Genomic DNA, 41,338 nt, shown 5'->3' with positions numbered 1-41,338 from the left:
GGCCCGCGTAGCGGGTCGGGTGGGGGATCGGTGCAGGGCGTTTGAGCGGCGGTGAAGCCCCACCCACCAGCTTCGCTGGTCCCCCCTCCCCATAAAAGGGAGGGAAGAACGGTAGTCCGCTTCCACCCACCCTGAACCTTTTAGGTCGCCTCCGGCCGCACCAGGTTCGGCGCCAGGTTGATCCCCGTCTTGTTGAAGATCACCCAGCCGATCACCGTGAACGCGGCGTTGAGCAGCTGCTGGGCCAGGACCAGGGTCATCAGCTTGGTGAACTGCAGGGTCTGGTTGAAGGCCAGTTCCTGGTTGTGCAGGATCATGTCGGCCGCCTCGGGCGGGATCAGGCCGTTGGCCAGGGCCAGGCGCGTCTGGATCGACGCCTCGGCCAGGCTGCGCAGGTAGCCCGGCAGCACCACCTTGTTGGCCTTCCACCAGGCGGCGGACACCCCCTTCAGCTCGTCCTCCAGCACGGAGACCAACTGGTCGACGGTGTCGATGTTCAGGTTCGCGAAATCGACCATGGTCCTACCCGCCGTTCTTCATGGCGCCGACGGCCTTGGCCGCCTGGTCGCAACTGACCATCATCGCGGTGGTCGCGCCCGTTCCCGGGACGACGCCAAAGGCCTTGTGCAGGGTCGCCAGGCCGGAGACCTGGCCGCCGCAGCCCTTGATCAGCCCGACCGTGATGTCGCGCGCCTCGCCGGCCCGCTTGCCGCCGACCGGGGCCGTGCTGGCCCGGATGGCCGCCACGGCCAGGGCGGCCTGGATGTCGGCATAGGTCCCGATCTTGCCGGCATAGGTCGCCTTGTCCTGGTAGAGCCCCATCTCCGCCTCGGCCGCCAGCCGGGCCACGCCCTCGTAGGCGGTGGTGGTCTTCTGATCGAGCGTCGCGTCATAGGGCGGGGCGAACAGCGCGCACCCCGCCAGGGCCGTCGCCAGGGCGAAGGCCGTCGCGGCGCGGAGAGCGTGGACTGTCGACATGCGGGTTCTCCAGAAGCTGGAGCATGGGCTGGTTGGCGAAATCACTCAAGCCCAGGGTGAACCACCCCGCGACTACGCCTGGGGTCGATAGCTCATCGCCACGTCGCATCGCGCGTAGCGGCCGCCGAAGGTGGCCATGATCTCGGCGTCGTGCTGGAAGCCCAGCTTCTCGTAGAGGTGGATCGCCGCCGCGCACTTGGTGTTGGTCAGCAGGTACAGGCGCTCGACGCCCATCGCCGCAGCCCGCTCCAGGGCCTGGGCGAGCAGGAACTCGCCGACCTTGCGCCCGCGCGCCGCCTTCGAGACCCCCATCTTGGTCAGCTCGAACCAGCCGTCCTTCATCTTCATCAGGGCGCAGGTGCCGACGACGCCGAGGTCGGGCGTGTCGGCGAACAGGATGACGCCGCCCTTGTCGACGATCAGTTCGCGGGGGTTGGACAGCAGCCGGATGTCGTTGTCCTCGAGCGCGAACATCTCCTCGATCCATTCGGCGTTGATCCGGTAGAACGGCTCGGCCAGGTCGTCGGCGAAGTCGCGGATCGCCAGGCCGGCGTCGGCCGACGCCGCCAGGGCCTCGACGCGCTTGGTCAGGGAGCGCTTGTCCAGTTCGGCTTCCAGCATGGCGATCTGCTCCAGGAAGGATCCGCGCAAGCCGCGGCACATCTCGACGGCCGCCGCCTCGACGCGCGGCCACAGGTCGCGCTCGGCGCGGGCGATCAGCGCCTCGCCCTCCGGGCTGAGGGTGAGGGTCTTGTGGCGCTGGTCGCGGCCTTCGCGGCTGGCGGTGATCAGGCCCTGGTCAACCAGGGCCTGAATGGTGCGGGTGATGGTGGGCTGGCTGATGCGCAGGTGCTGGGCGATCGCCCCGACCGTCAGCGGACCCTGACGCCGCAGGGTGGCCAGCAGCAGTTGCTGGGCCGGCTGGATCGGCAGGTTCGTCGCCTGCAGGGTGGCGGCGGCGTCGGCCTGGAAACGGTCGGCCAGGCGCTTGAGGCGGCTGCCCAGGAACAGGGGGCCCAGCTCGGCGAGCACGTCGGTCGTCATGGTCAGGCTCCGAAACCTCAATCTATATGTCGTACTATATACATAGCTATGGGGTGGTTCTGGCAACCCCGAAAATAGCCGGCCGGGGGCTCCAGGCCCGGAACGAGCGCGCCATACGCCGTTCGACGAACCGTGGCCCGAGCGCAACAATAGCTAGGCCGCAGCGCCGGTTCGCGGTTGGCGGCCTTGTTCCAGGCGAAGGATCGTGGGATCAGCACCCGCCCATCAACGCTCCCCGGAGATCACCGCTCGTATGACTTTCGACGCTGCACAGCCACACAAGCCCCCGATCCGGGTGCGATGGCGCGCGTCGAGCGAGCCGTGTCCGCCCCTTCGAGTCCAACACCGCTAGGCGGCCGTTCCCGGCCGTCGCCGGGAGCCCAAGATGCCCACCCTGTCCCTGGCCCGGGCGACCGAGGTCGCCTCGCCCCTGCTGCGCCTGATCGCGCCCGCCTATGCGGACGTCCTGGCCGCGCTGTGGCCCGCGCCCCACACCGCCTTCGTCACCGCCCCGACGGCGCGGCGACACCTGATCTGCCTGATGCTGGCCCTGGAGCTGGACCATCGGGAGCCCGTCGACGTCGTCCAGCTGCTGGCGACGCCGCTGCGCAAGGCCGTGCGCCTGGTCGTTGATCCGGCCCCGGACGGCCTGTGCCGCGCCCTGGAACGGCTGGGCGAGATCGCCTGGGAGCCGCGGGACTATCGCGGCCTGGTGGCGCTGCTGGCCGACCCGGCGCCGGCCAAGACCCTGCGCCACGCGGTCCAGATCACCTCGGCCCAGGTCCAGACCCTGGACGCCCTGCCGCGACCGCTACGCGACATCGGCGGCGTCATGGTGCGGGTGACCCCCGGCCAGGCCGGATTGCTGGCCGAGGCGCACGCCCTGCTGGCCCGCAGGCTGCCGCGGGACGTCCTGGCCCAGAAGATCGTCGCCTGGGGGCGGGCGGCCAGCGCCAAGGCGCTGTTCAACCTGGTGGCCGATGATTTCCGCCACCAGCTGCCCAAGCCGCCCCATCCGGGTACGGAGCGCCTGCGGCCGCTGGAGACGGCGGCGGCGATCCGCGACGCCGCGCGCCGCTATCGCAACTGCCTGGCCGACTATGTGGACCACGCCCTCGACCATCGGGCCGCGATCTACGAGTGGCTGCCCGCCCCGGGCGCGGTGATCGAGGTGACGCCCGACAGCTATTTCGGCTGGCGGCTCGACCAGGCGCGGCTGGAGAACAACAAGGCGGTGGACGAGGCGACCCGGGCCGCGATCATCGCCGAGCTGCGGGGCATGGGCATCCATGTCGGCCGCAGCGCCTGGCAGATCCGCCGGGCGCTCGAACGGGCGGGGTCGCCGACCTTTGCGCTCGAGCCGCTGGATGCGGCGATCGCCGACTACTTCACGGATGACTGAGTCCCAAGTTTCGCCCATCCCGGCATTCGCCAGGATGAGCGGATTTAGGAAGAGGCGTTAAACGTCCACCTCGGCGTCCAGGGCGTTCTCCTGGATGAACTCGCGGCGCGGCTCGACCAGGTCGCCCATCAGGCGGCTGAACATGTCGTCGGCGTCGTCGGCGTGGTTGACGCGCACCTGCAGCAGGGTGCGGGCTTCCACGTCCAGGGTGGTTTCCCACAGCTGGTCGGGGTTCATCTCGCCCAGGCCCTTGTAGCGCTGGATCGACAGGCCCTTGCGGCCGGCGTCGAGCACCGCGCCCAGCAGGTCGAGCGGGCCGCGCACGGTCGTCGACTTGTCCTTGCGGCGGAAGATCGCCGCGCCGGCGAACACCTCGGCCAGGGCTCCGGCCCGTTCGGCCAGGCGGCGGGCGTCGGCGGCGTGCAGCAGGCCGTCGTCCAGCACCACGCTTTCGGTGACGCCGCGACGGACGCGCTTGAACACATAGGCGGTGTCGCCGCGCTCGCCGGTCCACGAACCGTCGCCTTCTTCCGCATACAGATCAAGGCGCTTGGCGGCGGCGGCGATGTCGGGCTTGTCGCCGAACAGCCCGGCCAGGGCCGCTTGCTCGATGGCGAAGGCCGGGGCGCGCTGCGACAGGCGGTCGATATTGCCCTTGGCCTGGCGGCACAGCTGGACCAGGGCCAGCAGGTCCTGGCTGGTGCGGCGCTCGCCCGACGACAGGTCGAGTTCGGCCCCCTCGACGCCTTCGTCGACCAGGAAGGCGTCCATCTCGAAGTCGTCCTTCAGGTAGCGCGACGACTTGCCCTTGGCGGCTTTGTAGAGCGGCGGCTGGGCGATGTAGATGTAGCCGCGCTCGATCAGCTCCGGCATCTGCCGGTAGAAGAAGGTCAGCAGCAGGGTGCGGATGTGGGCGCCGTCGACGTCGGCGTCGGTCATCAGCACGATCTTGTGGTAGCGCACCTTGTCCGGGTTGAAGTCGTCGCGGCCGATGCCGGCCCCCAGGGCGGTGATCAGGGTGCCGATCTGGTCGGACGACAGCATCTTGTCGAACCGGGCCCGCTCGACGTTGAGGATCTTGCCGCGCAGCGGCAGGACGGCCTGGTTGTCGCGGTTACGGGCCTGCTTGGCGGAGCCGCCGGCCGAGTCGCCCTCGACGATGAAGATCTCGGACTTGGCCGGGTCGCGCTCGGAGCAGTCGGCCAGCTTGCCCGGCAACGAAGTGATGTCGAGCGCGCTCTTGCGGCGGGTCAGTTCGCGGGCCTTGCGGGCGGCCTCACGGGCGGCGGCGGCCTCGGCGATCTTGCCGACGATCGCCTTGGCCTCGTTGGGGTGTTCCTCGAACCAGGTGGCCAGGCCTTCCTGCACCAGGCCCTCGACGGCTGGGCGCACTTCCGACGAGACCAGCTTGTCCTTGGTCTGCGAGCTGAACTTGGGGTCCGGCACCTTGACCGACAGCACGCAGGTCAGGCCTTCGCGGGCGTCCTCGCCGCCGACGCTGACCTTCTCCTTCTTGGTGATGCCCGAGCTCTCGGCGTAGTTGGTGATGATCCGAGTCAGGGCGCCGCGGAAGGCCGACAGGTGCGTGCCGCCATCCCGCTGCGGGATGTTGTTGGTGAAGCACAGCATGTGCTCGTGGTAGCTGTCGTTCCACCACAGGGCCAGGTCGACCTCGACCTTGTCCTTGCGGCCGCGGATGACGATCGGCATCTTCAGCAGCGGGGTCTTGGCCTTGTCGAGGTGGCGCACGAAGGCCTCGATGCCGCCCTCGTAGTGCAGCTTCTCTTCCCACGGCTCGGCGTCGCGCAGGTCGCGGAAATAGATCGTCACGCCCGAGTTCAGGAACGCCAGCTCGCGCAGGCGGTGCTCCAGCGTCTTGCGGTCGAATTCGATGAAGGCGAAGGTTTCCAGGCTCGGGAAGAAGGTCACCTCGGTGCCGGTCAGGGTCTCGCCGGCCTTGGGGCCGTCGGCGCGGACGGGCGAATCGCCGGTCTGGGCCAGCGAGGTCACCGCGTCGCCGCGCTCGAAGCGCATCTGATAGCTGTGACCGTTGCGGTGGATTTTCAGTTCCAGCCAGTCGCTCAGCGCGTTGACCACCGAGACGCCGACGCCGTGCAGGCCGCCGGACACCTTGTAGCTGTTCTGGTCGAACTTACCGCCGGCGTGCAGCTGGGTCATGATGACCTCGGCCGCCGAGACGCCCTCGCCCTCGTGGATGTCGACCGGGATGCCGCGGCCGTCGTCGGTGACCGTCACCGAGCCGTCGGCGTTGAGGATCACCTCGACCTTGGTGGCGTGGCCGGCCAGAGCCTCGTCGATGGCGTTGTCGACCACCTCATAGACCATGTGGTGCAGGCCCGAGCCGTCGTCGGTGTCGCCGATGTACATGCCGGGGCGCTTGCGCACCGCGTCCAGGCCCTTGAGCACCTTGATGGAATCGGCGCTGTACTCGCCGCTCATCACTTCGGGGGCCGCCATTTCCGAGCCGTCCGCGGTGGTCAGGCGGTCGCCGGTGTCGTCAGCCTGGGGGCCTTTGGTCTCTTCGGTCATACGTCTTCCAATGCGGTCAGGCCGAGTTCGCTGACGCGAACGCCGAGAGCCCGACCCTTCAGGTGGTCGAACAGCGACTCGTCCGTGCCTGTGAGAAAGGCCTGGAGCCCGAGCGCCGTGAGTTCGTCGGCCAGGGCGGCTCGCCTTTTCAGGTCGAGGTGCGCGGCGACTTCGTCGAGCAACAATATAGGATTCGGCGCGTCTTTCGCACGTGAAAGTCGCGCCGCCTGGGCCAAAACCAGGTTCAGAATCAGCGCTTTCTGCTCGCCGGTCGAACATTCCGCGGCCGGACGGTCCTTGTCGGCGTGGATGATGGCCAGATCGCCGCGATGCGGGCCGGTCAGGGCCCGTCCAGCAGCCCCGTCGCGGGGTCGCGCGGCGGCCAGGGCGGCGGCCAGGCGCGGCTCGATTTCGGCGGTTTCCACCCCCTCCAGCGCCATCTTTTCCCATTCGCCGGTCAGCGACAGGCAGGCCCGGGGGAAGGGCCGGTCGCCCCGGCCGTCGATCTCGGTCTGCAGGGCCAGCAGGGTGCGGGCCCGGGCCTGGGCCATCAGGGCCCCGGCCTGGGCCAGGCGGGCCTCCAGGGCGGTCAGCCAGACGGTGTCGGCCGGCGCGCCGCTCTCGGCGGCGTCGGTCAGCAGCCGCATCCGCTCGCGCTGGGCCTTGTCATAGGCGTTGGCGTGGCTGGCGTGGCTGGGCTCGCCGGCGAACACCAGGCGGTCGAAGAACCGGCGGCGCTCCGAGGCGGCCTCGAGGAACAGCCGGTCCTGGGCCGGGGTCAGCCAGACGGGGCGGATGTGGTCGGTCAGCCGGCCGGGCGGCACGGTCTCGCCTTCGATCCGCACCAGGCGGCGGGTGGCCCCGGCCTGTTCGACGCCGGCCCCCAGGCGGACGGGCTGGTCGTCGCCCATCCCGGTCTCGGGGGCCTCGACCTCGGCGGCCACCGCCCAGGCGCGGCCGACCGCCTCGCCGGGCAGGCGGCGGCCGACCTCGGTCAGGCTGGCGCCACGCAGGCCCTTGCCCGGCGACAGCAGGCTGATGGCCTCCAGCAGGTTGGTCTTGCCCGCCCCGTTGGGCCCGAACAGATAGACGCTGCGCCCGTCGGGACGCAGGGTCGCGCGCGCGTACGAGCGGAAGTCGGTCAGGGTCAGGGACAGAAGGGCGGCGTGGCTCACAGCGCCTTCTAGCCTATTCGCGGCCGGCGTCTAAATCCGCCGGCCGATGAAGGGGATCAGCCCTGGTCGCGACGCCGGCTGGCCCCGGCATGGGCCACCAGGCGCGGCGGACCGCGCAGGGCGTGGAGCATGTGCGGCGCCCCCAGCAGGATCAGCAACCAGGCGGCTCCACTGAACAGGACGGCGACGATTCGTTCCCAGGCCACGCGCATGGCGGACTCCCTTGGAGGAGCCTTGGGGTCTGCGCCCGAATCGTGGCGTGCGCGAGTGGGAACGGAGGCCGAATCTGGGCCTTGGGCCTTGAGGTTCGCCCCTACACCCGCAGCGGCATCAGCACGTACTTCACGCCCGGGTCGGTCGGGTCGACCACCAGGGTCGGCGAGGCCGGGTCGGCGAAGCGGAACTCGGCGATCGGGCCGCCGATCTGGCCGCAGACGTCCAGCAGGTAGCGGGCGTTGAAGCCGATCTCGAAGGGCTCGCCGTCGTAGTCGACCTCGACCTCTTCCACCGCCTGGCCGGCTTCCATGTTGCGCACCGTCAGGGTGATTCGGCCCGGCTCGACCGCCAGCTTCACCGAGCGGCTCTTCTCGGCCGAGATCGTGGCCACCCGGTCGACGGCCTTGGCGAACAGGTCGTTGTCCAGCGTCAGGATCTTGGCGTTGTCGCGCGGGATGACCCGCAGATAGTCGGGGAAGGCCCCGTCGATGACCTTGGAGGTCAGGGCGGCGCGGCCGAATTCGAAGCGCACCTTCTGGGCGGAGACCTGCAGGTCGACCTGCTCGCCGGCCGATTCCATCAGGCGGCGGGCCTCCTGGATGGTCTTGCGGGGCACGATGATGCCGGGCAGGCCGGCGGCGCCCTCGGGGGCGGTCATCTCGGCCAGGGCCAGGCGGTGGCCGTCGGTGGCCACGGCCCGCAGCTTGACCTCGCCGCCGTCGTTGACGGTGTGGAGGTAGAGGCCGTTCAGATAGTAGCGGGTCTCTTCGGTCGAGATCGCGAAGCGGGTCTTGTCGATCAGCCGGATCAGCTCGTTGGTGTCGACCGAGATGCGGCCCGACAGGCCGTCGCTGCTCATCACCGGGAAGTCGCCGGCCGGCAGCACCGGCAGGTTGAAGCGCGAGCGGCCGGCCTGGATCACCAGGCGGGGGTCGTCGCCGCTGAACGACAGCGAGACGTCCGAGCCGTCGGGCAGCTTGCGGACGATTTCATAGAGGGTGTGGGCCGGGGCGGTGATCTGGCCGGGCTGGTCGATCTGGGCCAGGCCCTCGTCGATGATCTCCATGTCCAGGTCGGTGGCCGAGAACGACAGGGTGTCGCGTTCGGCCGACAGCAGGATGTTCGACAGGATCGGGATGGTGTTGCGGCGTTCGACGACGCTCTGCACGTGACCCAGCGCTTTCAGCAGCGCCGCCCGCTCGATGGTAAGCTTCATGTCTCGGTCCAGGTCCCGGGGTCGCGGCCGATAGAGAATCCCCCGAGCGGCCCCGCAATGAATGGACTTGCGACATTAGCGTAATCGCGCCGGGGGGGAAGAGGGGGCGCGCGACGGGGTGCGGCGAAATGCGCGGGCCGGTCGTGGGGACCGTGCGACTCAGCCGGCCGCGGCGCGGTCGGCCCGGGTCGGCAGCTTCCAGTCGGGCCGGATGAAGTGGCAGGTGTAGCCGTTGGGGATGCGCTCCAGATAGTCCTGGTGCTCCGGTTCGGCTTCCCAGAAGTCGCCGGCCGGCTCGACTTCGGTGACCACCTTGCCGGGCCACAGGTTCGAGGCGTCGACGTCGGCGATGGTTTCCAGGGCCACGGCCTTCTGGTCTTCGCTGGTGTAATAGATCGCCGAGCGATAGCTCAGGCCCAGGTCGTTGCCCTGACGGTTCAGCGTGGTCGGGTCGTGGATCTGGAAGAAGAATTCCAGCAGGCGGCGGTAGCTGATGGTCGCCGGGTCGAAGACGATCTCGATCGCCTCGGCGTGGGTCCCGTGGTTGCGATAGGTGGCGTTGGGCACGTCGCCGCCCGAATAGCCGACCCGCGTCGAGATCACGCCGGGATAGCGCCGCAGCAGGTCCTGGACGCCCCAGAAGCAGCCTCCGGCCAGGATCGCGGTTTCGGTGGTGGCGGCCATGGCAAGGGTCCTGTTCAAGAGCGTCGGTCGAGGCCACATGTTGGACGTCTCGGCGTCGCGCGCAAGCGCGGCCGCCCCGGATCAAGAGGTTCCCCGTGTCGCGACCCGCCGTCTTGTTCGTCTGCCTGGGCAACATCTGTCGCTCGCCCCTGGCCGAGGCCGCCTTTCGCCAGGAGGCCGGGCGCCGGGGCCTGGACGTCGAGATCGATTCGGCGGGCACCGGCGACTGGCACGTCGGCGGCCCGCCGGACCGGCGCGCCCAGGCGGTGGCGCGGCGCAACGGCGTCGATATCGGCCACTATCGCGCCCGCCAGGTCCGCCCCGAGGATTTCCGGCGCTTCAGCCACATCGTCGCCCTGGACCGCGACAACCTCGCGGCGCTGAAGGCGTTGCGGCCGGCCGACGGGACGGCCGAGCTCCTGCTGCTGCTCGACGTCGTCGAGGGGCGGCGCGGCGAGGCGGTGACCGATCCCTATTTCGGCGACGAGGCCGGTTTCGACGCGACCTGGGCCGATGCGGTGGCGGGGGCGAGGGGCCTAGCGGACCGGATCGAGGGTCAGCTCTAAAACCGCAAGGCCAGCTTGGCCCCGACGAACTTGCCGTCCGGGTCGTAGCCGCGCGCCATCGCCGCGCCGCTGGTGTCGGCGCTGGGCTGGATGCCGCACAGCAGGCCGGCCGCGCCGGTGACGCCGTCCGCCTGATGCTCCACCGCGGTGCGGGCGATCCCGCGCGGTAGCGGGGCCGGTGCGCGCTGGGCGTAGCGGAGAGCGCCGGACGCGGAGAGGTCGAGCACGAAGGTGTCCGGCATGGCCTGCGAAAACGCCGGGGTCTTGGGCACGGCCGACATCAGGGTCTGGGCGTGGCCGGCTCCGGCGAGCGCCAGGGCGGTGACGAAGGCGATCGGCGCGGCTTGTGCAAGGCGTGGGCGAGGCATCGGCTTCCCTTCGCTGGACAGACCATCAGTTAGGGTCGCGCGCCACCCGACTCAAGCGCCGCGCCGTCGCGGGCTCCGAGGCGGCGACCGCCTCGGAGCCCGGCCGATCAGGCCTTGGTGTCGAAGGCTCCGCCGGCGCCGTTGCCGGTCGAGGCGTAGGGGTTGGCGGCGGCGGTCGGTTCGGCCGGGGCCTCGGGACCCTTGGAGCCCTTGGCGGCCACCGCCACCATGGCCGGACGGACCAGGCGGCCCATCAGCTCGTAGCCGGCCTGCAGCACCTGGATGACGCCGCCGGCCGCGACCTCGTCCGAGGCCTGTTCCATCACCGCCTGGTGCAGGTGGGGATCGAACTTCTCGCCCTTGGTCGGGTCGATCTTCTTGAGGCCATTGCGTTCGAAGGCGTCTTGCAGCGCCTTCTCGGTCATCTCGACGCCGATGATGTAGTTGGTCACCGCCGCGTCCTGCGAGTCGCGCGGGCTCATGGCCGTGGCGCGCGACAGGTTGTCGGCCGCGGCCAGCAGGTCGCGGGCGAACTTCTGGATCGCGTAGGCGCGGGCGTCGTTCGACTCGCGCTCGGCGCGGCGCTTGGTGTTCTCGGCCTCGGCTGCGTAGCGCAGCGCCTGATCCTTCAGGGCGACCACTTCCAGCTTCAGCGCCTCGATTTCCTGCGCCGCGTCATCGGCTTCCAGAGCCACGTCTTCGGCCGGCGTTTCGTCGTCGGTCATTTCGTCAGTCCTCATCCGTCCATCATCCGGCCGAGCACGCGGGCGGTATAGTCCACCAGCGGGATCACCCGGGCGTAGTTTAAGCGGGTGGGCCCGATCACGCCGATCGCGCCCAACACCTTCTGTCGGCCCGTCATATAGGGCGCCGCGATCAGGGAGGAACCCGAAAGCGAAAAGAGTCGCGTTTCGGCCCCGATGAAAATGCGCACGCCCTCGGCGGTTCGCACGTCGTCCAGAAGGCCGATCAGCTGGCCCTTCTGCTCCAGGTCGTCGAACAGCCGCCGCACGCGCTCCAGATCCTCCCGGGCGCTGGCGTCGGCCAGCAGGTTTGCCCGGCCCCGGACGATCAGGGCGCGGTCGGGGTCGTCGCCGCCGCTCCAGGCGGCCAGGCCGTCCTCGACCAAACGCGCCGCGGTGGCGTCCAGTTCACGGCGGGCGGTGGCCAGTTCGGCGGCCATCTCGGCCTTGGCCTCGTTCAGGGTGCGGCCGCGCAGGCGGGCGTTGAGGAAGTTGGAGGCCTCCTGCAGCGAGGCCGGGGTGACGCCGGCCGACTTCTTCATCAGCCGGTTCTCGACCGTGCCGTCGTCGAACACCATGATCGCCAGGGCCTGGTCGGCGCCCAGGGCCACGAACTCCACGTGCTTGACCCCGCCCTCGCGAGCGGGGGTGACGACGATGCCCGCGCCGCCGGCCAGGCCCGACAGGATGGCGCTGGCCTCGCCCATGGCGTCCTCGAACGAGCGGCCGTGGGCGAACAGGCGCGACTCGATGGTCCGCCGCTCCTCCTCGCCGATGTCGCCGACCTCCAGCAGGCCGTCGACGAACATCCGCAGGCCGGCATGGGTGGGGATGCGGCCGGCGCTGCTGTGCGGGGCGTCGAGCAGGCCCAGCTGCGCCAGGTCCTGCATGGTGTTGCGGATCGAGGCCGGCGACAGCTGCACGCCGCCGCGCGAGATGGTCCGCGACCCCACGGGTTCGCCGGTTTCCAGATAGGACTCGACCACGCGCCGGAAGATGTCGCGCGCCCGGGCGTCCAGGTCGGTGAGACTGGGCGTTTGAGCCGAAAACCCCGAAAAAAGCTGTGTCATGAAGCCTTCGAACGCACCCGGCCGGGCCCTCCAGGGTTCGACGGGGTTGGACGAGCCCGTCTTAACTAGGATAAGCGGCCCCATCCTATCACGCAAAGCCCCGGAGTTTCCCATGCGTCCGTCCGAACGCGCCCCCGACGTCCTTCGCGCCGTCACCCTGGAAACGGGCGTCAACCGCTATGCCGAAGGCTCGTGCCTGATCAGCTTCGGCCACACCAAGGTGCTGGTCACCGCCACGGTCGAGGAGAACGTCCCCGGCTGGATGCGCAACAAGGGCGCCGGCTGGGTCACCGCCGAGTACGGCATGCTTCCCCGGGCTACGCATACGCGCGGTCGCCGTGAAGCCGCCCTGGGCAAGCAGAGCGGCCGCACCCAGGAAATCCAGCGGCTGATCGGCCGCAGCTTGCGCGCCGTCGTCGACCTCAAGGCCCTGGGCGAGCGCCAGATCAGCCTCGACTGCGACGTCATCCAGGCCGACGGCGGCACCCGCACGGCCGCCATCACCGGGGCCTGGGTCGCCCTGCGCCTGGCGGTCAACTACCTGATCGCGGAGGGCGTGCTGAAGACCGACCCGATCGTCGGCCAGGTGGCCGCCGTGTCGTGCGGCGTGTTCAAGGACACCCCGGTGCTCGACCTCGATTACGAGGAAGACAGCCAGGCCGAGGCCGACAGCAATTTCGTGCTGACCGGGGCTGGGGACATCGTCGAGATCCAGGCCACCGGCGAGAAGCGCGGTTTCTCACGCGGGGAGTTCGAGCAGCTGTTCGCCCTGGCGGAGAAGGGCATCGGCGAGCTGTTCGTGAAGCAGCGGGAAGCGGTGTCGGCGGCGAAGCCGAAATAGCTCACTCTGTCCCTCTCCCCTTGTGGGAGAGGGTGGCCCCGCGAAGCGGGGTCGGGTGAGGGGTCGATAAACGTGAAAGCCGCGACAAGCCGAAAGGCCGGTCGCGGCTTTTGTCGTTTGAGAGACCCCTCATCCGGCGGCTACGCCGCCACCTTCTCCCGCAAAGGGGGAAGGAAGGTTAATCCTCGTCGTGCCCGCCATCCCCCGGCCCCGGCTCATACGTCATCAGATCCCCCGGCTGGCATTCCAGCTCGCGGCACAGGGCGTCCAGCGTCGAGAACCGCACCGCGCGGGCCTTGCCGGTCTTGAGGATCGACAGGTTGGCGATGGTCACCCCCACCCGGTCGGACAGCTCGGTGAGCGACATGCGTCGCTCCAGCAGGACGCGGTCCAGTTGCACGCGGATGGCCATGGGTGTCTCGTCTCCGCGTCAGATTGTCAGTTCGGCTTCCCGACGAAGGCGGGCGCCCTCGCGGAAGACCTCGGCCAGAACGAAGACCACCAGCACCGGGAACCAGGCGCTGAGGCTGAAGCCTCCGCCGATGTCCTTGGCCTCGTCCGGCGCCAGCCAGTGGGCCAGGGCCGAGAAGATGTAGTGGCCGATCTCCAGGGCGGCGAGCATCAGGCCCACCACGCGCAGGCGCAGCACATTGTCGGGATGGAAGGGGTCGCCGGCCGTCAGGGTGGCGAAGATCTTGCGCAGGCGCTCGACGATCACCATCCAGCCGCCCGACAGCAGCGCCCAGGCCGCCAGGGCCCCGGCGAACAGCGGACCCTTGGAGATCAGCTCGTCGGCCGAGCCGCCGATATGCAGCTTGTCGGTGATCAGGTCGGGATTGAAGCTGAGCAGCAGCACGGCGATGGTGAACACCGCCAGCAGGCTGACCCAGACCCACAGGCCGACATAGATCACGTCGAGAATGATCTTCAGGAAGCTCGACACCGAGCCAGGCCCCAACGCACGCATCCGCTCTTCCCCCTACGCAGAACGCCGACCATGCCCCAGCGGATCGGGGCGGGTCAAAGTGGGCTAGAACGTCTTGATGGCGAAGGTCACGGCCGCGAGCGGCAGACCGGCGATCAGCGTCAGGGTCGCGAAACGGGTGGCGACGGCGTCGGCGATGCGGAACAGTCTGGCGGCGGACATGACGGGCCTTCGATCGGGGTGCGGGGCCGCGCCGCTATGGCTTGGCTCCCATGCAGCCGAACATAGGGAGCGATTCCGCCAGCGCCAATGTCGCTTATCGATAAACGATATTAAACCTCTGTAATGATCGCGCTCACCGAACAGGTTCACACTTGGTGTGGCGCCGTCGCCACCATCGAGGTCCGCCGGCTGGCGGTTTCGTACCAGGCGGCCAGGTTCGGGCGGCCTTCGCGCCAGTCCAGCACCTTGCGACCGTCGAGATAGGCCAGCTGGGCGGCCACCGCGATCTCGCCGATCTGGAAGCGGTCGGCGGACAGGCCCTCGGCTTCCAGCTTGTCGAGGGCGGCGTTCAGGGCGGCGGCCTGGCGGTCGAACAGGTCCTGGCGCTGATCGCCGTCGCGCAGCCGTTCGCGGACGATGGCCAGGGCCGCGTCGCCCATGCCGTCGGCCAGGGCCTGCTGGGTCAGCGCCGCCCAGCGCTCGGGTCCCGAAGCGGGGGTCAGGCTGACGCCGGCCAGATGTTCCAGATATTCGCAGATCACCGGCGAGTCGAAGATCGGCTCACCCGCGTCGGGGACCAGGATCGGGATCTTCGACAGCGGGTTGATCGCCCGCAGGCTCTCGTCGGTGTAGGGGGTGGCGGGAACCAGCTCCAGCCGTTCGGCCAGCCCCAGCTCGAAAGCGACCACGCGAGCCTTGCGGGCGAAGGGCGACATGGCGGAATAGAGGAGCTGCATTTGGATTGTCCGAGAGGAGACGCGCGATGACGCTGAAGCTGGAAGCAGGACTTAAGCTCGTCGCGGCGACGCACAACCCCGGCAAGGCCAAGGAATTGCACGCTCTGCTCGACGGACGCTTCGAGGTGCTGACCGCCGGGGCCCTGAACATCCCCGAACCGGACGAGACCGAGATGACCTTCGCCGGCAACGCCCTGCTCAAGGCCCGTCACGCCGCCGACCTGTCGGGCCACGTCGCCCTGGCCGACGATTCGGGTCTGTCGGTCGCCGCCCTGGACGGCGCGCCGGGCATCTATTCGGCGCGCTGGGCCGGGCCGACCAAGGACTTCGCCATGGCCATGGACAAGGTGGCCGAGCGCCTCGAGGAGACCGGGTCGGAGGACCGCGCCGCCTGGTTCACCTGCGCCCTGGCCGTGGCCTGGCCGAACGGTCCGGCGGTGGTGGTGCAGGGCGAGGTCCATGGCGCGTTGACCTTCCCGCCGCGTGGCGACCGGGGCTTCGGCTACGACCCGATCTTCGTCCCGGAAGGCTTCGACCAGACCTTCGGCGAGATGGAGCCGGCCGCCAAGGACGGCATGAGCCACCGGGCCATCGCCTTCGCGAAGCTGAAGGCGGCGCTGTTTGAGTAGGTTTTCTCTATTGTTGTCATCCCGGCCCAAGCGCAGCGAAGAGCCGGGACCCAGGGGCGGTGCGCACCGCCTCTGGGTCCCGGACAGCGCTGCGCGCTTCCGGGATGACAACCTTTGCGAGGCGGGAAGATGAGCGCCCAGCCGCCCCCCCTCGGCGTCTACGTCCACTGGCCCTACTGCGCCAGGATCTGCCCCTATTGCGACTTCAACGTCGTCCGCGACCGGGGGCGGACCGGCGAGCAGGCGGCCCTAGCCGACGCCATCGTCGCCGATCTCGCGGCCCAGCGCGCCCTGACCGGCTCGCGAACCCTGCTGTCGATCTTCTTCGGCGGCGGCACGCCGTCGCTGATGGACCCCGCCCAGGTGGCCCGGGTGATCGAGACGGCCAAGGCGCTGTGGACCCCGGCCGCCGACCTGGAGATCAGCCTCGAGGCCAACCCGACCGACGCCGAGACCGACCGCTTCGAGGCCCTGGCGGCGGCGGGGGTGGCGCGGTTGTCGCTGGGCGTCCAGGCGCTGGACGACGCCGCCCTGGCCCTGCTGGGCCGCAATCACGACGCCGGCTCGGCCCGCCGGGCGATCGCCGTGGCGGCCAGGGCCTTCCCGCGCCTGTCGGCCGACCTGATCTACGCCCGGCCCGGCCAGACGGTCTCGGCCTGGACGGCGGAGCTGGGCGAACTGCTGGCCCATGGGCCGGAGCACATCTCGCCCTACCAGCTGACCATCGAGGCCGGCACCGCCTTTGACCGCGCCGTCGGTCGGGGCAAGCTGGTCGTGCCCGACGAGGATCTGGCCGCCGCCCTGTTCGAGACCACCCAGGCCGTGCTGGAGGCCGCCGGCTTCGACGCCTACGAGGTGTCCAACCACGCCCGTGGCGCGGCGGCCCGCTCGCGCCACAACCTCGTCTACTGGCGCGGCCACGACTATGTCGGCGTCGGCCCGGGGGCCCATGGCCGCCTGACCTCCGGCGGCGGCAAGCTGGCGACCACGGCCCATCGCGGCATCGCCGACTACATCCGCGCGGTCGCCGAGACCGGCGTCGGCTTCGAGCGCGAGGACCTCACCCCGCTGGAGGCGGCTGAGGAGCGCCTGCTGCTGGGCCTGCGCATCGACGACGGCGTGACCTTCGCCGAGATCGCCCCCCTGGGCCTGTCGCCGGACACGCCCAAGGTGAAATCCCTGGTCGCCGACGGCCTGCTGGCCGACGATCCCCAACGCTTGCGCGCCACCCGATCGGGCCGTCTTGTGCTGGACCGGCTGACAGGAACGCTCGCGACCTGATATCCCTGCGAAACGCGCCGCGTCGTTGGCGCGTCGTTCGCGTCGGAAAGACAGCCCTTGAGCCGTTTGCTTGCCCCGCCCGCCCTGTCCGACGCACCGCTGGCGCCCGGCCTCTATCTGGTGGCGACGCCGATCGGCAACCTGCGCGACATTACCCTGCGGGCGCTGGACGTGCTGAACGCCTGCGACGTGCTGCTGGCCGAGGACACCCGCGTTTCCGGAAAGCTGCTGGCCGCCTATTCGATTTCCAAGCGCCTCCAGCGCTACGACGAGCACGTCGCCGACCGCGAGACCCCCCGGATTCTCGAGCGGCTGGAGGCCGGCGAGCGGGTCGCCCTGGTCTCCGACGCCGGCACGCCGATGGTCTCCGATCCCGGCTACCGCCTGGCCCAGGCGGCGATCGCGGCCGGCCATCCGGTGTTTCCGATCCCCGGCGCTTCGGCGGCCCTGGCGGCCCTGACCCTGGCCGGCCTGCCCACCGACCGCTTCCTGTTCGCCGGCTTCCCGCCGCCCAAGAGCGCGGCGCGCAAGACCTTCTTCGCCGAACTGGCCAATGTCCGCGCCACCCTGATCTTCTACGAGGGCGCCTCGCGGGTGGCCGACAGCCTGGCCGACATGGCCGCCGTGTTCGGGCCGCGCCAGGGCGCGGTGGCCCGCGAGCTGACCAAGCTCTACGAGACCTGCATTCGCGGCCCGCTCGACGAACTGGCCGCCGACCCGCGCTTCGAGGCCCCCAAGGGCGAGATCGTCATCCTGGTCGGTCCCGGCGAGGAGGCCCCGGTGCGCGAGGGCGACGCCGAGGCCGCCCTGCGCGAGGCCATGGCCCGCCTGCCGCTGGGCGAGGCGGCTTCGGAAGTGGCCAGGGCCCTGGGCCTGCCGCGCCGCGACCTCTATCGCCAGGCGCTGGCCTTGAAGGACGCGGGATGACGCCCGTTCGCCCGCCGCGTCCTGAAAAGAAGGCCAGAGGCGCCGCCGCGCGGCTGTCGGGCCGGCGCGCCGAGGTGGTGGCGGCGCTGTGGCTGATGGCCAAGGGCTACCGCATCCTGGGCTTCCGCCTCGCCACCCCGCTCGGCGAGATCGACCTGCTGGCGCAACGTGGAGGCGTGTTGGCCGTTGTGGAAGTCAAGCGCAGGACCAGCCTGGAGACGGCTCTGGAAGCGGTGACCCACGAACAGCGCGCCCGGCTGCGCCGGGCCGGCGCCCACATCGCCGCCAGCCGCGCGGGCCTACGCGACGCCGTGGTGCGCCTGGACCTGATCGCCCTGGCCCCGGGACGTCGGCCGCGTCACCTCCCCGACGCCTGGCCCAACACCTGGAACCCCGCTTCATGACGCGAGACGAGGCCGAAGCCCTGTTGACCGACGCCGGCGAGCGTTCGGACAAGGCCTTTCCGCTGTTCGAGGCGGCCCTGGCCTGCGCGGTGCACGACGACCCCGACCGCGACCTGGGCGGAACCCTCGACCTGGCGCGGCTGTCGGTCGACCGCCTGACCGATCGCCTGAAGCTGGAATCGCCGGAGGAGGCCCTGGCCGAGACCATGGCCGGCGACCTGCGGCTGTCGGGCGACCTGATCACCTACGACCACCCCGACAACGCCGACATCGTCGCCGTCGCCGAGCGCCGCAAGGGCCTGCCGGTGGCGCTGGGGGTGTTCTACCTGCACGCCGCCCGCGCCTGCGGCCTGGACCTGCACGGCGTCGATTTCCCGGGCCACTTCCTGCTGCGCATCGAGACCGAGGAGGGGCCGCTGGCCCTCGACCCGTTCAGCGAGGGCCGGGTGGTGCTGCCCTCGGAGCTGTCGCGGCGGGCCCTGCGCACTGGCCTGATGCCCGACGTCGCCGCCAAGCTCGACGTGCTGATGCGGCCGATCGCCGACCGGGCCGTGCTGATCCGCTTGCAGAACAACATCTTCGCCCGCGCCCAGCAGGCCCGCGACTGGGCCAGGGCCGAGCGCTCGGCCCTGCGCCGCGCCCTGCTCGACCCCACAGACCACCACCCCTGGCTCGACGTCGCCGCGGCCCGCGAAGGCCAGGGCGCCCTGGCCGGGGCCCTGCAGGCGCTGTCGCGCGCCCAGATCCTCGACGGCGGCGCGACCATCGCCGCCCGAGCCGCACGCGAACGCATGCGGCTCAGACTTAACTAGGGAATGGGCCGCACGCGAACGCATGCGGCTCAGACTTAACTAGGGAATGGGCCGCACGCGAACGCATGCGGCTGCGGCTGAACTAGCGAGTGGCTAACTGAGGGAAGGCGTCAGGGCGCGGTAGGTGAAGTCTCGGAGCAGGACATCGCCCGGCCCAGCGCCGTAGACGCCGACCTTGAGGCTGAGGAAGCCGCCGAAGACGTTGTGATGGAAGCCCGACACCTCCATGCGGGTACCGTGCCGTTGCCAGGTGCGACCCTCGTCATAGGAATAGTGATAGGTCACGACATTGTCGTCGTTACCGATCCGCAGCCGCATCACGCGGGCGTCGTGAGGCTTCCTGGCCCAGGCTAGTTCTTCGGAATATTCGAAGGTCTTGAGGGAAGAAGGCGTGAATCCCAAGCCCACGAAGGCCTTGTGATTGTAGAACAGCAGCAGCCCGCCCTCGGCCTCGCCCCTCAGCTCGATCGTGATCTCGACCTCGTAGGCGCGATCACCGACGGTGCAGGTCAGGGGCGCGGAATCGGCAGGCGAAGCGCCCCGGCCCTTGATCCGCAATCCCTTGGGCTCATAGCCGGCCCGGCTGGCCTCGTCCGCCGCAGGGTCATGGAAGGCCCACTGCACGCCCATGCGGTCGACCGTGAAATCGTCCGACAGCGCCAGGCCGGACGGCCCCGCGCGACCGCCCTTCGGCTTGGGCAGGGGTTTGGACAGATCCCCGCCAAGCACCCGGAACCAGCCGTCCGCGGTCCATTCCACCGGGGCCAGCAAGGTCTGGCGGCCCAGGGTGCGAAAGCCGTTCTCGTAGCCGTGATAGACCATCCACCAGTCGCCGGCCGGCCCCTCGACCAGGCTGCCATGGCCGCGCGACCACCAGGGCTCGGCGGCGCCGACGGTGCGGACCAGGGGGTTGTGCGGGCAATGCTCCCAGGGCCCTTGCACCGACCGCGACCGCGCCGCGATCACCATGTGCCCGGTCACCGGGCCCGCCGTGCCGCCCACGGCGGTGACCAGGTAGAACCAGCCGTTGCGCCGCAAGAGCTTGGGCCCCTCCGGCGCGAAGTTCTCGACCACCCAATCGTCGGGATAGCGCCAGGGCTCGTAGGCCTTCTCCAGCACGCCGTCGGTCGCCAGGCCATCGTCGGTCAGCCGGATCTTGCGGACGCCGTTGGTGAACAGATAGCGCTTGCCGTCCTCGCCCACGACGTGGCCGGGATCGATGCTGCCCTCGATCTTCAGATCGATCGGATCGCTCCACGGCCCCCCGATGTCGTCGGCCCAGATGACGAAGATCGACCATCCCTTGCCGGTGGGATCGGCCGGTATGTAGATGAAGTAGCGGCCCTCGTGCTTGACCAGGTCCACCGCCCAGATCACGCCCAACGGCTTGAACAGGGCGGGCCCGACGGGCGCCCAGTTCACCAGGTCCGTCGAATGCCAGATCACCAGGCCCGGATAGGAATAGAACGACGAGAAGGTTATGTAGTAGTCGCCGCCATCCTTCAGGATGGTCGGGTCGGGATGGTCGCCCGCGACGATGGGATTGAGAAAGGTCCCATCGCCCAGATCGGCCTTGCGCTGGCCCTCCACGCCCTTTCCCCATCGCGGCGGGGACAATGCCGGGACCGCGCGGTGGACGGCGGCCGCCCCGGCGAGCGCCGGCGTAGCCGCGCCTGCGAGGAGGCCCGCGAAGAGGTTTCGTCGCGCAATTTTCATGATCTTCACACCGTATATGATAGCGCTACCACGTTTATAGACTGCCGAGATTTTGGTCTACGCGCATGACGGGGCGAGGCGCCTGAAGGGCTCGCCCCAAGACCATCCTTCAACGTCCGCGACGGGTCCGTGGCCAGACGGAAGCTCGGCGTCGGAAATCGGACGCCGGATGGCGGCCCGGGCAGGGTCGCGGTCTTGGCTCAGCCTACACGCGCCTCGGGTGAGAAGTCGCCCCTCGCATTCGCGCGCCCGCCGCCTTAACTAGGCAGTCGCCGGGCGGGAGCGTGTACGTCTCCGCCAAAGCCACACCGGAGTCCCCATGTCGCTGAGAGTCGCCGTCCAGATGGATCCCGTGCTGGGGATCAATATCGAAACCGACACCACCTTCCTGATGATGATGGAGGCTCAGAACCGCGGCCACCGCCTGTGGTTCTACACGCCCGACAAGCTGTCGATGGAGGACGGCCGGGTGTTCGCCCGGGCCCAGTCGCTGGTCCTGACCAAGAACCAGGGCGCCCACGCCACCCTGGGCGAGGTCCAGGTGCTGGACATGAAGGACGACGTCGACGTGGTGCTGATGCGCCAGGATCCGCCGTTCGACATGGCCTACATCACCGCCACGCATTTCCTTGAAAAGGTTCATCCACACACGCTGGTGGTCAACAATCCGGCGGAAGTGCGCAACGCGCCCGAGAAGCTGTTCGTCACCGACTTCCCGGGCGTGCAGCCGCCGACCCTGATCACCAGCGACCACGAGGCGATCTACGACTTCCGGGCCCGGCACGGCGACATCGTGCTCAAGCCGCTGTACGGCGGCGGCGGCTCGGGCGTGGCGCGGCTGCTGGCCGACGACCCCAATCTCGACGCCCTGCTGGAACTGCACGCCATGATCGGCCGCGAGCAGGTGATCGCCCAGAAGTTCGTCCCGGCGGTCAGCAAGGGCGACAAGCGCGTCCTGCTGGTCGATGGCGAGCCGGTCGGCGCCATCAACCGCGTGCCGGCCGCCGGCCAGGTGCGCTCCAACCTGCGGGTCGGCGGCCGGGCCGAGGCGGTCGAGCTGACCCAGCGCGACCTGGAGCTCTGCGCGATCATCGCCCCGGAGCTGAAGCGGCGCGGCCTGCTGTTCGTCGGCATCGACGTGATCGGAGAATACCTCACCGAGATCAACGTCACCTCGCCGACCGGGGCCCAGCAGCTCAAGCGTTTCGGCGGCGCCGACGCCGCGGCGATCCTCTGGGATCGGATCGAAACCCTGAGTTCCAGCGCCGGGTGAGGAACGCCTTCTAGTATATTGAACCGTCACACTTTCCTGAAACGTTCGTTTTTTGTTCTTGCTCCGCTCCAACGGCCATGTTTGGCTTGTGGATAAATCGGCGAACGGGGGCGGAAGGTCATGGCGGCAAAGGTCGTCACGGTGGCGTTCGAGGGGGTCGAGGCCCGCCGCGTCGACGTCGAGGTGCAACTGACCGGCGGCGAGCATCGCTTCGTGCTGGTCGGGTTGGGCGACAAGGCGGTGGCCGAAAGCCGTGAGCGTGTGCGCGGCGCCTTCGCCGGTCTGGGCTTGTCGATGCCCAGCAAGCGCATCGTCGCCAACCTGGCCCCGGCCGACATGCCCAAGGAAGGCTCGCACTACGACCTGCCGATCGCCCTGGCGGTGATGGCGGCCATGGGGGTCATCCCGATCGACGCCCTCGACGGGTGGGCGGCGATGGGCGAGCTGTCCCTGGACGGACGGATCGCGCCCACCGCCGGGGCCTTGCCCGCCGCCATGGCGGCCGGGGCGATGGACCTGGGCCTGATCTGCCCGGAGGCCAGCGGGCCCGAGGCGGCCTGGGCGGGCGGCACGCGGATTCTGGCGCCGCGTTCGCTGGTGGCGCTGATCAATCATTTCCGGGGCAGCCAGATCCTGTCGGCCCCGACGCCGGGGCCGGTGATCGAGGGCGAGGGCTTCCGCGACCTGCGCGACGTCAAGGGCCAGGAGCACGCCAAGCGGGCCCTGGAGATCGCCGCGGCCGGCGGCCACAACCTGCTGTTCTGCGGCCCGCCGGGTTCGGGCAAGTCGATGCTGGCCCAGCGCCTGCCGGGCCTGCTGCCGCCCCTGACCTCGACCGAGCTGCTGGAGACCTCGATGGTCCATTCGGTGGCCGGGCTGATCGCCAAGGGCGCCCTGACCCGGGCCCGGCCGTTTCGCAGCCCCCACCACAGCGCCAGCATGGCGGCCCTGACCGGCGGCGGTCTCAAGGCCAAGCCGGGCGAGGTGTCGCTGGCCCACAACGGCGTGCTGTTCCTCGACGAACTGCCGGAGTTCGGCGGCATTATGGAGCAAGCACACCTAGCGACCTGAGACGCAAGTTATTGTTCTTGCTACGTTCTTGGCATGGAACACGAACACGCCCTGTCCGCCCTTCTTCGTAAGCGCGGTGAAATCGCCGGCCAGATCGAGGCCGCCCAAGCCACCCTGAGGGAGTTTGTCTCCGACCTCGACGCGGTCGATGCGACGATCCGCCTATTCGATCCCAACGCCGATCTCGGGATGATCAAGTCGAAACCGGTGCCGCCGCGCTTTCAGGCCTTCCGGGGCGAGATGCAACGGCACTGCCTCAACGCGCTCCGCATCGCGGACAAGCCCATCACCTCGCTCGACATCACGCTCAAGGCCTGCGAGGCGCGCGGAATCAACCCGAACGACCCGCGTGCGGTGGTGCTGATCCGCAAGCGGGTGAGCGCGGCGCTCTACAAGCTCGGCGAACGCGGCGTCGCGCGGTCCATTCCGCTCGACGGGGAGTACAAGGGCTGGGAGTTGGTCCGATGACCCCGTCCCCCGTCGGACCGCTGCGGTTCACCCGAGGGCGCCACGCCTACATCGTCGCCCGTGCCTATGACGGTGAGGGCTACATCGGCCTCCGGGATGGGCGGATCATCGCCCGCGACCAGGAACGCGCCCAGGTGGCGCGTGCGCTTATCGTCCGTTCCCACCCTCACTGATCCCCGCCGCGCGCATCATGTCGCCCACCGACCTGCCGCCGAGGGCGCACCGGGCGACAACGCGATCGTGGCTCTGGTGATCGGCGATGCAGGAGATCGTCTTGCCGCTGGCGATCCGCTCCAGCGCCGCCTTAGCCTGCGCCCCTCCTGGGGCGTGAAGCTCAGGGGCGTAGAAGTCCTCCAGGCGCACCTCCACCCAGCGGTCAGTTGAGGCGCCGAGCGCGACGCACAGGCTGTCGCCATCCCCGACATACGACACGGGACCGGTGAACCGGGAGCCGTTCTGTAGGTAGGCGGGCATCGGGCCTTGGTCGGGGATCGCTTTGCATGGGTCAGCAAGCGCGGGGACTGCCGACACCAGCGCGAGACCTCCGAGAACACATGCTAGCTTCATTGGGTGATCTTTCAGAGAGGTGGTTCGGGGGTAGATTTATAGATTACGCGGTCCCCGTTTCCCGTCCTGACGCAAACCTCAAACCACGTCGGATGTTTCAAACTGGCGATCATGGTGGCCTCGCTGATCGCCTGCGCATCGCTTGAGGCCTTGATCGCTTTTTCTTTGTGACCCGCGTCACCTTCGCGAAAGAAGCATTTCATCACGTAATGCGTCATGTCGGCCTCACCCGCCCATCGCCCTCTTTGCCGTAGCTTGCTCCTAGAGGCTGTGAGATCAAACCCTACACTTCGACCGGGAACAGTTTTTTCCCGTCCAGGCACACCTGCCGGAACACGCGCTCGAATATCCCATCCTGTGGAGTGAGCACGGTGGAGCCGACGGCGACGAACGGCATATAGCCGACGTACCCGCCGAACCCGTTCTTCGCGTTCACGGTGCCACAGGCGAACGTCGTCGGTGGGGCGTCGGCGATCTGTCCGCGCACCGCCCACACGTTCTTGAACAACGCGCTCTCGGGATCGGCGAGGGTATTGCGGACGGACTCCAGGGCGTCCTTGGCGTCCGCGTAGACCTGGGCCTCCTCGCTGGCGGCCTTTTCCTTCTCCGCCGCTGCCTTACGCGCGACCTCCTCGGCTTCGGCTTTAGCGGCGACCTGTTCAGCCGTCGGCGCCGCAACGGCCGGAGCCGACGCCGTCGCGGCAGTTGGTCGAGGTTGCAGGGCGACGAACGACGCCAGGAGGACTCCGGCGAAGACGGCGACGACGATCAGGGCGAAGCGCATGTGAATCCCCAGCCAAGCGCAAAATCATCACTATAGTGACTGGCTAGAGGTTGAGGATTCATTGCGCCTGCTCCGATGCGTTTGGGGCAGATTTTCGGGAGCAACGTGCGGCGGCTGCGGAAGGAACGCGGGCTGAGCCAGGAGGCGCTCGCCGATGAGGTGGGGCTTGCAGTGACCTACGTCGGGCAGATCGAACGCGGGCAGCGGAACCCCACGCTGGATGTGGTGGAGCGGTTCGCCGAGGTGTTTGGCGTTGATCCGCTCGAAATGCTCAAGCTGCCTGGTTAAGGCGGTGTGTAGTCTGCTGGTCGCTTGACTGGAGCTGCCGCAGGGCCAGCGAGCGCAGGCAATAGGCACAGTTCTAAGTCGGCCGGCTTTATACTCTTATATCCATTTGCGAAATCGCGCAGCTTAGCATGGTGATTTTGACCGGGTGGTGCGACAGATATGATGTGTTGGTCCGGAAATGATTTTCTGTAAAGGGAGATGGTGGCAACCTGATCACTATCCGCAGTCAACAGGTATACTTTATCGACCAGCTTTTTATAGGCGTCATCGATGACGGCGAGAGCCAGCGCGACGTCGCTCTGCTTCTCAGTTGGCGCGACCCATTGTCGACCGCACTCTCGGCAATCCGCGTCTGCATCGACGAAATGCCCCAGTCGACAATCAACGCCTCTCGCCTCAAGAGCCTTGAGATAAGCCCGGTGCTTTAGCATTTTTGGCACGTCATCGGTGCGTGTCGCTGAGCAGTACACGACCCTGACGACCTCCTCGCCCTCTCCGGCCAGCTTTTCGGCGAGCGACCACAGGTCCAACCATTTTAGATGTGGCTTCTTCAGCGCGGCTATCGCGTGATACATATTGAAGCCGTCGACGTAGAGACCGATTTTCGTCATTTGAACGCAAAAACCCCCCAAGCTTGCGCCTGGAGGGTTTTTGGTACAACGAGTAAACCCGCTGCACTTACGAGTACCATTATGGTTGCGGTTGAAGGGTTGTCAACATAAATTTGAAAAATCTGCAAAGCTGTGATTTTTCAACGGCTACGTCATCCCAACTAGCAGCAGAAGCGGCTAGTCCTCTGGGTAAGGCCAGCCGACGTTGAGCGCGTGGCACCTCATGGCCCAGAGGCATTGCAACATGAACGCGGCGGTGAAGGAGCCCCTGCTGATCTTGTTTCGCAGATTGGGTTCCGTCTCCTGAATGCCGAAGTACGCCAATCGCTCGACGAGATCGGCATAGGTCAGGCTGCGCCGCTTTAGCTCGGCCTTGAGGATCGCCTTTACCTCGCCGTTCCAGTCCACATCTCGCGGCGGATCATCTCGAATGTAGGTGATCTTGGCTCCCGGCGGTGGACGCATCGGTGGGGCTTTGGGCGCTGCGGCGTCATCGTGCATACGTCATCATATCTGATGCATTTGTCATTGACTAGGTCGCACCTTTTGATGCATACGTCATCAAATACGATACGTTTGCACGGAAAGGTGATTGGGCCAGCACTTCCTCCTCAGCGCCAAAGCGCGGACGTTAAGCGTCGTCGAGGTCGCTCGCATGAGCGACGCCGAGGCCTACGCCACGTTCAAGGCGGTCCGCTTCGCGGACAACGGAGGAGAGGCCTTCTGCCCCCACTGTGAGTGCGACGCCGTGTACGAGTACGAGAGCCGCCGCATCTTCAAATGCAAACAGTGCGAGCGGCAGTTCTCCCTGACCTCGGGCACGATCTTCAGTGGGCGGAAGTTAGTGCTCCGCGACATCCTGGTGGCGATCGCGCTGTTCGTGAACGGCGCCAACGGCCACAGCGCGCTCCGTCTAGGCCGGGACCTCAACGTCTCGTACAAGACCGCGTTCGTCATGCTGCACAAGCTGCGCGCCATCATGGGCGCGCTCCGCGCCCCGCGTAAGCTCAAGGGCATCGTCGAGATCGACGGCGTCTGGGTGGGCGGCCACGTCCAGAAGGCCAATTTGAAGGAAAACCGCAAGGACCGTCGCGGGACTCACCCGAAGCGCCTTGCGATCGTCACGCTGCGCGAGCGCCGCGAGGGCGGCCGAAGCCTGACCTTCGCGCTCAAGCATGAAGCCGAGGCGGTGACGACGATCCTCGCGCACGTTGATCGCTCGGCGACCATCGTCGCGGACGAAGCGGCGCACTGGGGTATCCTGCGGGCCTATTTCGAGGTCCAGCAGATCAACCACCAGAAGGCCTATTCGCTGAAGGGCATCCACACGAACAACGTCGAGAGCTTCAACTCCCGCGTCCGCCGCGCCGAACGCGGCGTCTACCACCACATCGCCGGGCGGCACGTCCAAGCCTATGCGAACGAAATCTCCTGGCGGGAGGATCACCGCCGGCACGCGAACGGCACGCAGTTCGCGACCATCCTGGGGGCCGCCGCTAGGCTACCCTCCTCGGACGAATGGCGTGGATACTGGCAGCGCCACCTTCCGAAGCCGCCGACCCCGCGCGCGAAGCTTCGGCTGGTCTGACCGACCACCGCCTCGGCGGCCCGTTGTGGACCTGGATCGTCTTCCCGATCTTCTTCGTGAGCGCGCCGGCTATGGCGCTGTCGATCGCCGCCATCTTCGACTCGTCCAGGTCCTTCACATCCAGGAACGCGGCGACCTCCCTGGCGATCTCCCGCGTCGACATGGGCGCCTTGGCGCGCCTCAGGACGTTGTAGGCCGCCTTGGAGATCGCCCCCGGCTGGAGCTTGATCTTCCGGGGGTAGATCGGCGCCACGGCGGCGGGGTTCCAATCCGCGTCGAAGAGCCAGATCACCGCCTCGATGTGCTCCAGGGCTTCGTTGATCTCGCGTTTGCGCTGATCAATCCTCGCGGTCGCCTCCAGGATCGCCGACAGGCCCACGGCGTCCTCCGCCACCCGTTCGACCACCTCAAGCTCGCCGTTGAGCCGGGCGTATTTGTCCGCGAGCGCGGCGATTGCGATCTTGTATCCGGTGCCTGCCATATCGGCATGGTTGAGGTTGGAAAGCTAAGGACTCCCTGCAACTTATGATTAAGTGCGCCGATGGGTTGAGGAATCGATTCGACGTGGTGATCGAAATCGGCTGAATCTAGGCTCGCTGGATCATATTGAGGGCCTCGGCGTGCTTGCGAACCTGTTCAAACCAAAAGAGGTGAAGGCCACATTGCAGGCTCTAGAAGAGCTGAAGCCTTCCTTCACCACGCCTGACCCTTTCGCGCATATCGCTGTGAAGCTGGTCTTCGGAGAAGCGCGGCAGATGACCATCCAGCAGTCCGCCGACACCGTTGGGTCAATCCGCGACCAGAATTGGAAGCCCCGCGACCTCGCGTTGCTCCTGATATCGAAGCGAGCCTTCGCCCACGCGGCGAGCGGGACACATCACGTATATCGCGGCACGCCCGACCAGACCGGACACGCCATCAAAGCCATCTTCACGAAGGCCGGAAAGCTCATGGTCGCGTCGGGATTTATCCAACCGTCAGAACAGCACGCCGACCAAGTCGCCCTTGAGAAAGAGATGAAGGAGGTCGGCTAGGAGGTCACATGCTCGCCCCGCTATTTGGATTAGCGGCCATGGTGCACGCCGCGATTGGACCGTTGGACTACGGCTACTACCTCGACCTCGGGACCTACCCGTCGATCAAGAAGGCAAATCACGCCATCGACAGTGGGCAACGCATCATCGGTGTGAAGACAGGCTCGATCATCAAGACGGACAGCCCGGATCGGAATTGGGCTTACATTGCGGGCTTCGACACTGAGGATCAGGCCAAGGCCGCGTGCGCGAAGCTGATCGCCAAAGGGCGCCGCTGCGAAGCTAAACCCATCTACCCGCCCTAACTGACCGCGCCAAGTTGGGCCAACGCTAGAGTGAGCCATGGAAGACAAGTCTTTCGAACTAACCGTTATCGCTGCTGCTGATGACCCTGTGTCGAGCAGCCGGGAGTATCAGGACGCACTTTCACCGCTATCTGCTGCCTTCCGATCGGCTAACGTTGGTCTTCGCGAGCGGATGTTTTTCCAGGACTCGGCCACCGCCAGTCACGTCGTCCAACTGGGCCAATATTTCTTTTCCAGCCCACTTCCTCAGACCGTCGTCACTGCGATCGCGGCCTATCTGGTCGGAAGGTCGGGGCGAAAGGTTCGCTTAAAGTGGGGCGATAAGGAAGCTGAGGCGGGCTCGATTAAGGAAGTAGAGGAGCTACTTAAGCTGGCAAATGCGTTGGCAGACAGCGCTAGCCAGCAATCTCAAGACGGGCAGAAAAGCACCCCCGCACCCCCGAAATAGGGCTTAGGTGTGCTTGCTCCATAATGCCGGAGTTCGGGGTCCAGGCCCTGGATAGCCTGCGGGGGCCGCTGGAAACCGGCGAGGTGATGGTGGCCCGCGCCAACGCCCATGTCCGCTATCCGGCCCGGGTGCAGCTGGTGGCGGCGATGAACCCCTGCCGCTGCGGCCACGGCGGGGCCGGGCGCGGGGCGTGCGGCAAGGCGCCCCGCTGCATCCGCGACTACCAGGGCCGGGTCAGCGGGCCGCTGATGGACCGTATCGACCTGGCCGTCGACATGCCCGCCGTCACCGCCGCCGACCTGGCCCTGCCGCCGCCGTCCGAGGGCACGGCCGAGGTCGCCGCTCGCGTCGCCCAGGCCCGCCGCCTGCAGCTGGAACGGGCCGAGACCATGGAGGGCGCGCCGGGCGGCTCGGAGGCCCTGAACGGCCGGGCCGAGGGGCGTTTCCTGGAGGCGATCGCCGACCTGGACGACACCGGCCGCGGCCTGCTGGCCCGCGCCGCCGAGGCCGGCCAGATCAGCGCCCGAGGCTGGACCCGCGTCCTGCGCCTGGCCCGCACCATCGCCGACCTGGAAGGCGCGGCCAGCGTCCGCCGCGTCCACGTGGCCGAGGCCCTGGCCCACCGCCGGACCAGCGCGCCCGGCGCGGCGGTGGGGGAGGGGGTGTTCTAGGGGATCGCCCACGCCCATCCACAGTCGTCATCTCCCGACTTGTTCGGGGGACCCAAGCGGAATCCGACGCCATGCAGGACGGCCGCGCCCGAACCTCAGGCCACGTGCGGCCGCCAGGCGATGACCCCCTCGGTGCGCGCCCGTACCCGCGGCGAGGCCAGGCAGGTGGCGACCGCCTCGTACCCCGGCGCACCGGGGCGCGGGGCGACCTCGGTCGGCGGGCTATGGTTGGCGGGGCAGAGGATGATCGTCTCGTCGGGCCCCACGGCGGCCAGGTCGAGGATCGCGCAGGACCGGGTCAGCAGGAACAGCGTCCGCCCGCCGGCCCCGCCCCGGCGCAGATGGGCGATCAGGGCCTCCTGGGTGGCCTGGTCCAATCCCTGTTCCACCAGGTCGACCACCAGGGCGGCCGGGCCGTCGGCTTCCAGTCCGACCAGCAGGGCGACCAGGGCGTCGGACAACTGGGCGCCGTCGTCGACGAGCCAGGCCAGAACCTGGTCGATCCGCGCCTTGAGGGCGGCGTCGGCGTCCAGCCGGGCCCGCGCCGCCGCGCCGCCGTCCGCGCCCCGCTCCAGGTCCAGGAAGGCGGCGCCGGGCAGGGTCTCGCCGATGCGCTGGGCCAGCCGGGTCTTGCCGCTGCCGAGCGGGCCGGTGATGTAGTTCAGCCGCCGGGCGACCCGCAGTTCGAAACGTTCGCCGCCCCACGGCCAGGGGAGATCGAAGGCGACGACGGCCTGGGCCGCCGGCTCCAGCAGGCGCGCGAGTTCACCCCGGGCCGGAGGCTGGCCCCGCGCCAGGTCCGCCCGCAGCGCGCGGACCTTCCCGACCGCGCCGGTCAGCTGGCGAACCTGGCCTTCCAGCGTCGCCTGGTGCGCGGCGAGGGCTGACTCCAGGTCTTCCGGCTGGCCCGCCAGCACCCGCGCCACCTGGGCGAGGCTGAGGCCCAGAGCGCGCAGCGCCGCGATCTCGCCGGCCCGCGCCATCTCGTCGGGACCATAGGCCCGCCATCCCGCCCCGGTGCGCAGCGGCGCGACCAGGCCACGCTGCTCGTAGAGACGCAGGGCCTTGGCGGAGACGCCGAGCCGCCGGGCGGCTTCGGAAGGGCTCAGGAATTGGACGGAAGCGTTCACGACTCACCTCGTTGCCGGCTGACCCTGGTCCTTATCGGGGTGGCCCCAGGGGCCGGGTCAAGCCTGGGTTCGGCGGCGCTTCATTGGCTCGGGGACGCGCCCGCGATATGCAGGCGCCGTCGGCAAGACGTGCTGATCGCTGAACAGGGACCACGACGTGATCATCGAACCCAGGATCCGAGGCTTCATCTGCACCACCGCCCACCCCGCGGGCTGCGCGACGAACGTCCGCCAGCAGGTGGCCCACGTGACGGCCCAGGAGCCGATCGCGGGTGGCCCCAAGCGGGTCCTGATTCTCGGCTGCTCGGCGGGATACGGCCTGGCCTCACGGATCGTCACTACCTTCGGCTGCGATGCCGACACGGTCGGCGTCTCGTTCGAGAAGCCGCCCACCGAGACCAAGACCGCCAGCGCGGGCTGGTACAACAATCGCGCCTTCGAGGCCCAGGCCCAGGCGCGGGGCCGCAAGGCCGTCACCCTGGACGGCGACGCCTTCTCCAACGACATGAAGGCCAAGGTGATCGCCGCCGTGCGCGAGGAACTGGGCCAGATCGACATGCTGATCTACAGCATGGCGGCCCCGGTCCGGACCGATCCCCGCACCGGCGAGACGCACAGGTCGGTCATCAAGCCCCTGGGCGAGCCCGTCCGGGTCAAGACCCTGAACACCGACAAGGGCGAGGTGTTCGAAACCGAACTCGCCCCCGCCACGCTTGACGAGACGGCCGCGACGGTCGCCGTCATGGGCGGCGAGGACTGGGAGATGTGGGTCGCCGCCCTGGCGGACGCCGGCCTGCTGGCCGAGGGTTTCCAGACCCTGGACTACACCTATATCGGCTCGAAACTCACCTGGCCGATCTACTGGCATGCGACTCTGGGCAAGGCCAAGGAGGACGTCGACCGCGCGGCGGCGGCGATCCGCGACCGCCTGGGACCCGACGCGGCGCGGGTGGTGTCGCTGAAGGCGGTGGTCACCCAGGCCAGCTCGGCCATTCCCGTGGTGCCCCTGTACGGCGTGGTGCTGTTCCGGGTGATGAAGGACATGGGGCTGCACGAAGGCTGCATCGAACAGATCGACCGCCTGTTCCGCGACGCCCTGCCCCGGGGCGCGCTCGACGAGGCCGGGCGCATTCGTCTCGACGACTGGGAACTGTCCGAGCCGGTCCAGGCGGAGGTCAATCGACGCTGGGAGCTGATCAGCACCGAGACGCTGCCGACCCTGGGGGACCTGGAGGGCTTCCGCGCCGACTTCCTCCGCATCTTCGGGTTTGGCCTGCCGGACGTGGACTACGGGGCGGACGCGGACCCTCTGACGATCGGCTGATGAGTTGGGGACAGGCCCATGGGCCTGTCCCCGTTCGACACTAGGTCAGCGGGCGCAGGACGATTTCCACCCGGCGGTTCTGGGCGCGGCCCTCGGCGGTGTCGTTGGAGGCGATCGGCTGGCGTTCGCCCTGGCCGGCCACGAACACCCGGTCGCCCAGCACCCGGTCGGTGTTGACCAGGTAGCTGGCCACCGAGCTGGCCCGGCGCTCCGACAGGGTCTGGTTATAGTCGTCCGGGCCGCTGCTGTCGGCGTGGCCGACGACGTCGATGGTGGTCTGGGGATAGGCGTTCAGGGTGCGGCCGACGTCGTCCAGCACGCGGAGGAATTTCGGCTGGATCTCCGACTTGTCGACGTCGAAGGTCACGTCGCTGGGCATGACCAGGACGATCTGGTCGCCGTTGCGGCGGATCATCACGCCCGAGCCTTCCAGGCTGCGACGGAAATCGGCCTGCTGGCGGTCCATGTAGTTGCCGACCGCGCCGCCGGCCAGGGCCCCGATGCCCGCGCCGATCAGGGCGTTCTTGCGGCCCTGCTCGCCCTTGTTGGTGTTGGTCAGGTAGCCCAGCACCGCGCCGATCCCCGCGCCGCTCAGGGCGCCGGTGCCGGTGTTGTTGCGGACCGGCATGCCGGTATAGGGGTCGGTGGTGGTGCAGGCGGCGGCCAGGGCGGCGACGCCCATCAGCGCGATCCAGGGTGCGGTCTTCTTCATCATGGTCGGTGTTTCCCTCGTCAGTCGCCTTGGGCGGCCTTGATCCCGCGCGCCAAGAAGCTCTTGATAGCGTGTGATCCCCCGCCGGAAGGAACGCTCCTTCCATGGTCAAGTTCCAACACCGCGCATGACCCTTTGATGAACGGGCGGCATGAGCGGTTCTCGCGCCCGGACTGGCCCTGGACGGGGGGGCGGTGTAGTAAGTCCGGTCTTACTAATTTCCGAGGCTCCAGCCCGTGTCCGCATCCGCCATCGAACCCGTCTCGTTCACCCTGTATTCGAAGGACTTCGACAGGTTCGCCCAGGAACTGGGCGCGTCGTTCCAGCGCTACGGCTTCGCGGTGATCTCGGACCACGACCTGGCCCAGGCCCGCATCGACGCGGCCATCGCCGACGCCAAGGCCTTCTTCGCCCTGCCGGAGGAGATCAAGAAGCAGTACGCCGGCGCGTCGGGCGGGTCGCGCGGCTACATCCCGTTCGGCATCGAGACCGCCAAGGGCGCCACCCACTTCGACCTGAAGGAATTCTGGCACGTGGGCCGCGACCTGCCGCCCGGCCATCCGTTCCGCGCCAACATGGCCGACAACGTCTGGCCGGCCGAGATTCCCAGCTTCCACCACAATGTCGGCTGGCTGTACGGCGCGCTCGACAGCCTGGGCGTGCGGGTGCTGAAGGCCATCGCCACATATCTGGACCTGGGCCGCGACTTCTTCGACCCGACGGTCAAGGACGGCAACAGCGTGCTGCGCCTGCTGCACTATCCGCCGATCCCGGCCGACGCCGTCGGCGTGCGGGCCGGCGCCCACGGCGACATCAACACCATCACCCTGCTGCTGGGCGCGGAAGAGGGCGGGCTGGAGCTGCTGGACCGCAACGGCGACTGGCTGCCGATCAACCCGCCGCCCGGCTGCATCGTCTGCAACATCGGCGACATGCTCGAGCGGCTGACCAACCATGTCCTGCCCTCGACCATCCACCGGGTGGTCAATCCGCCGCCGGAGCGCCGTGGCGTGGCGCGCTATTCGACGCCGTTCTTCCTGCACTTCGCGTCGGACTACCTGATCAAGACCCTGCCCAGCTGCGTGACGGACGAAAACCCCGACCGCTATCCCGAGCCGATCACCGCCGACGCCTTCCTCCAGCAGCGCCTGCGCGAGATCAAGCTGGCCTGACGGCCACGGCCGTCCATCAGGCTCCGGACGAGCCGGAGGCGAGGAACCGCCAAGCGAAGGACCAACCAGCGGCGAGGAACCGCCAAGCAAGAAGCCCCCGTCGCATCCGCGCCGGGGGCTTTCTCTATTTGGCGATGCGCAGGGACGAGATTTCCTGGCCGATGGCCCGGAACGCGGTCTTCAGGTCGGCGCCGGTGGCGGGGAAGAAGGCGTGATCCTTGTCGGTGGCGCAGGTCGTCAGCATCGACGTGGCGGCGGCGTCGTCGCCGACATCGAAGCCCACGGTGTAGAGGATGATCCCCTTGGCCTTGATGTTCTCGCACAAGGTATTGGCCTGGGCGAAGGCGTCGCCGTTGGTGGCGTTGCAGTTGATATGTTGGCTCGACGAGCCGCTGCCCGAACCGGCGTCCTTGGCGATCACCCCGTTGCAGTAGTTGGTGTTGAAGGCGCCATCGGTCATCAGAATGACCACCTTCATCAGCTCCTTGGTGCCATAGGGCGCCGGTTTCTGGCTGGTCTGCGACCAGAGCTCGTTGAAGTTTGGCGAAACCATGTACCAGCCCCAGGCCAGGCCAACCTGGCCGGCGGTCGATCCGGCCGCCGCCAGCTTGGCGATCTCGGCCTTCAGCGTGACCTTGTCGCTCGACAGCGGGCTGATCTTCACCTTGGGGCAGGTATTGTTCGAACTCGAGCTTGAGTCCCAATAGTTCCGGCCGACATAGGACGTGCTGGGCGCGGCGTCCGTATAGGCCTCGGTTCCCGTCCGCTCGGTGGCGCAGGTATTGAGCGCCCAGGTCTGGGTTCCGCCGCTGGCGTTGGTGAAGGTGAAGTTCCGGCAGCCCGGCGTGGTGCTGGTGTCGCAGGTCGCCGTGCCGTCCGAGGTATAGGTCCCATAGGTCGGGCCGACTTGCCCCGTGTCGAAACTGGTCGCATCGACCTTCGAGATCGTGAGCTTCTTGCCGTTCAGCTCGGTCATCCCCTTCATGTTCGCGATCTCGATGAGGTCGCCGGTGATGAAGCCGTTGGCGGTGCTGGTGGTGACCACCACCGAGCAGGTCGTGGTGCGGCAGCGGGTGACGGTCCCGCCCGACGTATATTTCGTGTAGTTGGTGCTGTTGACGCCGGTCAGCTTGAAGCTGGTGGTCGAGGGCACGGCGGCGACGGTGAAGATCTTGTTGTTGACCTGCGTCATGCCGACGACGCCCTTGATGTAGACGGTGGCGCCCACCGGAAGTCCGTGTGCGGCGGACGTGGTGAACACCGCCAGGTTGGCCTTGGTGATGGCCGAGATGTTGACCGGCGCCTGCTGCTGCCAGGCCGCGCCCGAGATCGCGGCCGCCCGCACCGGGCCGCGGGCCGCGTCGGCGTAGGTGTCGACTAAGACGCCGGCCGAATAGGGCACCAGGGCCACCTTCGAATAGTAGGGCGCCTGGATATCGCGAACCACCAGGTCGACCAGGTCGGCGGCCCCGGTCTTCAGATCGGTGATGCGGCTACCCGACATCGATCCCGTGGTGTCGAGCACCAACGCCACTTCCAGGTTCTGCGAGGCCCGGACCACCTCGGTATGCACGGTGACCTTGGAATCCTTGTTCGTCCACAGCGTGGTGACGATCGGTTTGAGGTCGACCGACACGGCGCCGGTGATGGTGTTGCCGCTGATCGAGAACGTCGAGCTCGCGGCCGTCAGGGGCACGCCCAGGCCGTCCATCTCCGTCGCGAACGCGGCGTCGCCGATCAGGTCGACAGCGGCGCTGGTGGTCGCGGTCGAGCGCGCCGCCATCAGGGTGGCGGCGTCCAGGGCGTCCTGCATCTGGCGCTTCTGGACACTGACCCAGCCGATGTCGAGCAGGCTGAAGGTCAGGAAGCCGATCGGGATCACCAACAGCGCGAACTGAATCGCCACGGCGCCACGCGCGTCGGCACGGAGGCGCATCGCCAGCCGGTTCAACATGGTCATGAACAACGCCCGATTCCCCCAGAAGATCGGGCATCCTCGCAGGGGACGGTGAACATCAGGCAAACGACGATGGTGAATCCGCAGCCGTCGTCCGGGACGTCGGACGGCTACCAGCCGCAGCTCTGGCCCTTGTTCTGCTGGGTCAGCCAGACGTTCAGCGGCGCGAAATAGTCGGCGATGGCGCTGGCGTCCAAGTCCTTTTCGCCGGTGAAGGCTTCCAGCGCCTCGGGCCAGGGCTTGGACTGGCCCATGGCCAGCATCTTCTCGAACTTCTCGCCCACGGCCTTGTCGCCATAGACCGAACAGCGATTCAGCGGCCCCTTCCAGCCGGCCTGGCGGCAGGCGGCCCGGTAGAACTGGAACTGATAGACCTGGGCCAGGAAGTAGCGGGTGTAGGGCGTGGAGTCGGCGACGTGGTACTTGGCGCCGGGGTCGAAGGCGTCGGCCGGGCGCGGGCCGGGGGGCGTGACGCCCTGGTACTGGGTGCGCAGTTTCCACCAGGCGGCGTTGTAGTGGGCCGGATCGACCTGGCCCGAAAACACCTGCCACCGCCACTTGTCGACCAGCAGGCCGAACGGCAGGAAGGCGATCTTGTCCATCGCCATCTTCAGCAGATAGGGGATGTCGGCGTCCGCGCCGGGCACGGTGTCGATCACCTCGACCTGCTTGAGGTAGGTGGGCGTCAGGGCCGACAGGCCGACGAAATCGCCGATCGCCTCGTGGAAGCCGTCATTGGCCCCGCCCCGGAACAGGAACGGCTGGCCGGCATAGGCCCGCTGGTAGAAGTTGTGCCCCAGCTCGTGGTGCACGGTGTAGAAATCGTCGGCGTTGATCCGGGTGCACATCTTCACCCGGATGTCCTGGTCGTTGTCGACGTCCCAGGCCGAGGCGTGGCAGACCACCTCGCGGTCGCGGGGGCGGGTGATCATCGACCGCTCCCAGAAGGTCTGGGGCAGGGGCGGCATGCCCAGCGAGGTGTAGAAGCCCTCGCCGGTCTTCATCATCTTGGTGGCGTCATAGCCCCTGGCGACCAGCGACTGGGTCAGGTCGTAGCCCGGGCCGGGCAGGCCCCTGGGGGCGGCGATGTCGTAGATGTTGCCCCAGCTCTGGGCCCACATGTTGCCGGTCAGGTCGGCGCGGATCGGGCCGGTCTTCGGCTGCACCGCGTCGCCGTACCGGGCGTTGAGGCGTCCGCGCACATAGCAGTGCAGGTTCTTGTAGAACGGCGCGACCTGGGCCCACAGGGCGTCGGTCTTGGCCGCGAAGGCGTCGGGCTCCATGTCGTACCACGAGCGCCACAGGGCCCCGGTGTCCTTGTAGCCCAGCTCGGCCGAGCCCTCGTTGGCCAGCGCGACCAGCTTGGGATAGTCGGCGGCCATCGGCTTGGCCACCGCGTGCCAGGCCTCCCACATCGCCTTGATCTTGGCCGGGTCACGCTCGGTGCGCAGGCGGTCGTCCAGGTCGTCCAGGGTCAGGGTCTCGCCGCCGATCGTCACCTTGCCGGTCGAATAGAGCGTGCGCATCCGCGACTGGACGTCGGCCAGTTCCTGGGCCGCGCCGGGACGGTCGGAGGCCGGCAGGACCAGGCCGGCCTTGAGCAGCATCAGCTTGCGGCGGGTGACCGGGTCGACCTGGACCTTGTCGAACCGGGCGGCCTGCTTGGCGTATTTCACCGACAGGGTGTTGGCCTGGGCCTCGGCCCGGGCGTTGAGCCAGTTGGTGTCTTCGGTGATGTAGGTGGCCTGCACCCAGGCGACGCGGGCCCCGTATTCGCTCATCGCCATCAGCTCGGCCTCGGCGGCCTCGACGAAGGCCTTGGCCTCCTGGGCGGTCGGCGTGGCTGACGCGGCGGTCTGGGCGTGGGCGAAGGGCGCGGTCAGGGCGCCGGCGCAAAGCGCCATGGCCGCGCAAGCGGCCAGCAAACGGGTCTTCATCGGAAGCCTCCCCAGCTTTCGGATCAGGAGGCCGCAGGAGAGGCTGGCCGGGTCAAGGCGTCAAGCCGCCGAGACGGCGGGAAGGGCCCGCGGCGTCGCGACTTTTGGAAAAACCGCACCCCTCTGCTATATGCTGCCCTCGATCCTGAAATGTCTTGCCCCCGGACCGCCCCTTGAGCGTCACCCTCGACCTGTCGCGCATGGCCCCCAAGGCCGATGCTCCGAAAGCCCTGATCAACCTGTCGGGCCTCACGCGCTCGCAGCTGGTCGTCGCCCTGACCGAGTCCGGCGTGGTCGAGCACGGCAAGGCCAAGATGCGCGCCACCCAGCTGTTCCGCTGGATGCACCATCGCGGCGTCACCGATTTTTCGATGATGACCGATGTCGCCAAGGAAACCCGCGCCCGCCTGGCCGAACAGTTCACCGTGTCGCGCCCCGAGGTGGTCGAGCGCCAGGTGTCCAAGGACGGCACCCGCAAGTGGCTGCTGCGCATGGGACCCGGCATCGAGGTCGAGACGGTCTACATCCCGTCGGTCGGACGGGCCGGGGCGCTGTGCGTCTCCAGCCAGGTCGGCTGCACCCTGAACTGCAGCTTCTGCCACACCGGCACCCAGGCGCTGGTCCGCAACCTAACCGCCGCCGAGATCGTCGCCCAGGTGCAGGTCGCCAAGGATGACCTGGCCGAATGGCCGTCGGACAAGGAAGACCGCCTTCTGAGCAACATCGTGTTCATGGGCATGGGCGAGCCGCTGTACAATCTGGGCCAGGTGGCCGACGCCATCGAGATCATCAGCGACAACGAGGGCATCGCCATCTCGCGTCGCCGGATCACCGTCTCGACCTCGGGCGTCGTGCCGCAGCTCGACGCGCTGGGCGACAAGACCCAGGCGATGCTGGCCATCAGCCTGCACGCCACCAACGACGCCCTGCGCGACGAACTGGTGCCGCTGAACAAGAAGTACCCGCTCGAGCAGCTGATGGCCGGCATCCGCGCCTATCCGGGCATCAGCAACGCCCGCCGGGTGACCTTCGAATATGTGATGCTCAAGGGCGTCAACGACAGCCCCGACGAGGCCCGCGCCCTGGTCAAGCTGATCAAGGGCATCCCCGCCAAGGTCAACCTGATCCCGTTCAACCCCTGGCCGGGCACCGACTACGAGTGCTCCGACTGGGCGACGATCGAGGCGTTCGGGGCGATCCTCAACAAGGCCGGCTACTCCTCGCCGATCCGCACGCCGCGCGGCCGCGACATCCTCGCCGCCTGCGGCCAGCTGAAGAGCGAGAGCGAGAAGGTCCGGGCCAGCGCCATGCGCAAGCTGTCGATGGCGGCCATGGCCGGCGTGTTGGACGACGAGGACGAGGCGGCGGCCTGATGTCGGACCTCGCCGCGCCGGACGCCGCCATGATGGCGGGCCCGGAGGCGCTGGCGCGGTTCCTTGAGACGGCCGACGAAGCCGTCCTGCGGGGCGTGTTCTCGGGCGGCGAGGTGACCATCCTCGAGAATTTCCCGCCGCACGTCTTCACGAGCCAGGCGGGGCTGGCCCGTTGGCGCGCCCTTATGGCCCGGCACGTGGGCGCGATCAAAGACCTGAGTCACACCTTCGGGCCGCCGCAGGATTTCGGGCGGACGGACGACACGGTCTATTTCTCCCTGCCCACCCGCTGGACCGGCGTGCGGGACGGCGCGCCCTTCGACGAGCACGGCGGATGGTCCTTCGTGCTGGTACGCGAAGACGGACGCTGGCGAATCCGCGCCTATGGCTGGTCGGTGGTGAGCTTCGCGCAATGACGCGTGGCGATGTCCGCTTTCGATGGTGGACATTCGAGCGTGCGCTTAAGCTTGTGCGTGGCTACCAACAATACCGGCGGAGGGGTAAATGACGCCGAGTGACTTAATGGCCCGCTTGAACGCCCAGGAGGATGGTTATGTCGAGCGCAAGTCCCAGGGCATCAAGCCCCAAGACATTCGCAAGGCGGTAACCGCTTTCGCGAATTCGCTGCCCGATGGCCAGCACGGCATCATCTATATTGGCATCGGTGACAAAGGTAGCATCGAAGGATGCGACAACCCGGACGCCGTCCAGAAGCGAGTACGGGAGGCTGCCGACGAGTGTTATCCCCCTGTCGCAACACAGTGCGTTGCGCTGAAGGTGGAGGACAAGGACGTCGTCGCCATTGTTGTCAGCCCCAGCAGTGACAAACCGCACTTCGCGGGCCCTGCCTACGTGCGGCAAGGCTCAGAGAGCGTGAAGGCGTCCAAGCGCCTCTATGATGAAATGGTGGACACGCGCCACAGTACAGTGGCGGCGATTGCGCGACTCAAAGACCTAACAATTACAGTTTACGGGTTGGGGCATCGACTGGGTCAGCCTGTGCGCGTGGCGGCCGATTACCGGGAAGCGGCCGAGTGCAAGGTGATGGCGTGTGACGCACACATGGTCACGCTTCAAAGGCTGAACGACAGTTGGATATTTTACGAAGCTGTGAACCGAATCGAACTTAGCATTGACGGCAAAATGAAGCGTCCTGCGCTGATCGTCAAAGGTCTGTAAAGCGTGAGCCGGTCGGGAGGATCGGCGGTTTTCTACCCTTGACTGACACCCGGAACGTTTGCTCGTCGGACCACCCATCCGCCCCGGATGCGGCCACGCCTTAAAGCCTTGGTGGATCGGAGCTCTGGCGTCTGGCCGTGTCAAGGACGGCCCGCGGGGCCGCCGCGGTGCGGCCGGCCGGAGGCCGGTCCTTGACACGGCCAGACGCCAGAGCAGGCTCGCCTCCAAGGTTTTAAGGCGCGGCCTCGCCGCTGCGTGGCGGGTGTTCGACGTGAAGCCCACTCCCTCTCAGCCGTCATCCCGGGCCTCGTGCCCGGGACCCCTCTCTCCGCCGCAGGTGCGGAGGGGTGGAGCGCTGGCGCGCCATGGCATTGCACGTGCGGGCTGAACCAGGGATCCCGGGCACAGGGCCTGGGATGACGGTGGTTGGGGGAGGGCCGTGTTCATCCTCGGGATATCCAGGATGAACCCCCACGAAATCAACGCCTTGAAAAATCTCGACCCAATCTCGTCCTTGACCTCCAAAGCCGCCCCATACTGCTCCTCGCCCCACCGCTGGGGAGGCCGTCCAGCTGGCGACCTGACGGGCGGCGGGGGCGGTCGAGCGGGGCGTGTCCGGCGGCCGGTCGCGCGGGGCCCGGATGGCCCGGTCGGCGGAGCGTGGGGGTCTCGGATGGGGCTTCGGGCGGTCCGGACCGGACGGCGGGAACACCCCCTCGGGGCCGAAAGACGAACACCACAGGCGCGGGCTGAAATCGCCCGCGCGGTCCGGACGGGGTCGCTTCCCCTCCGCCCGCCGGGGGCCCACTTCGGGAGCGGGTTAAAACCCCGCGCCCCGATGGCTTCCGTCCACCGGCCGCGCGGAGCGCCCGTGACGTGTCGAAACGGTACTCTCCAAACTCCATTCCGGGCATGGCCCGGACGCTCCGCCGCCTCCCCA

Annotated in this window: 43 protein-coding genes and 3 pseudogenes; 22 read left to right on the top strand and 24 right to left on the bottom strand. The window is 68.2% G+C overall.

Going from position 1 to position 41,338, the window contains the following annotated elements; genetic code table 11:
- Nucleotides 1-140: 140 nt before the first annotated feature.
- From PMI01_RS12605 to PMI01_RS12595, 3 genes are all read right to left on the bottom strand, one after another.
- Nucleotides 141-518, bottom strand: coding sequence for a hypothetical protein (locus PMI01_RS12605; protein ID WP_007668950.1), 378 nt, complete (start codon nucleotides 516-518; stop codon nucleotides 141-143).
- Between the two features lie 4 nt (nucleotides 519-522).
- Entirely contained in the window at nucleotides 523-978 is a 456-nt protein-coding gene (locus PMI01_RS12600; RefSeq protein ID WP_007668949.1) for a hypothetical protein, read from the bottom strand.
- A 72-nt stretch (nucleotides 979-1,050) separates the two neighbouring features.
- Nucleotides 1,051-2,022 (bottom strand): bifunctional helix-turn-helix transcriptional regulator/GNAT family N-acetyltransferase, encoded by a 972-nt coding sequence (locus tag PMI01_RS12595; protein WP_007668948.1) that lies wholly within the window; start codon nucleotides 2,020-2,022, stop codon nucleotides 1,051-1,053.
- Between the two features lie 385 nt (nucleotides 2,023-2,407).
- Here PMI01_RS12595 and PMI01_RS12590 point away from each other — a divergent pair, with 385 nt between their 5' ends.
- The gene (locus tag PMI01_RS12590; RefSeq protein WP_007668946.1) at nucleotides 2,408-3,424 is read left to right on the top strand and encodes a hypothetical protein; all 1,017 of its coding nucleotides are present in this window, start codon (nucleotides 2,408-2,410) and stop codon (nucleotides 3,422-3,424) included.
- A gap of 57 nt (nucleotides 3,425-3,481) precedes the next feature.
- On the opposite strand, the gene gyrB is transcribed toward PMI01_RS12590, so the two are convergent.
- The 5 genes from gyrB to msrA all read right to left on the bottom strand — a co-directional run bounded on the left by gyrB (nucleotide 3,482) and on the right by msrA (nucleotide 9,265).
- Entirely contained in the window at nucleotides 3,482-5,902 is a 2,421-nt protein-coding gene (gene gyrB, locus PMI01_RS12585) for a DNA topoisomerase (ATP-hydrolyzing) subunit B (protein ID WP_035036037.1), read from the bottom strand.
- Between the two features lie 68 nt (nucleotides 5,903-5,970).
- Complete coding sequence (recF, locus tag PMI01_RS12580; protein WP_007668942.1) at nucleotides 5,971-7,149, bottom strand: DNA replication/repair protein RecF; 1,179 nt, start codon at nucleotides 7,147-7,149, stop codon at nucleotides 5,971-5,973.
- A gap of 56 nt (nucleotides 7,150-7,205) precedes the next feature.
- Complete coding sequence (locus tag PMI01_RS27475; protein ID WP_007668939.1) at nucleotides 7,206-7,361, bottom strand: hypothetical protein; 156 nt, start codon at nucleotides 7,359-7,361, stop codon at nucleotides 7,206-7,208.
- Nucleotides 7,362-7,462: 101 nt separating this feature from the next.
- Complete coding sequence (dnaN, locus tag PMI01_RS12575) at nucleotides 7,463-8,581, bottom strand: DNA polymerase III subunit beta (protein ID WP_007668938.1); 1,119 nt, start codon at nucleotides 8,579-8,581, stop codon at nucleotides 7,463-7,465.
- Between the two features lie 159 nt (nucleotides 8,582-8,740).
- The gene (gene msrA / locus PMI01_RS12570; protein WP_007668936.1) at nucleotides 8,741-9,265 is read right to left on the bottom strand and encodes a peptide-methionine (S)-S-oxide reductase MsrA; all 525 of its coding nucleotides are present in this window, start codon (nucleotides 9,263-9,265) and stop codon (nucleotides 8,741-8,743) included.
- Nucleotides 9,266-9,360: 95 nt separating this feature from the next.
- Between msrA and PMI01_RS12565 the strand changes: the two genes are divergently transcribed.
- Nucleotides 9,361-9,831 (top strand): low molecular weight protein-tyrosine-phosphatase, encoded by a 471-nt coding sequence (locus tag PMI01_RS12565; protein WP_007668929.1) that lies wholly within the window; start codon nucleotides 9,361-9,363, stop codon nucleotides 9,829-9,831.
- Here the strand turns inward: PMI01_RS12565 and PMI01_RS27620 are convergent.
- The 3 genes from PMI01_RS27620 to hrcA form a co-directional block, all read right to left on the bottom strand.
- A complete protein-coding gene (locus tag PMI01_RS27620; RefSeq protein ID WP_007668927.1) occupies nucleotides 9,828-10,199 on the bottom strand; it encodes a hypothetical protein in 372 nt (123 codons plus the stop codon). The two genes, PMI01_RS12565 and PMI01_RS27620, sit on opposite strands and share 4 nt — an antisense overlap.
- 107 nt (nucleotides 10,200-10,306) lie before the next feature.
- Nucleotides 10,307-10,924 carry a nucleotide exchange factor GrpE gene (grpE, locus tag PMI01_RS12555; RefSeq protein WP_007668925.1) on the bottom strand — a complete coding sequence of 206 codons (618 nt, stop codon included), beginning with the start codon at nucleotides 10,922-10,924 and terminating at the stop codon, nucleotides 10,307-10,309.
- A gap of 11 nt (nucleotides 10,925-10,935) precedes the next feature.
- Nucleotides 10,936-12,012, bottom strand: coding sequence for a heat-inducible transcriptional repressor HrcA (gene hrcA / locus PMI01_RS12550; RefSeq protein ID WP_007668922.1), 1,077 nt, complete (start codon nucleotides 12,010-12,012; stop codon nucleotides 10,936-10,938).
- A 112-nt stretch (nucleotides 12,013-12,124) separates the two neighbouring features.
- Here hrcA and rph point away from each other — a divergent pair, with 112 nt between their 5' ends.
- Nucleotides 12,125-12,853 carry a ribonuclease PH gene (gene rph, locus PMI01_RS12545; RefSeq protein ID WP_007668917.1) on the top strand — a complete coding sequence of 243 codons (729 nt, stop codon included), beginning with the start codon at nucleotides 12,125-12,127 and terminating at the stop codon, nucleotides 12,851-12,853.
- A 178-nt stretch (nucleotides 12,854-13,031) separates the two neighbouring features.
- Here rph and PMI01_RS12540 read toward each other — a convergent pair whose 3' ends face one another.
- From PMI01_RS12540 to PMI01_RS12530, 3 genes are all read right to left on the bottom strand, one after another.
- Nucleotides 13,032-13,265, bottom strand: coding sequence for a helix-turn-helix domain-containing protein (locus PMI01_RS12540; protein WP_007668914.1), 234 nt, complete (start codon nucleotides 13,263-13,265; stop codon nucleotides 13,032-13,034).
- A gap of 18 nt (nucleotides 13,266-13,283) precedes the next feature.
- Nucleotides 13,284-13,820, bottom strand: a complete 537-nt coding sequence (locus tag PMI01_RS12535; RefSeq protein WP_007668913.1) for a DUF2975 domain-containing protein — start codon at nucleotides 13,818-13,820, stop codon at nucleotides 13,284-13,286.
- A 326-nt stretch (nucleotides 13,821-14,146) separates the two neighbouring features.
- Entirely contained in the window at nucleotides 14,147-14,737 is a 591-nt protein-coding gene (locus PMI01_RS12530; protein ID WP_007668911.1) for a glutathione S-transferase N-terminal domain-containing protein, read from the bottom strand.
- Between the two features lie 26 nt (nucleotides 14,738-14,763).
- On the opposite strand from PMI01_RS12530, the gene rdgB reads away from it, so the two are divergent.
- From rdgB to PMI01_RS12505, 5 genes are all read left to right on the top strand, one after another.
- Nucleotides 14,764-15,366 (top strand): RdgB/HAM1 family non-canonical purine NTP pyrophosphatase, encoded by a 603-nt coding sequence (gene rdgB / locus PMI01_RS12525; RefSeq protein WP_007668910.1) that lies wholly within the window; start codon nucleotides 14,764-14,766, stop codon nucleotides 15,364-15,366.
- Nucleotides 15,367-15,495: 129 nt separating this feature from the next.
- Entirely contained in the window at nucleotides 15,496-16,647 is a 1,152-nt protein-coding gene (hemW, locus tag PMI01_RS12520) for a radical SAM family heme chaperone HemW (RefSeq protein ID WP_007668909.1), read from the top strand.
- A 57-nt stretch (nucleotides 16,648-16,704) separates the two neighbouring features.
- Entirely contained in the window at nucleotides 16,705-17,574 is an 870-nt protein-coding gene (gene rsmI / locus PMI01_RS12515) for a 16S rRNA (cytidine(1402)-2'-O)-methyltransferase (protein WP_007668906.1), read from the top strand.
- Nucleotides 17,571-17,978, top strand: coding sequence for a YraN family protein (locus PMI01_RS12510; RefSeq protein WP_007668905.1), 408 nt, complete (start codon nucleotides 17,571-17,573; stop codon nucleotides 17,976-17,978). Before rsmI ends, PMI01_RS12510 begins: the two co-directional genes overlap by 4 nt.
- Nucleotides 17,975-18,790, top strand: a complete 816-nt coding sequence (locus PMI01_RS12505) for a SirB1 family protein (RefSeq protein WP_007668903.1) — start codon at nucleotides 17,975-17,977, stop codon at nucleotides 18,788-18,790. Before PMI01_RS12510 ends, PMI01_RS12505 begins: the two co-directional genes overlap by 4 nt.
- 93 nt (nucleotides 18,791-18,883) lie before the next feature.
- On the opposite strand, the gene PMI01_RS12500 is transcribed toward PMI01_RS12505, so the two are convergent.
- Nucleotides 18,884-20,506, bottom strand: coding sequence for a family 43 glycosylhydrolase (locus tag PMI01_RS12500; protein ID WP_035036028.1), 1,623 nt, complete (start codon nucleotides 20,504-20,506; stop codon nucleotides 18,884-18,886).
- A 319-nt stretch (nucleotides 20,507-20,825) separates the two neighbouring features.
- Here PMI01_RS12500 and gshB point away from each other — a divergent pair, with 319 nt between their 5' ends.
- The 3 genes and pseudogenes from gshB to PMI01_RS12485 all read left to right on the top strand — a co-directional run bounded on the left by gshB (nucleotide 20,826) and on the right by PMI01_RS12485 (nucleotide 23,318).
- A complete protein-coding gene (gene gshB, locus PMI01_RS12495) occupies nucleotides 20,826-21,779 on the top strand; it encodes a glutathione synthase (protein WP_007668899.1) in 954 nt (317 codons plus the stop codon).
- Nucleotides 21,780-21,899: 120 nt separating this feature from the next.
- Nucleotides 21,900-22,817, top strand: a pseudogene (locus tag PMI01_RS12490) (YifB family Mg chelatase-like AAA ATPase); the annotation flags it as partial.
- A gap of 66 nt (nucleotides 22,818-22,883) precedes the next feature.
- The gene (locus PMI01_RS12485) at nucleotides 22,884-23,318 is read left to right on the top strand and encodes a hypothetical protein (RefSeq protein ID WP_007668895.1); all 435 of its coding nucleotides are present in this window, start codon (nucleotides 22,884-22,886) and stop codon (nucleotides 23,316-23,318) included.
- 147 nt (nucleotides 23,319-23,465) lie between these two features.
- Here the strand turns inward: PMI01_RS12485 and PMI01_RS12480 are convergent, their stop codons facing one another.
- From PMI01_RS12480 to PMI01_RS26070, 3 genes are all read right to left on the bottom strand, one after another.
- On the bottom strand, nucleotides 23,466-23,792 hold the full coding sequence (locus PMI01_RS12480; protein WP_007668891.1) for a thermonuclease family protein: 327 nt from the start codon (nucleotides 23,790-23,792) through the stop codon (nucleotides 23,466-23,468).
- Between the two features lie 104 nt (nucleotides 23,793-23,896).
- On the bottom strand, nucleotides 23,897-24,103 hold the full coding sequence (locus PMI01_RS27120) for a hypothetical protein (RefSeq protein WP_007668880.1): 207 nt from the start codon (nucleotides 24,101-24,103) through the stop codon (nucleotides 23,897-23,899).
- Nucleotides 24,104-24,168: 65 nt separating this feature from the next.
- Nucleotides 24,169-24,669: a hypothetical protein gene (locus PMI01_RS26070; RefSeq protein WP_007668877.1), complete on the bottom strand. Its 501-nt coding sequence runs from the start codon at nucleotides 24,667-24,669 to the stop codon at nucleotides 24,169-24,171.
- A 75-nt stretch (nucleotides 24,670-24,744) separates the two neighbouring features.
- Here PMI01_RS26070 and PMI01_RS12470 point away from each other — a divergent pair, with 75 nt between their 5' ends.
- Nucleotides 24,745-24,957 (top strand): helix-turn-helix domain-containing protein, encoded by a 213-nt coding sequence (locus PMI01_RS12470; RefSeq protein WP_007668873.1) that lies wholly within the window; start codon nucleotides 24,745-24,747, stop codon nucleotides 24,955-24,957.
- On the opposite strand, the gene PMI01_RS26450 is transcribed toward PMI01_RS12470, so the two are convergent.
- Together PMI01_RS26450 and PMI01_RS12465 are read right to left on the bottom strand one after the other, a co-directional pair.
- Nucleotides 24,954-25,568 (bottom strand): NYN domain-containing protein, encoded by a 615-nt coding sequence (locus PMI01_RS26450; RefSeq protein WP_081497674.1) that lies wholly within the window; start codon nucleotides 25,566-25,568, stop codon nucleotides 24,954-24,956. The genes PMI01_RS12470 and PMI01_RS26450 overlap by 4 nt on opposite strands.
- 177 nt (nucleotides 25,569-25,745) lie before the next feature.
- The gene (locus tag PMI01_RS12465; RefSeq protein WP_202948082.1) at nucleotides 25,746-26,069 is read right to left on the bottom strand and encodes a DUF6471 domain-containing protein; all 324 of its coding nucleotides are present in this window, start codon (nucleotides 26,067-26,069) and stop codon (nucleotides 25,746-25,748) included.
- Between the two features lie 91 nt (nucleotides 26,070-26,160).
- Between PMI01_RS12465 and PMI01_RS12460 the strand changes: the two are divergent.
- The 5 genes and pseudogenes from PMI01_RS12460 to PMI01_RS12440 form a co-directional block, all read left to right on the top strand.
- A pseudogene (locus PMI01_RS12460) lies at nucleotides 26,161-27,172 on the top strand (IS1595 family transposase); the annotation flags it as partial.
- A gap of 604 nt (nucleotides 27,173-27,776) precedes the next feature.
- The gene (locus PMI01_RS12450) at nucleotides 27,777-28,190 is read left to right on the top strand and encodes a hypothetical protein (protein ID WP_007668858.1); all 414 of its coding nucleotides are present in this window, start codon (nucleotides 27,777-27,779) and stop codon (nucleotides 28,188-28,190) included.
- Nucleotides 28,191-28,198: 8 nt separating this feature from the next.
- Complete coding sequence (locus PMI01_RS12445; RefSeq protein WP_007668855.1) at nucleotides 28,199-28,495, top strand: SPOR domain-containing protein; 297 nt, start codon at nucleotides 28,199-28,201, stop codon at nucleotides 28,493-28,495.
- Nucleotides 28,496-28,532: 37 nt separating this feature from the next.
- Nucleotides 28,533-28,943, top strand: a complete 411-nt coding sequence (locus PMI01_RS27115) for a hypothetical protein (protein ID WP_157223769.1) — start codon at nucleotides 28,533-28,535, stop codon at nucleotides 28,941-28,943.
- Nucleotides 28,944-28,966: 23 nt separating this feature from the next.
- A pseudogene (locus tag PMI01_RS12440) lies at nucleotides 28,967-29,614 on the top strand (ATP-binding protein); the annotation flags it as partial.
- Nucleotides 29,615-29,709: 95 nt separating this feature from the next.
- Here the strand turns inward: PMI01_RS12440 and PMI01_RS12435 are convergent.
- Nucleotides 29,710-30,744, bottom strand: a complete 1,035-nt coding sequence (locus PMI01_RS12435; protein WP_007668849.1) for a MerR family transcriptional regulator — start codon at nucleotides 30,742-30,744, stop codon at nucleotides 29,710-29,712.
- 157 nt (nucleotides 30,745-30,901) lie between these two features.
- On the opposite strand from PMI01_RS12435, the gene fabV reads away from it, so the two are divergent.
- Nucleotides 30,902-32,068 carry an enoyl-ACP reductase FabV gene (gene fabV, locus PMI01_RS12430; RefSeq protein WP_007668843.1) on the top strand — a complete coding sequence of 389 codons (1,167 nt, stop codon included), beginning with the start codon at nucleotides 30,902-30,904 and terminating at the stop codon, nucleotides 32,066-32,068.
- 40 nt (nucleotides 32,069-32,108) lie between these two features.
- Here fabV and PMI01_RS12425 read toward each other — a convergent pair whose 3' ends face one another.
- Nucleotides 32,109-32,783 carry an OmpA family protein gene (locus tag PMI01_RS12425; RefSeq protein ID WP_007668840.1) on the bottom strand — a complete coding sequence of 225 codons (675 nt, stop codon included), beginning with the start codon at nucleotides 32,781-32,783 and terminating at the stop codon, nucleotides 32,109-32,111.
- Nucleotides 32,784-33,016: 233 nt separating this feature from the next.
- Here PMI01_RS12425 and PMI01_RS12420 point away from each other — a divergent pair, with 233 nt between their 5' ends.
- Entirely contained in the window at nucleotides 33,017-33,952 is a 936-nt protein-coding gene (locus tag PMI01_RS12420; RefSeq protein WP_007668837.1) for an isopenicillin N synthase family dioxygenase, read from the top strand.
- 124 nt (nucleotides 33,953-34,076) lie between these two features.
- Here PMI01_RS12420 and PMI01_RS12415 read toward each other — a convergent pair whose 3' ends face one another.
- On the bottom strand, nucleotides 34,077-35,912 hold the full coding sequence (locus PMI01_RS12415) for a TadE/TadG family type IV pilus assembly protein (RefSeq protein WP_007668835.1): 1,836 nt from the start codon (nucleotides 35,910-35,912) through the stop codon (nucleotides 34,077-34,079).
- Between the two features lie 107 nt (nucleotides 35,913-36,019).
- Nucleotides 36,020-37,846, bottom strand: coding sequence for a M2 family metallopeptidase (locus PMI01_RS12410; protein ID WP_007668832.1), 1,827 nt, complete (start codon nucleotides 37,844-37,846; stop codon nucleotides 36,020-36,022).
- Nucleotides 37,847-38,019: 173 nt separating this feature from the next.
- Between PMI01_RS12410 and rlmN the strand changes: the two genes are divergently transcribed.
- The 3 genes from rlmN (at nucleotide 38,020) to PMI01_RS12395 (ending at nucleotide 40,398) form a co-directional block, all read left to right on the top strand.
- Nucleotides 38,020-39,219 (top strand): 23S rRNA (adenine(2503)-C(2))-methyltransferase RlmN, encoded by a 1,200-nt coding sequence (gene rlmN / locus PMI01_RS12405; protein ID WP_007668829.1) that lies wholly within the window; start codon nucleotides 38,020-38,022, stop codon nucleotides 39,217-39,219.
- Nucleotides 39,219-39,635: a hypothetical protein gene (locus PMI01_RS12400; RefSeq protein WP_007668826.1), complete on the top strand. Its 417-nt coding sequence runs from the start codon at nucleotides 39,219-39,221 to the stop codon at nucleotides 39,633-39,635. Before rlmN ends, PMI01_RS12400 begins: the two co-directional genes overlap by 1 nt.
- A gap of 88 nt (nucleotides 39,636-39,723) precedes the next feature.
- Nucleotides 39,724-40,398, top strand: a complete 675-nt coding sequence (locus tag PMI01_RS12395) for an AlbA family DNA-binding domain-containing protein (protein WP_007668823.1) — start codon at nucleotides 39,724-39,726, stop codon at nucleotides 40,396-40,398.
- The last annotated feature ends 940 nt before the right edge of the window (nucleotides 40,399-41,338 follow it).

Origin of the sequence: Caulobacter sp. AP07, from assembly GCF_000281955.1 — a bacterium.
Taxonomy (GTDB): Bacteria; Pseudomonadota; Alphaproteobacteria; order Caulobacterales; family Caulobacteraceae; genus Caulobacter.
The sequence above is the reverse complement of the archived record's forward strand: the minus strand, read 5'-3'. Positions and strand labels throughout refer to the sequence as shown.

Coding starts and splice junctions, on each gene's coding strand:
- PMI01_RS26070 (WP_007668877.1), bottom strand. CDS start 24,669: ATGCGCTTCGCCCTGATCGTCGTCGCCGTCTTCGCCGGAGTCCTCCTG.
- PMI01_RS12395 (WP_007668823.1), top strand. CDS start 39,724: ATGACGCCGAGTGACTTAATGGCCCGCTTGAACGCCCAGGAGGATGGT.
- rdgB (WP_007668910.1), top strand. CDS start 14,764: ATGACGCTGAAGCTGGAAGCAGGACTTAAGCTCGTCGCGGCGACGCAC.
- PMI01_RS27620 (WP_007668927.1), bottom strand. CDS start 10,199: ATGCCTCGCCCACGCCTTGCACAAGCCGCGCCGATCGCCTTCGTCACC.
- PMI01_RS12500 (WP_035036028.1), bottom strand. CDS start 20,506: ATGAAAATTGCGCGACGAAACCTCTTCGCGGGCCTCCTCGCAGGCGCG.
- PMI01_RS12480 (WP_007668891.1), bottom strand. CDS start 23,792: ATGCCCGCCTACCTACAGAACGGCTCCCGGTTCACCGGTCCCGTGTCG.
- PMI01_RS27120 (WP_007668880.1), bottom strand. CDS start 24,103: ATGACGCATTACGTGATGAAATGCTTCTTTCGCGAAGGTGACGCGGGT.
- PMI01_RS12510 (WP_007668905.1), top strand. CDS start 17,571: ATGACGCCCGTTCGCCCGCCGCGTCCTGAAAAGAAGGCCAGAGGCGCC.
- PMI01_RS12470 (WP_007668873.1), top strand. CDS start 24,745: ATGCGTTTGGGGCAGATTTTCGGGAGCAACGTGCGGCGGCTGCGGAAG.
- PMI01_RS12505 (WP_007668903.1), top strand. CDS start 17,975: ATGACGCGAGACGAGGCCGAAGCCCTGTTGACCGACGCCGGCGAGCGT.
- PMI01_RS27115 (WP_157223769.1), top strand. CDS start 28,533: ATGGAAGACAAGTCTTTCGAACTAACCGTTATCGCTGCTGCTGATGAC.
- PMI01_RS12540 (WP_007668914.1), bottom strand. CDS start 13,265: ATGGCCATCCGCGTGCAACTGGACCGCGTCCTGCTGGAGCGACGCATG.
- PMI01_RS12465 (WP_202948082.1), bottom strand. CDS start 26,069: ATGCACGATGACGCCGCAGCGCCCAAAGCCCCACCGATGCGTCCACCG.
- hemW (WP_007668909.1), top strand. CDS start 15,496: ATGAGCGCCCAGCCGCCCCCCCTCGGCGTCTACGTCCACTGGCCCTAC.
- PMI01_RS12590 (WP_007668946.1), top strand. CDS start 2,408: ATGCCCACCCTGTCCCTGGCCCGGGCGACCGAGGTCGCCTCGCCCCTG.
- PMI01_RS12485 (WP_007668895.1), top strand. CDS start 22,884: ATGGAACACGAACACGCCCTGTCCGCCCTTCTTCGTAAGCGCGGTGAA.
- gyrB (WP_035036037.1), bottom strand. CDS start 5,902: ATGGCGGCCCCCGAAGTGATGAGCGGCGAGTACAGCGCCGATTCCATC.
- PMI01_RS12410 (WP_007668832.1), bottom strand. CDS start 37,846: ATGAAGACCCGTTTGCTGGCCGCTTGCGCGGCCATGGCGCTTTGCGCC.
- grpE (WP_007668925.1), bottom strand. CDS start 10,924: ATGACCGACGACGAAACGCCGGCCGAAGACGTGGCTCTGGAAGCCGAT.
- PMI01_RS12595 (WP_007668948.1), bottom strand. CDS start 2,022: ATGACGACCGACGTGCTCGCCGAGCTGGGCCCCCTGTTCCTGGGCAGC.
- rph (WP_007668917.1), top strand. CDS start 12,125: ATGCGTCCGTCCGAACGCGCCCCCGACGTCCTTCGCGCCGTCACCCTG.
- PMI01_RS12605 (WP_007668950.1), bottom strand. CDS start 518: ATGGTCGATTTCGCGAACCTGAACATCGACACCGTCGACCAGTTGGTC.
- hrcA (WP_007668922.1), bottom strand. CDS start 12,012: ATGACACAGCTTTTTTCGGGGTTTTCGGCTCAAACGCCCAGTCTCACC.
- msrA (WP_007668936.1), bottom strand. CDS start 9,265: ATGGCCGCCACCACCGAAACCGCGATCCTGGCCGGAGGCTGCTTCTGG.
- PMI01_RS12535 (WP_007668913.1), bottom strand. CDS start 13,820: ATGCGTGCGTTGGGGCCTGGCTCGGTGTCGAGCTTCCTGAAGATCATT.
- PMI01_RS12445 (WP_007668855.1), top strand. CDS start 28,199: ATGCTCGCCCCGCTATTTGGATTAGCGGCCATGGTGCACGCCGCGATT.
- PMI01_RS12400 (WP_007668826.1), top strand. CDS start 39,219: ATGTCGGACCTCGCCGCGCCGGACGCCGCCATGATGGCGGGCCCGGAG.
- PMI01_RS27475 (WP_007668939.1), bottom strand. CDS start 7,361: ATGCGCGTGGCCTGGGAACGAATCGTCGCCGTCCTGTTCAGTGGAGCC.
- PMI01_RS12600 (WP_007668949.1), bottom strand. CDS start 978: ATGTCGACAGTCCACGCTCTCCGCGCCGCGACGGCCTTCGCCCTGGCG.
- PMI01_RS12425 (WP_007668840.1), bottom strand. CDS start 32,783: ATGATGAAGAAGACCGCACCCTGGATCGCGCTGATGGGCGTCGCCGCC.
- PMI01_RS26450 (WP_081497674.1), bottom strand. CDS start 25,568: ATGACGAAAATCGGTCTCTACGTCGACGGCTTCAATATGTATCACGCG.
- PMI01_RS12530 (WP_007668911.1), bottom strand. CDS start 14,737: ATGCAGCTCCTCTATTCCGCCATGTCGCCCTTCGCCCGCAAGGCTCGC.
- gshB (WP_007668899.1), top strand. CDS start 20,826: ATGTCGCTGAGAGTCGCCGTCCAGATGGATCCCGTGCTGGGGATCAAT.
- dnaN (WP_007668938.1), bottom strand. CDS start 8,581: ATGAAGCTTACCATCGAGCGGGCGGCGCTGCTGAAAGCGCTGGGTCAC.
- PMI01_RS12415 (WP_007668835.1), bottom strand. CDS start 35,912: ATGACCATGTTGAACCGGCTGGCGATGCGCCTCCGTGCCGACGCGCGT.